Raw genomic sequence first — 57,671 nt, forward strand, 5'->3', positions numbered from 1 at the left:
CAGTGCGCTGCAGCGCGCCCGGACGACGATGCAGCAGCGCTTGCCGGCTCGGCGTACCGACTGGAGTGCGCCGCGGCCGACCGCCGAGGAGCGGGAGCTGCTGGATCGGTTCATCGACGCGCACGAGCGGTGCGACGCGGCCGGGGCGATCGCGATCGCGGCCGAGGACATCCGGATCTCGATGCCGCCGGACCAGCTCTCCTTCGCCGGGCTCGACGGGCTGCGGCCGCTGCTGGAGCGGGCGTTCGGGCCGGACCGGGAGGGCGACTGGCGGCTGGTGCCGACCTCGGCCAACCGGCTGCCGGCCGCGGCCAGCTACCTGCGCCGCCCGGGCGACACGGTGTTCCGCGCCTTCAAGCTCGACGTACTGCGGATCGACGACGGTGCGATCGCGGAAATCACGACTTTCGGCTACTCGCGGTTCCCGGCGTTCGGGCTTCCCGCGCAGCTCTGACTAGTCTGGAGACATGCTGGGACTGCCGACGGGGATCAGGGCCTGCTTGTTCGATCTGGACGGTGTGCTGACGAACACGGCCGCCGTGCACGCCGCCGCGTGGAAGGAGATGTTCGACGAGTTCCTGCGCGCGTACTCGGCGCGGCACGGCATTCCGTTCCAGCCGTTCGACGCCCGGGACGAGTACGACGCCCACGTCGACGGCAAGCCCCGGGTCGACGGTGTCCGGGACTTCCTGGCGTCGCGCGGGATCACGCTGCCCGAGGGCACGCCCGCCGATCCACCGGACGCGATGACGGTCAACGGCCTCGGGAACCGCAAGAACGAGGCCGTCCAGCACCGCATCCGGACCGAAGGCGTGCAGGTGTTCGAGGGCTCCCGGCGCTATCTGCAGGCCGCCGAGCAGGCCGGACTCCGGCGGGCTGTGGTCTCGTCGAGCGCCAACACCCGCGAGGTCCTGGACGTCACCGGACTGGCGCGGTACGTCGAGGAAGTGGTCGACGGAGTGACCATCCGGACCGACGGGCTGCTCGGCAAACCGGCGCCGGACACCTTCCTCACGGCGGCGCGGCGGTTCGGCGTCGATCCGGTCGAAGCGGCCGTGTTCGAGGACGCGCTGGCCGGTGTGGCGGCTGGGCGGGCCGGCGCCTTCGGGCTGGTGGTCGGTGTCGATCGGGTCGGCCAGGCCGAGGACCTCAAGGCACACGGCGCGGACATCGTCGTACGCGACCTGGCGGAACTTCTGGAGGGCCGATGATCGACCGCGGGCACCACCCGATCGAGCCGTGGCGGTTGCGGGAGACCCGGCTCGCGCTCGACAAGCTGGCCCAGTCGGAGTCGCTGTTCGCGCTGTCGAACGGTCACATCGGGCTGCGCGGCAACCTCGACGAGGGCGAGCCGTACGCGATCCCGGGCACCTACCTGAACTCCTTCTACGAGCAGCGTCCGCTCCCGTACGCCGAGGCCGGCTACGGCTATCCAGAGTCCGGCCAGACGCTGGTCGACGTCACCAACGGCAAGTTGATCCGGCTGCTGGTGGACGACTCGCCGTTCGACATCCGGTACGGCTACCTGAGCCGGCACGAGCGCTCGCTCGACTTCCGCACCGGCATCCTGGAGCGCGACGTGGACTGGACGTCGCCGGGCGGCAAGCGGATCCACGTCCGCAGCCGCCGGATGGTGTCGCTGACCCAGCGAGCGGTCGCCGCGATCGAGTACGTCGTCGAGCCGATCGACCAGCCGGCCCGGTTCGTGATCCAGTCCGAGCTGGTCGCGAACGAGACGCAGCCGAAGCTGTCCGACGACCCACGCGTCGCGGCGGTGCTCGACAACCCGCTGAAGCCGGTCAGCCACGACGGCGGTGAGAACGGCGTCGTGCTGATCCACCGGACCACCCGCAGCCGGCAGCTGATGGCCGCCGCGATGGCACACGAGGTCGACACCTCGGTGCGCTACGCGATGGACCTCGACGTCCGCGAGAACTGGGCGCGTTCCACGGTGATCTGCCAGCTGCAGCCGGGGGAGACCCTGCGAGTGGTGAAGTACCTGAGCTACGGCTGGTCGAGTCTGCGGACGGAGACCGCGATCCGGGACCAGGTCGCGGCCGCGCTGTCGAGTGCGCGCTTCTCCGGCTGGGACGGGCTGACCGCGCAACAGGCCGAGTTCCTGGACGACTTCTGGGACGGCGCCGACGTCGAGGTGCAAGGTCATCCCGAGCTGCAGCAGGCGGTCCGGTTCGCGCTGTTCCACGTGTTGCAGGCCGGTGCGCGGGCCGAGCGCCGGGCGATCCCGTCGAAGGGGCTGACCGGCGCCGGGTACGACGGTCACACGTTCTGGGACACCGAGGGGTTCGTCCTGCCCGTGCTGAACTACACGATGCCCGGCGCCGCTGCTGATGCGCTGCGGTGGAGGCACTCGACGCTCGACCAGGCCAAGGAACGTGCCGCCGTACTGGGCCTGCGTGGAGCCGCGTTCCCGTGGCGGACGATCCGTGGGCAGGAGTGCTCCGGTTACTGGCCGGCCGGTACGGCGGCCTTCCACATCAACGCGGACATCGCCGAGGCGGTGATGAGGTATCACACCGCGACCGGGGACGAGGAATTCCTCGAGGAGGTCGGACTGGAGTTGCTGGTGGAGACGGCCCGGCTGTGGATGTCGCTGGGCCACCACGACCGGCACGGGCACTGGCACCTCCCGGGCGTGACCGGGCCGGACGAGTACAGCGCTGTTGCCGACGACAACGTTTTCACCAACCTGATGGCCGCCCGGAACCTGCGGGCCGCGGCGGCGATCGCCGTACGGCATCCGGCCAAGGCCCGCGAGGTCGGCGTCGACCGCGAGGAGGAAGCGGCCTGGCGGGACGCGGCCGCCGCCGTGCACGTGCCGTACGACGAGGAGCTCGGCGTCCATCCGCAGTCCGAGGGCTTCACCGGGTACGCCGAGTGGGACTTCGAGGCGTACAAGGACAAGTACCCGCTCATGCTGCATGCGCCGTACTTCCAGCTGTATCGCAAGCAGGTGATCAAGCAGGCCGACCTGATGCTCGCGACGTACTGGTGCGGTGACGCGTTCACGCCGGAGGAGAAGGCGCGCAACTTCGACTACTACGAGCGGCTGACGGTGCGCGACTCGTCGCTGTCCGCCTGCGTGCAGGCGGTCATGGCGGCCGAGGTGGGTCACCTCGATCTCGCCTACGACTACGCCTACGAGGCGGCACTCATCGACATGCGGAACCTGCACCACAACACCGGCGACGGCCTGCACATGGCCTCACTGGCCGGGGCATGGACAGCGTTGGTCGCCGGCTTCGGCGGGTTGCGTGAACGCGAAGGCTGCCTCTGCTTCGATCCGGCCCTGCCTCAAGGCATGTCCCAGCTGACCTTCTCGATCCGCTGGCATCGCGCCCGCCTGAAGGTCCACATCACCGAACACGAGGTCACCTACACAGTGCACGACGGCGCCGACTGCAGCGTCTCCTTCAGACACGCGGGCGAGCCGGTCACGGTCACTCCGGACACTCCGGTGACCCGCGCGCTGAACAAACGCACTCCACTCCTGCCCCGCCCCAGCCAACCGCCGGGCCGCGAGCCCCGCTCAGCCCTGTCCCAGAACGGTCTCGGCGCCTAGGCCTCGCGCAGGGCACGCAACAGGAGGACGACGCCGCGGATCGCGTCGGCGTTGGCCGCGACCGCGACCGCGACCAGGCCCCACAGCGGAAACCCGGTGATCGCGGCCACCGCGAAGATCAGCAACCGGAACTCCCGCCGGAACATCAGCCGTACGTCGGTATCGCGGCCGACCGCATGCACGTACGAGATGAGCAGGCACCCGACCGCGGCGGCGAACCCCCACGCCCACGCGGTCACCGTCGCACCGGTCGCCAGAACCAGCGCCAGTACGACGGACAGGTCGGCGTACCGGTCGAGAAGCGTGTCCAGCGTGGCACCGCGGCGCGAGGCTCGCACACTGACGCGGGCCAGCTCGCCGTCCACTCCGTCGAGTGCGGAGCCGAGGACGACGCTCAGCCCGCCGATGATCATCAGCAACGTGTTGCCTGTCGCCACCAGGCCTGCGGCCATGAGCGTGACGGCGAAGGCCAGGGCGGTCGCCACGTCGGGGGACAGGCGGGTGCGCAGCAGCAGGCGCGTCAGCGGTCCGGAGATCCGTCGGTTGAGCACTCGCGCGACGACTCCATCGGTGGGCTTGGGGCCGTACCGGCTCCACATGGACCGTTCCAGCGCACGAACTGTCTCCGGCGTGTCCACGTCCGCCCACAGGCCCTGCATCTCCCGGGACTGCATCTCGCAACCATGCGCGAGCAGTTGCTGCCGTAGCTCCAGCCACGACTCCCGTGGCCGATAGGTCACCATCAACACGTCCTGTACGTCGACCACGGCCAGTCCCGCGTCCACCGCGTCGTACTCGTCGAGGTCGGGTCCCAGCCCGGCGACGGACCCGTCCTCGTGCAGCCGGACTCGATTCGGTCGGGTGCCGTTCACGGCGATGGTGGACTGGCCGGATCGGTCGACGGCCGCGACGTTCCCCGCCGGTGTCTGGATCAATCTCCGTACGTCGTCTGCCTCGAACACGTGGTCGCCCATCACGACCAGGCAGCGCCGCTCGTCGATCACACTCAGACCGGTCAGCACGGAAGACGCCGTACCGCTCTGCCAATCCGGGTTGACCACCACCTCCACCGGCAGGTCGCGGACCTTGATCGCGGCGATGACGTCGTCAGCGCGATAGCCCAGCACGACCACGATCCGCTCGAGGCCGGCCTGGTGCAGGACCCGGATCGAACGCTCCAGCAGGCTGGTACCGCCGACGCGGTGCAGCGCCTTCGGCTCAGTCGACCGCATCCGCTGACCGCGACCGGCCGCGAGCACCAACGCCACCCGCACCGCATTGTCCTTGACCACAACCAGCCTCCCCTCGCCCTCCCCAGCATGCCTCAACCGCTACCCTGCGCGTCGCCAATACCGCCGGCGTCCTCCTGCTGTTGTTCTCCGCCTGAGACCCAGGTCGGGCGAAAGTAGCGGTGTAATGGAGGTGGGCGGCGGGAGGCTGGTCGAATGGCGACGGGCGAGCGGCAAGGGATGCGGCCGGCGGCGGTCATCGCGTCGGCTGTCGTGGTCACGCTGGTGTCCGCACTGCTCGCCGCTCTCGCCGTCCTGTACTTCGGCGGCGACCCCGCGTCGACAGGGCAGGGCGCCGTACCTCTGCCCGGTGCATCCGTGCGCCCGTCGCAGACCGCAACCACCAGCCCGTCGTCACCACCGGCGGAGCCCTCGCCGACCAGGCAGGTGCCGCCGAGTGCCGAACGGTTCGCCTACCAGCCGTTGTGGCCGTTCGCCTCGGTGGCCGAGGCCGACACGTGGCAGCAGGCTTACCGGGACGACGGGGAACAGCCGTGGCACCTGGACGCGGATGAGACCGCGTTGTCCTTCACCACCGGCTTCCTCGGCTTCACCGAGATCGACCGCGTCGTCTCCAGATCGATCAGGGGTGACGAGGCCTGGATCTCGGTCGGCTACGACTCCGACGAAGGCCGGGGGAGTGTCGCGGCGGTGATCCACCTGGCCCGGATCGGCCAGGGTGACGACGCGCCCTGGGAGGTCGTCGGCACCCGGGACACCACGCTCATCCTGGAGCGGCCGCGGTACGCCGCGCTGGTCAGCTCACCGATCACCGTCGGCGGCCGGATCACCGGGGTCGACGAGTCGATCCGGATCGATATCCGCCAAGCCGGCAAAGAGCGCTCGCTGGGTTCGTCCTGCTGTGAGCCCGGCGGCGGCGAGAAGCAACCCTGGTCGACCCGGGTGACCTTCCGTGGTGCGGACGCCGGCGCGGTCACGATCGTGGCCTCGACCGGTGGTCATGTACAGACCGTCGAACGCTTCGCGATCACCGCGGTCCGGGTCGAATAGGACGTCCGATCTTAGAATGTGACGCCGGTCACATCCGATGTTGACGCAAACATCGGCCATTGACGCCCGCTGGTGTTTACGTAAACATCACCGACAGACCGAAATCGCGGCGTCCGGGGCCGCCGCTCGTGAGGATCGGAGTACGTGTGAGATCAACTGCTGGGCGGATTGCCGCCGCGGCGCTGGCCGCGACGGCGGTTGTCGCCGCCGTGACGGTGCAGGCCGGGGCGTCGACGACGGCCGGGACCGGGGCCGGAGCCGAGACCGGGACCGCGACCACGACGCAGGCCGGGTACACCGGGCCCACGGGGACGAGTGAGTTCCGCGGTGTGAACTGGGCGGATCCACGGGACAACTACGCCGACGACGAGGTCGTCCCGTCCGGCCTGAGTACGGCGGACTCGTACGCGACGACGTACCAGAAGGCGACCGGGATCGTCGGCGAGTTCCGCAAGGAGCTGAAGGCCAACACGATCCGCCTGCCGATCAACCCGTCGAGTGTCGGGACGGCCTGGTGGACGTCCTACCGGGGTGCGATCGACGCGTCGGTGGCGAACGGCTTCAAGGTCATCCTCAGCTACTGGGAGGCCGACAACGCCAAGGACGGCCGCGTGGACGACCCGGCCAAGTACGCCGCCATGTGGGACACCGTGGTCAAGGCGTACGGCAAGAACCCGCGGGTGTACTTCGAGCCGATGAACGAACCGTTCGGCTACTCGCTGAACGAGTGGGTCACGCTCACCACGTCCTGGATCGCCCAGCACAGCAGCGTCCCGCGCGGCCGGATCGTCATCTCCGGTACCGGCTACAACGACAACGTCACCGGTGTCGGCGCGGAGCCGGCGCTGGCCGGGACCCTGCTGTCGCTGCACTTCTACGGCTTCTGGGCCTCCGACGAGAACGAGGCGGCCTGGCTGGCGAACCTGCGGCCCCGGATCGGCGACTACGGCTGGCGCACGATCATCGACGAGGCCGGCTCCCCGATGACGATCGGCCTCAACTACGGCAACCACGAGGGCAACGTCTACACGTCGTACCTCGCCGCGCTCACCCAGGTCGCGCGCGAGCAGAACATGGGCATCGTCTACTGGCCCGGTCTGCGCAACGGCGACTCGTACTCGATGACCACCCAGGTCGGTCCGAATGACCTGCAGGTCAACAGCGAGAGCGGTCTGGCACAGCTGTGGTGGGGCTGGGGCCTGCTGAAGGACGAGCCGAGCAACGACCTGCCGCCGGCGCCTCCGGGTGAGCCGATCCGCGGCGTGGCCAGCAACCGCTGTGTCGACGTACCCGGGTTCTCGACCGCACCTGGTACGGCGCTCGACCTCTGGGACTGCAACAACGGTGGCAACCAGTCGTGGAACTACACGGCCGACAAGCAGCTCACCGTCTACGCGGACAAGTGCATGACCGCGGGTGCCGCGGGCAGCGCGGTCACCATCGAGAACTGCACCGGCGCGGCGAACCAGGCCTGGAACCTGAACGCCGATCTGACCATCACCAGTGTCGCCAGCCCCGACCTCTGCCTGGACGCCGCCGGCGGCGGAACGGGCAACGGCACGGCGATCGACGTCTGGTACTGCAACGGCGCCGACAACCAAAAGTGGACACGTTCCTGACCCTCGCCCGCAGGCGCCTCCCGGCCATCCCGGGAGGCGCCTCCGGCGACGCCCGCTTCGGCCTCTGGCTGATCGCCTGCGGTGACAGTCACGAGCGCAGGAGGAGGCGTACGTCGGCCGCCTCGGGCGAGCCGAACTCCTCGAACCTGCGCAGGGCTTCGTGTAGGTGATCCTGGTCGGCTCGCGCCTCACCCAGTACGTGGTGGGCGCGGGCCGTGCCGAGGAAGAACCCGGTCTCCTGCTGGATCGCCAAGGCTCGTTCGCCGTACTCGATCGCGGCCTCCAGTCGGCCGAGGGCCAGCTGGACCCGCGCGAGGACGACCAGTGCCTCACCTTCGTGCAGCCGGTCCGCCCCGACGGCGACCTCGAACGCCTCGCGTGCCTTCGCTTCCGCGGAGTCCAAGGACGACTCGGCCAGGTCGGCGAGCGCCCACCCACGGATCGCATGCGTGCGGTACTCGCGCATCACCTCCGAGCTCGCCAGCTCACCGGCCTGCTCGAACTCGGCCCGCGCCTGCGTCTGGTCGCCGAGCGCGAGGTAACAGAAGCCCAGCTCGTTGCGGATGTGACTCTGCAGCCGGGGCAAGGCCAGCTCATCGGCACGGCGACTGGCCGCAAGCAGCAGCTCGAAAGCCTCGTCCAGGCGGCCGGCGTCTCGATACCAACTTCCCCGCAGGTAGTAGAGGACGCACATCCTGGCGTGGTCCTGCAGTCTCTCGATCAACTGCTCGCCCTGGTCGAACAGCTCGTCGAGCCCGTCGAGCCGGCCGAGCGTTATCCGCCCGTGGCAGACGTTCATCAGCCCGGCCACGGCCAGCGACGGCTTCAGCTCACCGGAGAGCTCGACCATCCGCTCGTAGGCGCGCACCGCGCCGCGGAGGTCGCCTTCCATGAAGGCAAGGTTGCCGAGAGGCAGGAGAGTGAGGGCCTGGCCAGTCGAGTCTGCGACACGCTCTTGCCGGTCCAGGGCTCGCGTCAAGTAGTCGCGCGCGGCTGGTGCATCGTTGTTCCGCATGTGGACGAGTCCGGCCGCGTACAGGCCGAAGCCCGAGACGGCGTCGGCGCCGGACTTCTCGCCGGCTGCGAGCATCTCGGCGATCCGATCCCGCGACATCGGCTTGTTCGCCGAACTCTCCAGGATGGCGAGCTCGCCGAGTGACAGTGCGATGGCCTGCGGGTCGTCCGCGGCCCGTGCCGCGTCGACCACGATCTCCAGCATCGACAGGACGTCGCTGAGGTATCCGCGGCGTTCCATGTCGGAGACCACCCCGAGCGCGAGATGCCAGCACCAGTGCGCCGGGCCGTGCACCGCACAGGCCCGGATGGCGGCGACGATGTTCTGGAACTCCGACTTCAGCCAGGCGACCGCTTCGCTCTCGGAGGCGATCACGACGGCCGGTACCTCGGGCAGTGGGGGACACGGCGGCTCGAGGCGCCACGCGATGAGGAGTTCCGCGGCGGCCCCTCGGCCCCGGTAGTACCAGGTGAAGAGCCGATTCAGCGCCTGGGCCCGATGCGGCTCCGGATCCTCGATCATCGCCCGCTGCCGGGCATAGTCCCTGAGCAGGTCGTGGAATCGGTAGCGACCGGCCGCATGCTCCTGCAACAGATGAGCACCGGTCAGCGCGCGGACGGCGGCCCGCGCCTCAGTCACCGTCGTGGCACCCAGCGCGGCCAATGCATTGACGGTGAAGTCCAAGCCCGGGATCAGGCCGGCCAATCGGAACAAGCGTCGTACGCCTGGCTCCAGGTGGTGGTAGGAGAGGTCGAACGCGGCTGCGACCGCTGACTGCTCGTCGTCCTCCAGTGCGAGGACAGTCAGCCCGCGGTCCTGGAGTTCGGTGACATAGTCGGCGACCGAGCGGTGCGGTTCGTCGGCGAGTTGTGCGGCGGCGATCCGCAACGCGAGTGGCAGGCCCGCACAGAGTTCGATGAGGGCGACGACCTGATCCGGTTCCGCGGCCGCTCTCTGCTCGCCGAGCAGACGGATCAGGAGAGCCTGGGCGGAGCCGGCATCGAGGGTGCCGAGGCTGATCCGCTGTGCGCCTTCGCGAGCGACGAGACCGGACAGCCGGGTTCGGCTGGTGATCAGGGTCAGGCAGCCGGGTGTTGCCGGCAGCAACGGCCGTACCTGCTCGGTCGAACCCGCGTTGTCGAGCAGCACCAGGACCTTCCGGCCGGCGATCCGTGACCGGTACTCGGCGGTGGCCTCCGCGATCGATTCCGGCACGTGGTCCGAGCCCAGGCCGCGGAGCAGATGTCCCAACGCCTCCAGCGGTTCCAGAGCCGGAGCGGATGAGTGCCCACGCAGGTCGAGGTACAGCTGGCCATTGGCGTAGTTGTCGGCGACTTGGTGGGAATAGTGGACGGCCAGCCCGGTCTTGCCGACACCTGCCATGCCGGTCAGCACTACCAGGCCGCCGTCAGCTGCGGCGAGATCCAGTTCGCCCTGTTCCGGTTCACGGCCGGCGAACGCGCCCGGTGCCGGAGGCAACTGTGCGGGTGTCGTCGCCAGACTGGGCCCGGTGACCGGTTGTTGCTGGAGTTCGTCCAGGCTCGGGTCCTCCGCGCGGATCGACTCGAACAGCTCGCGAAGCTCCCGGCCGGGTTCGGTCTTGAGCTCACGAGCCAGCCGCTGGCGTGCGGCCCGGTAGGCGGCCTCCGCTCTGGACTGCCGACCGGATCGGTACAGTGCGAGCATGAACTGGCCGATGATCCGTTCCCGGAGCGGGTAAGCGGCGACCAGTTGGGTCAGCTCGGGTACGATCTCGCGGGCCCGGCCCAGCTTGAGCTCGGCGTCGTACAACTCCTCGTAGGCGACCATCCTCGCCTCGGCCAGTCGCGTCGCCTCCGGCGCGACGAGGTGCGCCTCGTCGACATCGGCGTACGGCGTACCTCGCCACAACGCGAGCGCTTCGCGGAACCCGGCCACGGCGCTCTGCAGGTCGCCGGTCTCGGCCCCGTTCCGGGCCGCGGAATGCAGGTCGGCGAAAACGAACGCGTCGAGCTCGTCGGGGCCGACGTCCAGTTGGTAGCCGCCGGAGACACCGCGCAGCCGCTCTGGATGATCGAGCACCTGCCGGAGCCGGTACACGTGTACCTGGAGGCTGTTGGCCGGACGCTGGGGCGCGTCATCTGGCCAGAGCGCGTCGGCCAAGGTGCTGATGGTCAACGGTCGATTGGCCCTGACCAGCAACACGGCCAGCAGGCGACGGCGCAATTCCGAGAGCGGGCCCAAGACCTGACCGTCACTGACCGCCTGAACAGTCCCCAGCACCTCGAAGCGCACAGCCACCTCCCAGTCGAGCCCCCATCATCGACTATGGATGGGGGCTCGGCCGGGCCGTGGCTCGGTCGGTGGCTGCGGGCAGTCCGGTCACTAGGCCTGCGTGCCGGCCGCCTTTCGGAAGGACGCCGTGCAGAACGCCCGGAAGTTGGCCCTGCTGGTGATCGTGCCGCTGGTCCGGCCGATCCGCCGGAGCACCGACGTGGAGTGCGACTCGGTCTCCGGGCCCCAGTCGCCGTCGACCGCGGTGGACAGGCCCCAGACCTGGCGGCAGGCGCCCTGCACAATGTAGGACTGCGACGACGACCCTGTGTTGAAGGTGGCGTCGGCAGGGTCGCCGTAGTACGCGTTGTCGACGTGGATGTGGTTCCAGTGCTGCTGGTTGTCCATGTACGTGATGACGTGCCGGAAGCGTCCCATCAGGCTGGCCGCGGTTCCCCAATAGCGCCGCTTGTACCAGTCCGCGTTCGCGTAGTTGCGCCAGACGTCGTACCGCATGCTGATCGTCTGCTCCGATCCGCTGCTGTTGCGGTAGACGATTCGCCCGATGTCGAAGGCGCGGCCCAGCCCGTGCATACCTTCCTTGTTGGTGTAGGCACCGTAGGAGTAGACCCGGGAAGCCCAGCCCCACGAGGCCGGCGTGTTGTCGTTGATGTTCTCCTTCCAGCCGGACAGCTGGCTGTAGAACGCCGACTCGAAGGTGAAGCTGGTCCGGTTGCCGGTGGGTTCGTAGTACAGGTGGCAGCCGGTCGAGCTGAGGTAGTTCCTCGTGATCATCGCCGTCGGCGTGATGGTGCCTGGCTCGGGGAGCCCGGCGGGTTCGGTGGCCGGGCCTTGACCGGACTGCTCCGGTCCGGGCTCGGCGGCCGAGGCACGGCCGGGCAGGATCAGCCCGGCCCCGGCGAGACCGCCGCGCCTGCGGCCAGCAATGTCCGTCGGGACAGGCCATTGCTGTCAGCTGTCATCACAACTCCTTGTTCGGTGGGCGGGACCCGTCATCGGGTACCGAGCTGTGGAGCGCTATTTGAGAACCAGCGTGGCCAGGTCGCCGGCGTCCTTCGAGCTGATGTGGGTTTTCAGGAAGGCCAGCTGGTTGTTGTGCCAAGCAACGACACCTTGGTCGGGGTGTGCGGTGAGATCACGGTTGCCAGGGCCGCTCGAGGAGTCCCCGGAGCGGGGCAGTGTCGCGGTCGCCGTCATCGCGCCGGTCTTCGGATCGATCCGCAGCAATGCGCCGGGATCCTTCTCCCTGGGCAGCAGGTAGGCGATCGGGGCGCCGTCGCCGTCGACGCCGATCGGTGCGGTGACGTCGTGCTCCTCGCCCCACGCCGTCAGCCACAGTTGCTTGCCGGACTGGACGTCGTACGCCGCAACGCCCTGCCGGGTGTCGGACCGGGTGCCCAGCCGATGCCGGAGGAACAGCACACCGTTCGAGACCACTTGCCGCGAGCAGTCGTGCAGACCGTCTCCGCCGGCGACCACGCAGGGGTCCAGGGCGTGCGGCGTCCGCGGATTCGTGGTGAGGTCGAGGACGACCCTGTGGGTGCCGGTCCTGGCATCGATCTGCCAGATCTGGCTCTGGTTCTGGCCGAACACCCGGACCAGCACCGGATCGACCGACAACACACCGGTCATCAGGTACTTCCGGCTGCCTTGCGTGGGCAGGTTCCATTTCCACAGGACCTTGCCCGCGGCGTCGAACGCGGTGAGATGACGGCCCTCGTCACCGCCGTGGCGTGAGCAGTTCCGGTACGCGAACCCGGTCTTGCCGATGACGTCGTAGTGAGTACTGAAGCACTTGCTCTTCGGGTTCGGCGTCTCGATTCTCGAACCGTCGGAGAGCTTGAGGACGTGACCGCCCTTGTCGGTCGGAACGTACAGCCGGTCGCCCAGAACGACCGGCCGGTGGTCGTAGGCCGGAAAGTGCTGGGTACCCGATCGACCGGGTGACGGCGCACCCATCGGATCGAGCTGCTTCGACCACAACACCTTGCCGTTGACGATGTCGACGACGCTGACTCGCCGGCAGCCCTCCCTCCTGGTTCCCTGCAGTACGGCGATGTAGCCCTTGCCAGACTGTACGGCCGATGCCCTGCAGTAGTGGTTGTCCGGCATGGCCAGTGTGTAGGCCGTCTTGCCACTCGTGAGGTCGTAGCCGACGATCTGGCCCGGCATCGCGCGGACCAGATACTTGTCGGTCCACCAGGGCCCGGCCAGGATGTCGCTGCCTTCCTTCGGCTTGTAGGCCGAGTCGAACCGCTCCTGGACCACGTAGCCGAGCTTCCGGTCAGCAGACACGTCCGAACCGAACGGGCCGAGCTGGAAGTAGTACATGCCGCCCCCGGCAGCGCCGATGAGTACGACGACCAGCATCAGCGCAACCAGGACGAGGCCCACCTTCGACTTCGGCTTGCGGTGACCCGGACCGGACTGGTACGGCCCACCCGGAACCATCCCTCCAGGTCCGGTTTGGCCCTGCGGCGGCCACGGCATCGGCTGGCCGGGCATCGGCTGTCCGGGCATCGGGTGGCCCGGCATCGGCTGACCAGGCATCGGCTGTCCGGGCATAGGTTGACCATGCACAGGCTGGTGGGGCCAGGGGCCAGGTGGTGGTGCGGGGTTGCCCGGTGGCGGTCCGTACGGCGCGGGGGGACCGCCGTACGGACCAGTCGGGGGGCCGGGTGGGGGAGGGGGATGAACGGAGGACACGACGGGACGCTAGCCGCCCCCGAGGACCACTCACAGCCCTCTCGAACGACCGGAAAGCGCCCAGAAAGCGCTTGGAAAGCGCGTTCGCGGATGCTGGTCACATGTCCAGCAACCGCCGTACCTCAGCCGCCTCGGGCGACCCGTAGACCTCGAACATACTCAACGCCTCGCGCAGATGCTGGCGGTCCGAGCCGGCCTCACCCAGCAACCGATGCGCCCGAGCGAGCCCAAGAAAGTGTCCGGTCCGCCGATGGATAGCCATGGCCTCCTCCGCCCGCCCCACCGCATCCTCCGCCCGCCCCAACGCCAACTCCACTCGCCCGAGCGTGACGGTCGCCCCGGCCAGCTGGACGACCGGACTCCACGGCCTGCTCCGGGCGAGGTCGACTGCCTTGGCGGCGTGAACTTCCGCGTCCGCCGCCCTACCCGCCGCCAACTCGGTCTCGGCCAGCGCTCGGGTGCCCGGAGTGCAATGCGAAGCGTGGCCGATCGACTCGCCGAACCCGACCGATCGCCTGAACTGTTCGCGGGCGAGATCGACCTCACCGTCCGTCAGATGACACAGACCGAGCTGATAGTGCGCGTCGCTGCGGGCCCACGGCTGGCCAAGCTCACGACTGGACCGAACCGCCGCCGATGCCTGTTCGAAGGCCTCGTCATGGCGTCCGGTGTCGCGGTACCAGACCGACCGGGCCAGCCGCAGTACATGTGCGTTGACGCCGTCGCCCGATCGTGTGACGGCTTCGTCCGCGCGTTCGATCAGCTCGTCGATGCCGTCCAGCCGGCCGAGCATGGCTCGCACCCGGATCAGATACGGCAGTCCGAGTGCGGCCAGCCGGCCTGTCTCGTCATCGTCCAGCTCGAGGATCTGCTCGTAGCATCGAGCGGCTTGGCGCAGGTCGCCGCGGGTCGTGGCGATCATCCCGAGGTTGCCCAGGGTCCGCGTCTGCGCGGCGCCGTCACGGTCCTCCCTGTGGATGGCGAGCGAACGGCCGAGGTACTGCTCGGCGAGATCGAGATCGCCCCTGTACATGTGGAAGACGGCGGCGACATTCAGGCAGTAGGCGAGGAGGGCGTGATCATCCACCTGCTCGGCCTGCCGGAGCGCTTCGGTCAGACCGTCGGTGTCCACCGGCAGGTCGATCCTCAGCCGCGCCGCGTTGAGCTCGGTCAGCATGTTGGCGAGTGCGTGCTGGTCACCGCTCGCTCTGGCGGCGGCCGTCCCGCTGGCCGCCATCGCATGAATGTCGGCCATGTACCCCTGCTCCGCCATCGGAAGCATGAGGCCGATCGCGAGCTGCCAGGTCCAGTGCGCCTGGTCCTGGCGGCTACCGGCCGCCTTGATCGCAGCGGCGATGTTGGGGAACTCGATCCGCATCCATGCCATCGCCTCGCGACCATTGTCGAAGGTGACCTCGGGGATCGCCGCGGGCAACCGAGGAGCAGGTGGATGCCGACGAGTCGAGGCACGCATCGCGACCGCGGCCATCTTGCCCTGGTAGTACCAGGAGTAGAGGCGCTCGAGTACGTCGTCACGGGTTTCGGGGGAGTCCTCGGATTCGGCTCGGCGGCGGGTGTCGTCGCGGAGGAGGTCGTGGAAGCGGTAGCGGCCGGGGGAGTGCTCCTCGAGCAGATGCGCCGCGGTCAGTTTGCGGACGGCGTCGCGCGCGGCGGCTGGCGTCGTACCGCTCAAGGCGGCGACGGCGTCGACGGTGAAGTCGGGGCCGGGGACGAGGGCAAGGCGGCGGAAGAGTTGCCGGGTCGCGGGATCGAGGCGTTCGTAGGAGAGGTCGAAGGCGGCGGTGACGGCCGAGTGCTCGTCATCGTGCAGGGTCAGCGCGGCCGCGCCGTGCTCGGTCAGCTCGGTCAGGTAGTCGGCCAGGGTGCGATGGGGTTCGTCGGCGAGTTGGGCGGCGGCGATGCGGAGGGCCAGCGGGAGGCCGGCACACGCTTCGATGAGGGCGGTGGCGTGGTCCGGCTCGGCGGCCAGGCGGTCCGCGCCGACCAGGCGGGCCAGAAGCGCGTGGGCCGCGTCGGGCGGGAGCTCGCCGACGCCGATGCGATGGGCCCCCTCGCGCGCGATCAGGCCGGACAGCTTGTTCCGGCTGGTGATCACGGTCAGGCAGCCCGATGTTGCCGGGAGCAACGGGCGGACCTGCTCGGCGGACGCGGCGTTGTCGAGCAGGACCAGGAGCTTGCGTCCGTTCAGCACGGAGCGGTACTCGGCGGTCGCGTCCGCGACTGATTCCCAGGCCCGGTTCGAGTCGGCGCCGAGTCCGCGGAGCAGCTGTCCGAGCGCCGTCAGCGGATCGAGTGCCGGCCCGGATGCGTGCCCGCACAGGTCGATGTAGAGCTGGCCGTCACCGAACCGATCGGCCACCTGATGCGCGTACTGCAACGCCAGACCGGTCTTCCCGATCCCGGCCATTCCGGTGAGCAGGACCAGAGCATCGGCCAGGTCAAGCTCTTCGAGCTCGGCTTCCCGGCCGAAGAACGCGCCTGGTGAGGGCGGCAACTGGGCCGGCCGCACGATCGGGGCCGGTGCCGCGGCAGCCTCCGGCACGGCAGCTCGAGTCTCATGATCGAGCGCCGGGTCCTCCATCCGGATCGCCTCGCCCAGCTCCCGCAGCTCCCGGCCGGGCTCGGCCCGCAGCTCCTTCGCCAGCCGCTGGCGCGCGGCCCGGTAGGCGACCTCGGCGCGAGTACGCCGTCCGGATCGATACAGCGCGAGCATCTGCTGACCGATGAACCGCTCCCGCAACGGATACTCCGCGACCAGCTCCGCCAGCTCCGGCACGATCTCCCGGGCCCGGCCGCGGGCCAGCTCGGCCTCGAACAGCTCCTCATACGCGACCAACCGGGCCTCGGCCAGCCGCTTGGCCTCCGGCGCGACCACCTCGGCCTCGTCGATATCGGCGTACGGCGCGTCCCGCCAGAACCCGAGGGCCTCGCGGAAACGGCTGACGGCCTGGTCGAGATCACCGGACTGCGCCGTCCGGCGGGCCTCGTCGTGCAGACGGCTGAAGATGTCGGCATCGAGTTCGTCCGGGCCGACGTTCAGCAGGTAGCCGCCGGGCACGCTGAGCAGGCGGTCCGGGCTATCGAGGATCTGGCGCAGCCGGTACACGTGGACCTGCATGCTGTTCCCCGGCCGCTGCGGGGCCGCCGTTCCCCACAGCGCGTCGGCCAGCACCTCCGTCGGTACCGGCCGGCCCGCCCGCACCAGCAGCACGGCGAGCAGGCGTCGGCGCAGCTCCGAGATCGGCCCGAGCACCTGTCCGTTCTGGACCACTCGTACCGGCCCGAGTACCTCGAAGCGCATCCCGACCTCCCCAGCTGCCCCCATCATCGGGCATGAGAGGTCCAACCCGTGTGCGGTGTGTCCGCTCAATGGACTGGCCCCAGGTCGTACCGGTGAGCATCAGTACGGCGCCGATCGCCGCGAGCACAGTGAGTCGCTCACCGGCAAGGACGATGCCGATGGCAACGGCCCAGACGGGTTCGGTGCCGAGCAGGAGGCTGGCCCGGCTGGCGGAGGTCCGCTGCACGGCCCAGGTCTGGGCGAGGAACGCGAAGACGCTGCAGAAGAGCGCGAGGTAGATCAGCTGCAGCCACGTGGCCGCGCCGGCGTTGGTCGGCAGGTGTCCAGCGGCTGGTACCGCGAAGAGCGCCGTACCGACGAGGGTTTGCACAGTGGTCACCTGCAACGGGCGCAGGTCGGTCGCGAGGCGGCCGACGAGGGCGACGTGGGCGGCCCGGACGACGGCGGCGGCGAGCATGAGCAGGTCGCCCACGCCGGGTGCGTTCAGGCCGTTGCCGGACATCAGCAGGCCGACAGCGACGATGCACAGGCCGGCCGCCAGGAAGAAGCGCGGCGGCATCCGCCGACGGTCCATCAGCGGTGTCAGGACGAGTGTGAGGCTGATGATGAGCCCCGCATTGGCCGCGCTCGTGTGCGTGACGCCGTACGTCTCGAGCACCAGCACGGCCGCCTGGCTCAGGCCGAGCAGGCCGCCGACCTTGAGCTCGCGCCGGCTGACGCCCCGGACGAAGAGCAGTAACGCGACCGCGGAGATGCCGTACCGCAGGAACAGCACGGTCAGGACGGGGGTGGAACCGGTGGCGGTCTTGGCCGCGAGATAGCTCGAGCCCCACACCAGGGCGACCAGCAGCAGGACGATGTCGGTACGGCGGGATGCGAGCACGGCTCAACGGTGAACGCTCGGCATGTTGAAGCCAAGTACCAAATTCTTAAGCAACCTTGTAGAGGTCCTACAGTGTGGGGATGGACGAGCGACAGCTGCGGGTGCTTCGGGAAGTCGGTGAGCTGGGGAGTGTGACCGCGGCGGCGGAGGCGTTACTCGTGACACCGTCGGCGATCTCACAACAGCTTCGCTTGTTGCAACGATCGATCCCGGTGCCGCTGACCGAACGCGACGGCCGGCGTGTGGTCCTCACCGCGGCCGGGCGCGCGCTCGCCGGTGCTGCCGCGGACGTGGAGAGTGCGCTGGCCCGGGCGCGGCACACCGTCGACGAGTTCATCGAGCAGCCCGGCGGTGTCGTGTCCGTCGCCGCGTTCCACAGTGCGGCGGCGACGTTCTGTCCGCTGCTGCTCCGTGCCGAGACCGCACCTCGACTGACCCTGCACGACGAGGACGTCCCGCAGGACGAGTTCCCCTTGCTGACCCGCGAGTACGACATCGTCCTCGCACACCGTCTTGACCATGCCGCCGCCTGGCCGCGCACGGTCGCCGTGACCTCGCTCCTGCACGAGCCTCTCGACGTGGCCCTGCCCATCGATCACCCGCTGGCGGCAAAGCGTGCGTTGACTCCGCGCGACGTCGCGCAGGAACCCTGGATCACAGTGCATGACGGCTTCCCCTTGATGGCGACCGTCGAGGCGATCGGTGCCGCTGCCAACCATCGCCTTGACCTGGTTCACCGCATCAACGAGTTCACGGTCGTGGCCGAAGTGGTCGCGGCGGGTGGAGGTATCGCGCTCATGCCGCGCTGGACCGCCCGCCCCCACCCCGCCGTCGTCCTTCGTCCCCTGCGCGGTGTGCACGCCCGCCGGCACATCGACGCCCTGCACCGGCCCGAACGCGCCGCGCGCCAAGCAGTCCGCACCATCCTCGCGGCCCTCCAGCAGGCCGCCGGCCAGATCCGACGGGTCCGGTAACTGCCCGTCAGAGGGATGCGACAGAATCTCGTGCACTGTCACCCGCCCGCGACGGTTTCCGATCAACACACGGATCTCGAGGGAGTCATGACAGCACTTCTCCGCAATACTTTGGCGGTCGTTGTCGCCACCACCCTGGCGGCGGCCTCCGGTGCCCCTTCAGCCGTTGCGCGACCTGCCGAGCCGCAGGTCGTCACGGCCCACGACCACCTGCGTGACCTGGCTCCGGCCGCGGCGGGACCGTTGGATTACGCGCGGGCCTCGGCTGTGCTGGTGTCGCACGACGATTCCACCTTGGCGATCCTCCAGGTGCGCGGGATCGATCGGTCGGTCGCCGGGCGGTCGTTCGGTGCACACCTGCACGTCGGTCCCTGCGTCGCTGGTGACGGCGCGGCAGCCGGTCCGCACTACAACACTGACACCATCGCGGGAAAGGTCCCGCCGCGCGTCAGCCCCAGCACTGAGATCTGGCTCGACTTCACGGTGAGCCCGACCGGAGCGGGCAACGCGCTGACCGTCGTACCCTTCACACCGCAGCCCGGCAACCGCTCAATCGTCATCCACGAGAAGCCCACCGACCACCACGGCGCCGCCGGCTCCCGACTCGCGTGCCTACCGCTGTCGTGGTGACGACGGAGTCGGCTCAGGCGAATCCTCCGTTGCTCAGCAGTAGCTGGCCGTTCATCCACTGACCCTGCTCCGAGCAGAGGAAGTCGACCAGGTTGGCGGTGTCCTTCGGCGTACCCAGTCGGCCGAGCGGTGTCTGCTCGATCCCGCTCGCGCGGATCTCGTCGGTCATCCAGCCGGTGTCGATCGGGCCGGGGTTGATCACATTGGCGCTGATCCCGAGGTGGGCGAGTTCGCGGGCGGCGGCCAGCGTGATCCTGTCCAGCGCTCCCTTGCTCGCGCCGTACGGGAGGTTGTGGACGGTGTGGTCGCTGGTGAGCGCGATGATCCGGCCGGTCCCGGGTACGCCGGTGAAGCGGCGGCCGAACTCGCGGATCAGCAGCCAGGTCGCCCGCGCGTTCACGGCGAAGTGCCGGTCGAAGCTCTCGACGGTCGTGTCGAGGATGCTCGAGGCGACCGATTCGCAGTGACACATGACCAGCGCGGTGACGTTGCCCAGTCGCTCCTCGGCCTGGTCGAAGATCCGCTCGGGTGCTCCGGTGTCGATCAGGTCGGCCTCGATCGGGACGGCCCGGGCGCCGAGGCCCTCGAGCTCCACGGTGATCTCCTGGGACGCACTCGATTCCACGCCCCAGTGCATCCGCTCGTCGTACGCCGTCCAGTAGGTGAAGGCGAGGTCCCAGCCGGAGGCCGCGAGTTTGCGGGCGATGCCGGCGCCGATCCCGACGGTGCGGCCGACGCCGGTGACGAGCGCCACAGGTCGTTGCTGTGCCAAGGTCATGGCGGCGATCCTGGCGTCCGGCAGCCAGGTGGGCAACCGGATTTTGTGTCCGCCGCGCGGTCCATCTACGACGCGCTGCTCTGCTTGCCTATGGCACCTACTTTCGCCGGTACCACCGGCGGGACCTGCTGCTCGCGTACGTCGCGCTCAACGTCGGCGTGCTCGCGGTCACCGCGATGCTGGCCGGCAGCGGCGCCGGAATGGGACTCGGGCTCGGGCTGTTCGCCATCCTGTCGATCATCCGGCTCCGCTCGGACTCGATCACCCAGGAAGAGGTGGCGTACTACTTCATCTCGCTCGCGATGGGCCTGGTCAACGGCCTGCACCCCGGGCCGTTCTGGCTCGCGCCGGCGCTGAGCTTCCTGCTCGTCGCGTTGATGTACGTCGTCGACCACCCGCGGCTCACGCTCCGGTCGCGCCGGCAGAAGGTCGTCCTCGACCAGGCGTACCCGGACGTCCGCGACATCGGCCCGGCGCTGGAGCGGCTGCTCCGGGCCGACATCCGGTACTTCGTCGTCCTCGACCTGGACCTGGTCACCGACACCACCGTCGTCGACGTCCGTTACCGGGTTCGCACCGCCGGTCCGCACGCCGTGAACGCCGTACGGCGGTTCGAGCGGTTCGCATCATGAGCCGCCGGGTGCTGGCGGCGATGTCCGGGGTGCTCACCCCACTGCCGCCGATCACGCTCGACGAGGTGCTCGCGGAGGCGACGCTGCAGACCCGGGTGGATCGCAAGTACCTGGTGCCGACCGGGACGTCCGTCGAGTTGGTGACCCGGTTGCGCGACCGGTTCGCCGTACTGGAGATCGACGGGCAGCGGTGTTTCCGGTATGAGTCGGTGTACTTCGACACGCCGTCACACGGCCTGTACCGGCAGCACCTGCAGCGGCGGCGGTACCGGTACAAGGTGCGCACGCGGTCGTATCTGGACAGCGGGGAGTGCAGCTTCGAGGTGAAGCTGAAGGGCAACCGGTCCGAGACGGTCAAGTCGCGGATGCCGTATCCACTCGCCGATCGGGCCCGGTTGACCGAGCCGGCCTGGCGGTTCCTTGCCGAGCAGCTGCGAACGGCGTACGGCGTCGGTGTCGACCATCGACTGCGGCCCGCGCTGACCACGACGTACCGGCGGAGCACGTTGGTCAACCGGGTCGAGCACGCCCGGCTGACCTGCGACATCGACCTGCGGTTCTTCGACGGTGACGCCGCGCTGCTCAATCCTCAGTTGCGCGCCAACCCGTGGCACCGAACGCTGCGCCAGCTCACTCCGAGTGGATGATGTGTGCGTCCGGTCCCGGGAAGAAGAGGGACTCGGTGTCGGTGTCGGTCCAGTGCACCAGGTACGGCGGAGCGCCGTTCGGGTCGTGGACCTCGACGATCTCGCCTTGCCGCCGGTGCGCCATCACGTGAGTGCCCTCGACGATCACTGTGTCACCCGCCGCCGCCTTCATCGGATTGCCTCCCTCAGCTGTGTGCCTGACGAGCTCACTACCAGCTTGGCCCCACACCCCCCGCCAGCACCAGACGTCAGTGGATGTCGGCGGCGAGTCGGGCGGCGAGGACGGCGAAGATGCCGGCACAGATGCGCTCGAGGCGGCGGCGGACCGTGCTGCCGGCGCGGAACAGCGTGGCGGCAAGGCTGCCCGCCAGCAGGCCGGCCGACGCGTCGACCGGGAAACCGACCGCGATGAAGACCGCGCCGAGGACCAGGAACTGGATCGTGACCGGCCAATTGTCCGCGCCGGTGCTGACGAACTGCGGCACGAACGCCAGGTAGAACAAGATGACCTTGGGGTTGGCGAGGTTGGTCAGCGTCGCCATCACGTAGGTCTTCCGGAGCGTCCGCTTGGGCAGCTCGAGGACCTCGTCGTCGGCTTCACCGACCGGCTGCCGGCTGGCCCGCCAGGTCAGATAGGCGAGGTACAGCAGGAACGCCGCCCCGGCGATGCGTACGCCGTTCAGCACCTGGGGCGCGGCCTGGATCAGCGCACCGAGCCCGAGTGCGGCGGCCACGGTGTGCACGGCCAGCCCCGTCGACATCCCGGCCGCCGCGACTACCCCGGCCCGTCGTCCGCCGACGGCCGCGTTCGCGATTATGAACAACATGTCTGGCCCGGGCACGATACTCACGAAGAACACCGCGACCACGAACCCCAGCACGATCGAGAGCTCCATCCGCACATCCTCACCCGCGCGGTACGTCGCCTTCCACGAGTTTCCACCCACTGAACACCGGGGTACCGGCTCCCCATGGCTGACTACGAGGCGTCGAGAACAGTGGATGTGGCGTCGAACGTCCTGTTCGACTTCTTGAGCGACGTCGAGCGGCTGCCGGAGTACCTTCCACAGGTCGATCGGGCGCACCTGCTGCACGACGTCCCGCCGCCGAGCGAGCCGTACCAGCTGCCCGAGCCGGGGGAGACCGGGGTCGAGAACGTCGAGGTCGACGTCCGTCCGGACGGCGACCAGCAGGTGCACGGCAAGGCGTGGATCAAGGTCGTCCAGCACGGCCGGAAGCTGCAGTGGGGTGCGCCGGGCAGCCACGACTACCACGGTGAGCTGGACGTGGATTTCATCGCGGATGGGACGTCGAGAGTGACGGTCCGGCTGCACACCGAGCACGCCGGCGGACCGGACGTCGAGCGGCAGCTTCAGGAGACCCTCGCGACGATCAAGGCATCCGCCGAGGGCCGGCATCCGCCGGAAAGTGGCGAGCCCGAGGCCTGAGATCCGGGGGTGCTGTTCAGCCCTGTTCGGGTAGGCTTTGTCGAAGCGCTTCGACGGACGAGAGGCAACCGCGGTGAAGTTCAGCGACGGGTTTTGGCAGCTGCGGGCAGGGATGGCGCGGCTGCGGCCGGCCGAGGTCGAGAGTGTCGAGGCGGGGGAGCGCGAGCTCACCGTGTTCGCGCCGGCCAAACGGATCGAGCGGCGCGGGGACACACTCAACCAGCCGGTCTTCACGGTCACCTTCTCCTCACCCGCGCGCGGGGTGATCGGCGTCCGGATCGCCCACCATCTCGGTGGGCTGCCCGGGCGGCCGGCGTACCGGCTGAACACCGACGGCGAGCATCCGGTGAAGGTGGAGGCCGGTCCCACCGAGGCGCGGCTGACCTCGGGTGAGCTGAGCGTGATCGTCCGCCTGGACGGCCCGTGGAACGTCCGGTTCGAGCAGGACGGGCGGCCGCTGACGAACTCGGGTGCGCGCAGCATCGGGCTGATCACCGACCAGGACGGCCGCACCTATCTGCACGAGCAGCTCGCGCTCGGTGTCGGCGAGACGATCTACGGACTCGGCGAGCGGTTCGGTCCGCTGGTGAAGAACGGTCAGGTCGTCGACTCCTGGAACGCCGACGGCGGCACGTCCAGCGAGCAGGCGTACAAGAACGTCCCGTTCTACCTGAGCAGCAAGGGGTACGGCGTTCTGGTCGACACCCCGGCGCGGGTGTCGTTCGAGCTCGGTTCCGAAGTCACGTCACGCAACCAGTTCAGCGTCGAAGGCCAGGAGCTCTCGTACTACGTCTTCGCGGGACCGACCCCGAAGGACGTGCTTCGGCGCTACACCGGACTCACCGGCCGGCCCGCGCGCGTCCCCGCGTGGTCGATGGGTCTGTGGTTGTCGACGTCGTTCACCACCGACTACAGCGAGGAGACGACGCGCGAGTTCGTCGACGGGATGGCCGAGCGCGACCTGCCGCTGAGCGTCTTCCACTTCGACTGTTTCTGGATGCGGCAGTTCCACTGGTGCGACTTCCTCTGGGACCCGGTCGCGTTCCCGGATCCGGCCGGGATGGTGCGCCGGCTGAAGGAGCGCGGCCTGCGCGTCAGCCTGTGGATCAACCCGTACATCGCGCAGCGCTCGATCCTCTTCGAGGAGGGCCGCCGGCTCGGCTACCTGCTCAAGCGTCCGGACGGCTCGGTCTGGCAGTGGGACATGTGGCAGGCCGGGATGGCGATCGTCGACTTCACCAACCCGGACGCGACCGCTTGGTACCGGGCCAAGCTGCAGGCCTTGATCGACCTGGGCGTCGACTGTTTCAAAACCGACTTCGGTGAACGGATCCCGACCGATGTCGCCTGGTACGACGGCTCGGACCCGCAGCGCATGCACAACTACTACCCGCACCTCTACAACGAGGCCGTCTTCGGGCTGCTGGAGGAGAACCGCGGCGAAGGCGAGGCGGTGCTGTTCGCCCGCTCGGCGACGGCCGGTGGGCAGCAGTTCCCGGTGCACTGGGGCGGCGACTGCGAGTCGACGTTCGAGGCGATGGCGGAGTCGTTGCGGGGCGGGCTGTCGCTGGCCGCGTCCGGGTTCGGCTACTGGAGTCACGACATCGGTGGTTTCGAGGGCACACCCGATCCGGCGATCTTCAAGCGGTGGGTGCCGTTCGGCTTGCTCTCGTCGCACTCGCGGCTGCACGGATCGTCGTCGTACCGGGTGCCGTGGGCGTTCGACGACGAGGCGGTCGACGTACTGCGGAAGTTCACCAAGCTGAAGCTGTCACTGATGCCGTACCTGATGACGGCCGCGGCCGAGGCGCATCAGGACGGCGTACCGATGATGCGGCCGATGATTCTGGAGTTCCCCGACGACCCGGCCGTCGCCTACCTGGACCGCCAGTACATGCTCGGGCCGTCCCTCCTCGTCGCACCGGTGATGAGCTTCACCGGTGAGGTGTCCTTCTATCTCCCCGAGGGCACGTGGACGGACCTGCTCACCGGCGATCGGCTCACGGGCCCGCGCTGGGTCCAGCAAACCCATGGCTTCGACACAGTGCCGCTGCTGGTCCGCGAGGGCGCCGTCATCCCCATCGGCGCGGTCGACGACCGGCCCGAGTACGACTGGTCCACGGACGTCGAACTCCGCTGGTTCGCCCCGACCGAAGGGCAGACGACCCTCGCGAGGCTCCCGGATGCCGTGATCGAGCTCAACCTGCGGGACGGGCGGGTTGACACCCGTGTGGTCGAAGGGGTCTGCGAGCGCCACACGGTGAAGCTCTGTTGAGGCTACGAGGTCGCGCCGGTGTACCGCCGTACCCCTAGCCGCCACAGGAGCAGGGTTCCCGTCGCGAAGCCGGAGCCCAGCAGGACCGACTCCGAGCTACGCGAACGCAGCCTGACCCGGTTGCGAGCCGACGCGGCCCTGGTCGCGTACCTGGACTGGCGCAGTCACACGGTCAGCGCTTCCAGTACGACGTCACCCGCGGAGAAGACCACATAGAGCGTGTGGACGCCGGTCTGCGCGACTTCCCCGGAGACGTAGGCCAGCTGCGAGGACGGCTGGACCTGCAGAGTGTCGAGCAACTCGCCGTGCAACGGGTCGTCCAGTCGTAGCTCGATGGTCGCCGGTGTGGTGCCTCGATTGGCGACGGAGGCCTGGTACGACGTACGCCTCAGCTCGATGTCGTCGTACGAGAGCCAGGCGCCGGGTTCGAGTGAGATGACGGCGTCGCCGCGGTCGGGTGCCGCGGTGGTCAGCGTGATCGCGGAGTACTCGTCGAAGCTGGTGGCGGCGAGGTGGTCGAGCGAGCGCGGTGGGATGCGTTCGGCTTGGACGTCGAGGGTCGCGGCGAGCCGGGTGTCGGTGCTGGAGCGGCCGACCATGATGCTGTGCCGGGCGGTCTCGACGCAGTGGCGATCCCTGGTCACATCCCAGAAGCCGAGGTCGGACGCGGCGATGGTCAGCTCGACGTCGGTGCTCTCACCAGGGAGCAGCGACAGTCGCCGGAAGCCACGCAACTGCCGCAACGGTTGCTTGACGCGTGAGCGTTGCTGGTGCGTGTAGAGTTGCGCGACTTCGCTGCCCGCCCGAGTACCGGTGTTCGTCACCGTGAACGTGACGCGCACTTCGCCGTCCGCCGGGATCGAGGCCGAGCTGAGGCGCAGATCGCCGTACGCGAAAGTGGTGTAGCTGAGCCCGTGGCCGAACGGGTACAGCGGCATGCCGCGGTAGTACAGGTACGTCGCATCCGTCGCGATGATGTCGTAGTCGAGCAGGTCCGGCAGATCGGCGGCGGAGTGGTACCAGGTCTGCGTCAAGCGACCAGCGGGATCCGCGTCGCCGAACAGTACGTCGGCCAGCGCGCGACCGTATTCCTGCCCGCCATGCGCGGACCACAGCAGAGCCGGGAGGTTCTGCTGCGCCCACCCGACAGCGAACGGGTAGCTGCTGGTCACCACGAGCACCGTCCGCGAGTTCGCCGCGTGCACGGAACGGAGGAGGCGGTCGTGGGCCTTCGGCAGGTCGAGGTCACGGCGGTCCTCGGTCTCCCGGCCGTTGACCATCGGGTGGTTGCCGAGGACAACGATCGAGACATCGGCCCGCGCGGCCACCTTCGCAGCTTCGGCGGCACCGTCGACCAGCACTTCGAGCTCGAAGTCCGTGCCGGACTCGCTGAGGCTGACCGCGCCGTCCACGTGCAGGAAGCGACCGCTGTTCAGGTGCAGCACCCGGATCGTGCCGGCCGTCTCGATCAGGCGGAAGGTCTGCTTCACCTCCCACCCGTTCGGGCCGGGCTGATCCGCCACCAACGAGCCGTCATCGGTGACGGTCAGGTGCTGCCCGTTCCGCACCGCCCGCAGCGCACACGCGTCACCACCCCAGTCGAACAGGTCGAACCACTTGTGCTCGTCCTCGTCGGCCCGCAGTACGCCGTCCGCCCCGATGGTGAGGTACGACGTCGAGCCGGCGACGCGGAGCGCGACCCGGTCGACGCCCTCGCAGTACTCGACCCGGTCCTCGCCCAGTCGTTCGACCAGGCCGTCGAACGCGGTGATCTGGTACGGCAGGGTCCCGGCGTACCAGTCGGCCGAGAGCGTGTTGGCGAGCGGCCCGATGACGGCGAGGCGTTTGATGGCGGAGGCGTTGAGGGGGAGTACCTGGCACTCGTGCTTGAGCAGCACGATCGACTGCCGGGCCGCCTCGTGCGCGAGCTGGCGGTGGGCAGGGCAGTTGACCAGGTCAGGTTCGAGCGAACGGTAGGGGTCGAGCTCGGCCGGGTCGAACTCGCCGAGCCGGAAGCGGATCGCGAGTGCGTGCCGGACCGCGGTGTCGACGTCGGCGACCGTGATCAGGCCGCGGTCCATCGCCTCGGTGAGCTTCTCGATCGACGGTCCGGAATCCTTGTCGTCCTGGGTGAAGCTGTCCACACCGGCCTTGAGGGCGGCGGCGTACGCGGTCGGGCCGTCGGGGTGGTACTGCTGCAGCCCGTACAGGTTCGCCGGCGCGTACGCGTCACTGACCACAAGCAGGTCGTCGTCGGTCCACGCGCGCAGCACGTCGTTGATCAGCGGGCTCAGGTGCGCGGGCCGTCCGTTCACCAGGTTGTACGACGGCATGACCGCAACGGCCGCACCGGCGTCGATCGGGGCGCGGAACGCGGGCAGTTCGTAGTCGTGCAGCACGCGGGGCGGCAGGTTGCTCGAGGTCGTGCAGCGATCGGTCTCGTTGTTGTAGGCAAGGAAATGCTTGAGCGTCGGGGCCGTCTTCAGCCGCGTGGCGTGATCGCCGGCCAGGCCGCGGCCGTACGCGGTGGCGATGACCCCGGTCAGCCAGGGATCCTCGGCGTACCCCTCCTCGTTGCGGCCCCAGCGGGGGTCGCGGAGGGGGTTCACGACCGGCGCCCAGACGTTCAGACCGACCGCGGCGGGGTCCTTCTGGTGGAAGACGCGGACCTCGTCGCCAACCGCGGAGCCGATGGCGCGGACCAGGTCCGGGTTCCAGGTGGTGGCCAGACCGATGGCCTGCGGGAACACGGTGGCAGGTCCGTGCCAGGCGATGCCGTGCAGAGCCTCGGTGCCGGTCCGGAAGAGGTCCAGGCCGAGGCGGTGGACCGGCGCCTGATGCTGGTGCAGCAGAGCCAGCTTCTCGCCGGTGGTCAGCCGGGCGAGCAGGTCGTCGAGCCGTTCCCGCAGCGGCCGCGCCGGGTCGCGGAACGGTGGGTTCTGGGCGGGAGTGCTCATCGGCGTCGACTCCACTGCGGCTGTGCGTCGAAGCGCTTCGACCGCTCACCGCGGGCGGTCGATCGAAGCGCTTCGACGGTCTGGGCGAAAAAAGCCGTCTCGGCCAGTGATGGCCGTACTACGACGGAGTGATCAAGAGGGTTGCATCCCCAGCCGGACTGGTCAAGACCTGGCAGACGCTTTCCGTTGTTTACAAAGGACTGGGCAGGTGGCCAGTCGTCAACGGCGCGAGCGCTTGAGCCGTGGCGCCGAGGGGAGTCGCGGTGTGCGGGAAGGTCGACGCGACGACGGTGCAACCGCCCGCTTCCGGGGCGATGGCGGACTCGTGCAGCGCCTTCGTGATGGCGGGGGAGAGGTGCGGAGCCAGCAGGGCGTAGGCGCCGCCGAGCACGACGTACTCCGGGTTGAGGATGTTGACGAGGGCGGCGACGCCGTGACCCAGATGGGTGCCGGCCTCGCTGAGGATCTTGGTGACCGCCGCCTCGCCGTCGTCGGCTCGGCGGATGAGGTAGTCGAGCTGGATCTGCGGATCGGGGTCGGTCAGCCCGTCGATCCGCGACAGGATCGCCGGCAGGCTGGCGAGCGCCTCCAGACAGCCGCGACGCCCGCAGCCGCAGAGCGGCCCGTCCGCGACCAGGCGGAGATGGCCGATCTCACCGACGTACCCGAGGTGTCCTTTGAGTGGGCGTCCGTCGACGATGATGCCGGCGCCGACTCCGGTGTCGCCGGCGAGTTGGATGAGATTCTCGGAGCCGGCCAGCGGCCCGTAGAGATGTTCGGCCAGTACGGCGAGCGACGCGTCGTTGTCGACCGTCACCGGGATGTCCGGCCGCCCGAGCGCGGCCGCGAGGTCTGCCTGCAGCGGCACATCGCGCCAGCCCAGACCAGCAGCGAGTACGACCGAACCGTCCCGGTTCACCAATCCGGGCACACCCACGGTGATGCCCAGCACTCGCCGGCTCGACGACTGCACGGTCGTGATCGCACGCCGGGCCAGTGCTGCCACCGCGGCGACAGTCTTCGCAGGCCCCGCGTCGACACCGGGCCCCGCGCGGTGCCAGCGCAGCACCTGCTCGCCGGCGGTGTCGTAGGCGAGTGCGGTCAGACCTCGCGCGCTGACCTCGATCCCGATCGCGGCGTACGCCGATCCGTCCAGGACGAGTAGGGTCGCGGGCCGGCCGACATGGTTCTGGGTCTGCTGGGTCTCGCGGACCAGCCGGCGGTCGAGCAGGTCGGACACGATACTCGTCACAGTCGCCTTGTTGAGCCCGGTCCCGGACGCGATCGCGGCCCGCGAGCACGGCGCCTGGCGGCGCAGGAAACCCAGCACGGCGGCCAGGTTGGTGGCGCGGATGTCCGTGTGGTCCGCGGTCTGTGTGGTCAAGGTCCGTTCCGTTCGGCTCGTCCAGTGGACTCAGTTCTACACCTTGTCGTGCTCTCGTGTCTGCGTTAATTTGTTTGGCTACCAGCCCAACTAATTCTAGGCCAAGAAATCCAGGAGAGCCATCGTGACCGGATCAGTGGGCGGCAACACAAGCCGCCGGACGTTCATCTCCCTGCTCGGCGCGGGTGCCGCGGCGGCCGCCGGCGGCGTCACGCTGGCCGGTTGCTCGGACGGCGGCTCCGGGTCATCGACCGGGGGCCGGGCCGAGACCGAGGACAAGCTGTCCGGGTTGCTGCCGAAGTACATCCCGTACGAGTCGGTCAAGCCGGACCTGCCGGGTGAGAACGGCGCCTCGCCGGGGTTCACCAAGTACCCGGCCGAGCTGAAGCGGGCCGTGCCGGACAAGGCGGTCACCAGCGGCAAGGAAGTCTCCGCCATGACCCCGCTGTGGAGCCCGCCGCCGCCCGGGCTCGGCAAGAACAGCTACTACGACGTGAACAACGAGCGGATCGGCGCGCCGGTCCGGTTCAACATCCTGAACGGCAACGACTACGGTGACAAGCTCGGCCCGATCCTTGCGGCGGGCAACGTGCCGGAGCTGCTCTGCATCCCGGGCTGGAACATCGCCTCGCTGACCCGGTTCGGCCAGGCCGTGGACAAGCTGTTCGAGGACCTGACGCCGTACCTGGCCGGTGACAAGGCGTCGGCCTACCCGATGCTCGCCAACCTGCCGACCAGGGCCTGGGCGTACGGCGTCTGGAACAACCAGCTCAAGGCGGTGCCGTTCCCCTCGGACGGCTTCCCCTGGATGATGATGTACCGCAAGGACATCTTCGACCAGTTCGGCGCGGAGCCGCCGAAGAACGCCGACGACCTGCTGGCGCTGGGCAAGCAACTGACCGACCCGAAGGCGGGCCGGTGGGCGTTCGGGTCGGTCGCCGACGAGATCCACCGGGCGTTCGGGGTGCCGGGCGGCTGGAGCAAGGACCCGAGCGGCAAGTTGGTGCGAGGGCTCGAGACGCCGCAGTTCGAGGAGGCGGTGGCGTTCATCCGGAAGCTGTTCCAGTCGGGTTACGTGCACCCCGAGGTGGTTGCCAACTCGGCGGATGAGAACGCGCTGTTCGAGGGCGGCAAGTTCCTGATCCGGCAGAACGGGCTGGGTGGCTGGGGCGAGTCGCTGCAGCGGCAGCAGACGGTCAACCCGAAGTTCAACCCCCAGCCGGTCATGCCGTTCGCACACGACGGCGGGACGCCGATCACCTGGGGCGGCGATCCCGCCGGCATCTTCACCTTCGTGAAGAAGGGGCTCGGCGAGGCTCGCGTGAAGGAGCTGCTCGGCGTTCTCAACTACACCTCCGCTCCGTTCGGCACCGAGGAGTACCAGCTCTACAACTACGGGCAGGAGGGCAAGCACTACACCAAACAGCCGTCCGGTGCGCCGAAGCTCACCGCGCTGGGACAGAAGGAGGTGTCGCAGACCTACATCTTCCTCGGCGGCCGGCCGGTGGCCATCACCCAGAGCGAGTACCCGGGGTATGTCGAGTCGATGAGTGCCTGGCAGAACGCCGCTGCGAAGGTCCGAGAGAAGAACCTCTTCGACGGGATCCGGGTCGAGCAGCCGGCCAAGATGGCAGCGCTGAACCAGCCGTTCGACGACAAGCTGCAGGACATCTACCGCGGCCGCCGCCCGGTCAGCGAGCTGAAAGCCGCGATCAAGGAATGGCAGACCAACGGCGGCAACGAGGGCCGGGACTTCTACGCGAAGGTGCTCAGTGACAACGGTCGCTAAGAATCCTGTGAGTACGGCGCCGGCTGAAGCGAAGCGTCCGCCGGCGCCGCGACGGAAGCGTCCGCGAGGTGGAGCGAGCCTGCGGCATCGGTGGGCGCGGGACTGGCCGCTGCTGTTGATGGTGCTGCCGGTGGTCGTGCTGCTCGGGGTGTTCCACTACTTCCCGACTCTGGGCAATGTGATCGCGTTCCAGGACTACTCGCCGTACGTCGGGATCCGCGGCAGTGAGTTCATCGGCTTCGCCAACTTCAGCCGGATGTTCTCCGAGCCGGCGTTCTGGCAGGCGGCGGCCAACACGCTGACGATCACCGCCGTCCAGTTGGTGTTCTTCTTCCCGATTCCGATCGCGCTGGCGTTGCTGCTGAACAGCGTGTTGTCGGCCAAGCTCCGCAACGTCATCCAGGGCATCGTGTACCTGCCGCACTTCTTCTCGTGGGTACTGGTCGTGTCGCTGTTCCAGCAGATGATCGGCGGTGGCGGGCTGCTGGCGCAGTCGCTGCGGAACAACGGCTACCAGGCCGTCGATCTGATGACCAGGCCGGACACGTTCATCCTGCTGGTCACCGCGCAGTCGATCTGGAAGGACGCCGGCTGGGGGATGATCGTGTTCCTCGCGGCGTTGTCGACGATCAACCCGGCGCTCTACGAGGCGGCCGCGGCCGATGGCGCGAACCGCTGGCGCCGGCTGTGGCACATCACGCTGCCGGGACTGCGGCCGGTGATCGTGCTGCTGCTCATCCTGCGGCTGGGTGACGCGTTGACGGTCGGTTTCGAGCAGTTCATCCTGCAGCGCAGCGCGGTCGGCGCGGATGCCGCCGAGGTGCTCGACACGTACGTCTACTACCAGGGCCTGCTCGTCGGCGACTTCGGGTACGGCGCCGCCGCCGGCCTGTTCAAGGGTGTCGTTGGGCTCGTCCTGGTCCTGGTGGCCAACCGATTCGCTCACATGGTGGGCGAGCAGGGGGTGTATTCGCGCTCATGACGACAAGAGCCGTCTGGGAGGAAGAGCCGACCGCTGTCGGCCGGGTGGGCAAGCCGGTGGTGCTGGCCCTGATCGCACTCGCGGTCGCGTTTCCGCTGTACGTCGTGGTCGTCACGAGTCTGTCCAGCACCGAAGCCGTGACCAAGGCCGGCGGGCTGGTCGTCGTACCGCGGGACCTGACGATCGCGGCGTACGTGCAACTGCTGTCGGGTGGGGTGGTCACGCGGGCCCTGGTGATCAGCGTGCTGATCACCTTGATCGGTACGGCGTTCAGCCTGTGGGTCACCGTGCTGGCGGCTTACGGGCTGTCCCGGCCGGGGTCATTGTTCCACCGGCCGTTGCTGTTCGTCGTCCTGCTGACGTTCCTGTTCGGGCCGGGCATCATCCCGAGCTACCTGCTGGTGAACTCGCTCGGGCTGATCGACAGCTACGCGTCGCTGATTCTGCCGACCGCGGTGTCGGCGTTCAACCTGATCGTGATGCGGGCGTTCTTCATGGCGATCCCGGCCGAGTTGATCGACAGTGCGCGGATCGACGGAGCGGGAGAGTTCGCGATCCTGCGCCGGATCGTGATGCCGCTGTCGAAGGCGGTCGTGGCCGTGGTCGGGCTGTTCTACGCGGTCGGCTACTGGAACGCGTTCTTCAATGCGCTGCTCTACCTGAACGACAACAACAAGTGGCCGTTGCAGATGGTGCTTCGGACGTACATCGTCGAACAGCAGGCACTGCCCACCGGCGCCGGCGGAGTGGCCACTGGCGTCGGCCTCGGATTGGCGCCGGCGCCTGGTCTGGCGATCAAGATGGCGATCGTGGTGATCGCGATCGTCCCGGTCCTGCTGGTCTACCCGTTCATCCAGCGCCACTTCACCAAGGGCGTCATCATCGGCGCAGTCAAGGGGTGACATGTCTCTTCCACGCAGGCACTTCCTTGCCCTGAGCACCGGTACGGCGCTGGTCGCCGCGACTGCTGGTCGGGCCGAGGCGACTGAGTCGACCAGGTACCGATGGCGGAACGTGGAGATCGTCGGTGGAGGGTTCGTCACCGGGATCATCCACCACCCGCGGAAACGTGGACTCGTCTACGCACGAACGGACATCGGGGGAGCGGCGCGCTTCGACAACCGGACGCAGCGGTGGGTGCAGTTGCTGCACTGGCTCGGCTGGGACGAGTGGAACTGGACGGGGGTCGAGAGCCTCGCGCTGGACCCCGCGGATCCTGATCGCCTGTACCTTGCCGTCGGCACCTACACCAGCGACTGGGCGCCGAGCAACGCCGCGATCCTGATCTCCACCGATCAGGGCCGGAGCTTCCGCCGGACCGACCTGCCGTTCAAACTCGGCGGCAACGAACCGGGCCGCTCGATGGGCGAGCGACTCGTGGTCGACCCCCGCGACGGCCGGGTGTTGTTCCTCGGCACCCGCGGCCACGGCCTGTGGCGCAGCGCCGACCGAGGCAGGAGCTGGGCACGGGTCGACAGCTTCCCGGCCACCGGCACGGCCGGAATCGGCATCGGCTTCGTCTTCTTCGACCCGCGGAACGGCACGGTCTACGCCGGCGTAGCGGACCCGGCGGCCGGCCTGTATCGCAGCACCGACTCGGGCCGGACCTGGGCGCCGGTGCCGGGGCAGCCGACCGGACTGTTGCCGCACCACGGCGAATTAGGGGCCGACGGCAACATCTATCTGACCTACGGCGACCGGCCCGGACCGTACGAGATGTACGACGGCGCCGTTCACAAACTGGACACCGCGACCGGTAGGTGGACCGACATCACGCCGCTCCGGCCGAACACCGGCGGTGAGGCCGGTTTCGGGTACGCCGGTCTCGCGACGGATCCACGTCGTCCGGGCACGGTGATGGTGTCGACCATGAGTCGCTGGGGTCCGGTCGACGACATCTTCCGGTCGGTCGACGGCGGCAGTACCTGGCACTCGATCGCTGAGCGGATCGAGCTGGACACGTCCGGAGCGCCGTACCTGAACTTCCACGGCACGCCCAAGCTGGGCTGGATGATCGGGGACATCTCGATCGATCCGTTCGACTCGGACAAGGTGCTGTACGTCACCGGTGCGACGATCTTCGGCACGGACGACGTCACCGAGGCCGAGGCTGGTCGCAGTACGCACTGGTCGGTGCGGGCGCAGGGGCTGGAGGAGACCGCCGTACTCGATCTGATCAGTCCGCCCTGGGGGCCGCCGTTGATCAGCGCACTCGGCGACATCGGCGTGTATCGACACGACCGGCTGGACGTCGTACCGCCGGACGGACAGGCGTCGAATCCAGTCAGTGGGACGTCACCGAGTCTCGACTACGCGGCGCTGTCACCCGGTTTCGTCGTCCGGCTGGCCAACGCCGGGGCCGGCGAGCATGGTGCGTACTCGACCGACGCCGGGGTGTCGTGGCAGCCCTTCCTGGGTGAGCCGGCCGGCCTGACGCAGACAGGACAGATCGCGGTCAGTGCCGACGCCCGAACGTTGCTATGGGCACCGGGTGACGTGCCGCCGCACTACTCGCGCGACCGGGGGACCACGTGGACGATTGTCGACAATCTGCCGGTCAACAGTGCGGTTGTCGGCGATCGGGTTGACGCGCGGTTGTTCTATGCCTTCGATCCGGCGACGGGTACGGCGTACGCGAGCACGAACGGCGGTGCCACCTTCTCGGTCACGGCGACCGGGCTGCCGACTGGGGCGGGGAAGCTGGAGACCGTGCTGGATCGGGCCGGGCACTGCTGGCTCGCGGCCGGTGCGGGCGGGTTGTATCGCTCGGTCGACCGGGGGCTGACGTTCTTGCCGGTGGCGACCATCGAGGAGGCGCATACGGTCGGCTTCGGCAAAGCGGCGCGTGGTCGGTCCGACATGGCGGTCTACACGTCGGGCAAGGTGAGCGGGGTTCGTGGGATCTTCCGGTCCGACGACAGCGGCCGCTCGTGGGTGCGGGTGAACGACGACCGGCATCAGTACGCGTGGACCGGTGCGGCGATCACCGGCGACCCGCGCGTCTACGGTCGCGTCTACATCTCGACGAACGGGTTCGGCATTCCGTACGGGGAGCCGGTATGACGCGACTTTGGTACGGCGGCGACTACAACCCGGAGCAGTGGGATCCAGCGGTGTGGAAGGAGGACGTCGACCTGATGCGTCAGGCCGGCGTCAACCTCGTCACCGTCGGCGTCTTCTCCTGGTCGAGTCTCGAGCCGTCGCCCGGAGTCTACGAGTTCGGTTGGCTGGACCGCGTGCTGGACCAGCTGCACGACGCCGGTGTGAGTGTGGACCTGGCCACGCCGACCGCTTCCCCGCCGCCGTGGTTCAGCCGGTTGCATCCGGAGGCGTTGCCGGTGATGGCCGACGGCGTACGGCTGACGCATGGGAGCCGGGACACGTACTGCGCTTGCGCGCCGGCCTACCGTTCGGCGGCGGCAGGCATCGCTCGGGTCCTGGCTGAGCGGTATCACGATCATCCGGCGCTGGCTCTTTGGCACGTGCACAACGAGTACGGGACGACGTGTCATTGCTCGTTGGCGGCCGAGCGGTTTCGCTCGTGGCTGCGGGAACGGTACGGCTCGCTCGATCGGCTGAACGATGCGTGGACGACGGCCTTCTGGAGCCAGGGATATTCCGACTGGCAGGACATTCAGCCGCCGCGTCGTACGCAGTACCTGGTGAATCCGACCCACTTCCTGGATTACCGGCGGTTCTGGTCGGACGAGTTGCTGGCCGCGTTTCTCGAGCAGAAGGCGGAGATCCGGGCACGGTCGCCGTTGCCGATCACCACGAACTTCGTCTTCGGTGGTTGGGTTCCCGTCAACCATGCCCAGTGGGCGTCCGCCGTCGATGTGGTTGCCATCGACCACTATCCGAGCCGGACGGATCGAGGCGCCGAGGAGCAGACCGCGTTCGGCGCCGATCTCGCCCGGTCGTGGGCCGGTGGGAAGCCGTGGCTGCTGATGGAGCAGGCTGCGGGAGCGCTGAACGACGGGCAGCGGCTGCATCCGAAGGAGCCGGGGCGGATGGCGCGGCACAGTCTGTCGCACATCGCGCGCGGGTCGGGTGGAGCGCTGTTCTTCCAGTGGCGGGCATCGCGGGGTGGGGCGGAGATGTACCACTCGGCTCTGGTGCCGCACGCCGGCGCGTCCTCGCGGGTGTTCCGCGAGGTCGCAGCCCTGGGCGCGGAGCTGCCTTCGCTGGCTGAAGTGGCGGACGCGGAGGTTGTCGCCGACGTTGCCGTCTTGTGGGATGTCGAGTGCTGGTGGGCGATGCAGGGGACGCACCTGCCGTCATCCTCACTCGACTATCTCTCCGCTGTGCAGGATGCGCATCGGCACTTCTGGCGTGCCGGTGTGACGGTCGACTTCGCGGCTCCTTCGGCGGACTTGTCGGCGTACCGGCTCGTGGTGGTGCCGTCGTTGTACTTGATCAGCGATGAGGCGGCCGCGTCGCTCGCGGCGTATGTAGAGGGCGGCGGGCAGTTGGTGGTCGGATACTTCAGTGGCATCGTGGACCCCTCTGTACGCGTGCGGCTCGGGGGGTATCCGGGCGCTTTCGCGTCGCTGCTCGGGGTGCGGGTGGAGGAGTTTCATCCGCTGCCCGCGGACGGTGTAGTGGAGCTGTCGTCCGGTGGTCGGGGGCGAGTGTGGAGCGAGGACGTGGAGGCCGTGTCGGCCGAGGTGGTCGATCGGTACGTCGGGGGAGTGCTCGACGGGAAGCCTGCGATCACCCGACGACAGGTCGGCGCCGGGACCGCTTGGTATATCTCGACCTCAGTGGATTTCGACACCGCCGCCGGCCTTTTCGGTCTGTCCTCGTCGGAGGTGGAAACGGTACGCCGCCGCTCGGGCGACATCACGTGGACGTTCCTGCTCAACCACGGCGACGCGGAGGTCGTCGTACCCGCTGAGGGGGTCGAGCTGATTTCAGGAGCCGCCGTGGACGGCTCGCTGTCGTTGCCGGCCGGCGGTTACGCCGTGGTGAGGTCGCCGTGAGGGGCTTCGCAGGTGCTGCCGCGGGCGATGAGCTTCGGCGGGAGCAGGGTCAGCTCGGGTACGTCGCCACCCTCCAACTTGGCGATCAGCGACTCGACTGCCTGTCCGCCGATCCGCTCCGCCGGAATCGTGACCGACGACAGCTGCGGGACCTGCCGCTCGGCCACGTCGTCCGCGCAGATCGCCATCAGGGACATGTCCTCGGGGACACGGCGTCCGAGTCGCCGCAGGACGTCGAGCAGCGGGCCGATGATCGGCTCGTTCTGCACCACCAGGCCGGTGATGCCGGGGTGGTCGCGCAGCAGCTGCTCGACCGTGCCGAGGATCGCGTCGAAGGTGTGCTCACAAGGGGTCTCGACGCCCAGGACACCCCGTCGTTCGGCCGCTTCGGAGAATCCGGTCAAGGTGCGTTGCGCGAAGCCGGTCTGGCGTTCGTACACGGCGGACGGCGTACCGAGCAAGGCGAGCGATCGGTGCCCGAGGTCGGCCAGGTGGTCGACACAATGGGCGCCGGCGGCAACGAAGTCGAGGTCGATACAGGTCAGGCCCTCGGCATCGGCCGGGTACCCGATCAGCACCGACGGCATCGGCAGCTCCCGCAGGACCGGAACCCGCTCGTCGTGCAGCTCGACGTCCATCACCACCAGCGCGTCCACGAGCGAGCTCTGCGCGACCCGCTCCAGACCGTCCGGTCCTTCGTCCGCGGTCAGCAGCAGTACGTCGTGGTCGAACCGGCGGGCCGTGGTCACGACCGCGGCGGCGAACTGCATCATCACCGGGACGTGCATGCCAGTGCGCAGCGGGATCACCAGTGCGAGCACGTTGGACCGCTGGCTGGCGAGCGCGCGGGCACTCGCGTTCGGCCGGTAGCCGAGCGCGCGGACACTGCGCTGGACCCGTTCGCGGGTGTCGGAGGAAATCGTCCGCTTCCCGCTGAGTACGTAGGAGACCGTGCTGGCCGCGACCCCGGCGTGCCGGGCGACGTCCGCGATCGTGACCATCGTGGTGCTCCTTTTCTTTGGTTCGTCCAGTCATACCTCAGTCGAAGCGCTTCGACTCGCAGCAACAGCGTCGAGTCGGGAATTCCCCTGTGTCAAGCCCCTGCATCATCTCAACGCCCACGGATGAGAGGAACAGCAATGACAAAGTGGTGGAAAGCAGTGGTCGCAGTGGTGACAGTAGTCGCGGCGGGCCTGGTGGCCGCCGTACCCGCCCAGGCCGCGGCCTGGGCGTCCTCGGACAAGTGGGGCACCTGGTCCAACGGTGGCTACACGGTCCGCAACAACGTCTGGGGCGGCGGCGCCGGCCCGCAGACCATCTGGGCCAACTCCTACAGCAACTGGGGTGTCTGGGCCAACCACCCGAACACCGGCGGCGTGAAGTCGTATCCCCACTCCGCCCGCTACATCGGCAGGCGAGTCAGCGCCATCGGGTCGCTGACCAGCAACTTCAACGTGTCCCGGCCCGGTAGCGGTGCCTATGCGACGACGTACGACATCTGGGCCGACAACAACGCCTACGAGATCATGATCTGGATGAACAAGCAGGGTGCCGTCGGCCCGATCGGCTCCCGGCAGGCCACCGCCAGCGTCGGCGGCCACACCTGGGACATCTACCGCGGCAGCAACGGCGCGAACGCGGTCTTCTCCTTCATCCGCACCTCCAACATCAACGCCGGCTCGGTCGACATCAAAGCCGTCCTGAACTGGATCCGTGGCCGCGGCTGGATGGGCGACGCCACCGTCAGTGAAGTCCAGTTCGGCTTCGAGATCACCTCCTCGTCCGGCGGCCTCAACTTCGCCTCCAACTCCTTCTCCGTCAGCTCCTCCTGACCCAACCCGGTCCCGACCTGATTCCCCACGCTCGGAGCAGCTGCCGGGCGTGGGGATCAGTTGTAGGTGCGGCGGAGGATGCGGGTTGCCCCACAGACTCTGCGGGTATGACGCTCAGCCGCACCGGACCGTGGTCGACAGTGAATGCCGGGGTCAGCTCGCGTCGCGGGCGAGCGAGCGTGATGCCGAAAAGGACCAGCACCATCCCGAGCCCCTGCGGGATGGTGAGCGTGTCGCCGGACAGCGTCAGTCCGAGGACGGCGCCGGTCAACGGGTTGAGTAGGCCGATGAGGCCGACCGTGGCGGTGGTGAGGTGGCGGAGACCGACGAACCACGCGGTGAAGGCCAACGCGGTGGCGATCAGGCTGACGTACGCGAACGCGCCGGCGGCCGACCGGTCGAGGCTCGGCGGCGTGCCCTCGATCACGATGGCGAAGGGGATCAGCACCAGCCCACCGGCGATGAGTTGCCAGGAGGTGGTGGCCAGCGGACCGTCGGTGCCTCCCCACTTCTTCGCCAGGACGTACCCGCACGACGACATCGTCATCGCGGCCAGGGAGGCGGCGACGCCGCGGAGATCCACCCCCGACGCCCCGGCGCCGAGCATCAGGTAGACACCGGCGATCCCGGCCGCGGCGCCGACGAGCACCGGAAGGGTCGGGCGTTCGGCAAGCAGCGCCCACGCGAATCCCGCCATGGTCAACGGTGACGCGGACATGATCGTCGACGCGAGGCTGACCGGCAGCAACTGCGACGCGAGGTAGATGAGAGCGAAGAAGGCGCCCATGTTGCAGACACCGAGCAGCAGAGAACGCCACCACCATGCGCCGCGCGGAAGGCGCCGGGCGATGCACAGCAACAGCAACCCGGCGGGCAGGGCACGGACGACCGCGCCGTACAAGGGATAACCGGCCGGCAGGTACTCGTGGGTGACGAAGTAGTTCGTCCCCCACGCGATCGGAGCGATCGCGGTGACGAGAACCCAGCGGAAGGTGTTTTCCATGGAAACTACTATATCTTCCTGGGAAGATATACTGTGCATCGTGACCGAGGACCATGTGGCGCGGATCCAGGCGGAGTGGCGGATCGAGCGGCCGGACGTCGACACCGGTCCGCAGGGGGTGATCGGCCGGCTGCACCGGATCGCGAACCACCTGACCGGCGAGCTGACCCTGGTCTATGCGAAGTACGGGCTGACCGAGGGGGAGTTCGACGTACTCGCGGCCTTGCGTCGCGCGGGTACGCCGTACGAGCGAGCGCCCGGCGAGATCGCGCTGCACACGATGGTGACGACGGGCGCCGTCACCAAACGGGTGGACCGGCTGGAACAAGCCGGTCTGGTGCAACGCCGGCGCAGCGATGAGGACGGCCGTGGCCGCGTCGTCCGGCTGACCCCGGCCGGACGACGCCTCTTCGACCGCGCGTTCACCGCTCACATGGCCAACGAGCGCCGACTGCTCGAAGCGCTCGATCAGCAGGAGGCTGAGCAGTTGGAGAAGCTGCTCACCACCTGGCTCGCCGCCTTGGAGCCCACGACCGACTGAAGTGCTTACTAGCCCACATCACCTACGCGACGTCGGGCCGTGTCATCAGCGGCGACCGCAGATGCAACGCCAGACTGGGGCCGGTCAAAGGCACGATGTTCCACGTCGCCACCGCTGTCCCCGCGTCGGCGTCGACCACCAGCCGAACCCGGTGCGGGGTGGTGATGACGTAAAGCTCGGCGACGAACGTGTTGCCCTGCCAGGCGCCGGCCGCGACGACAGGGCGGCCGAGCGGCGAACTTTCCCGCCATTCGCCGTGGCCGACCTCGACGTCGAGGGACGACCCGAGTCGCAGGAGCCATCCACTGTCCACGGGATCGACGATCACCGTGGTTCCGTCGGGCAGAGCCGAATCCTCGGCGGAGGCGTCAAGTCTCGCCTTGACGGAACGCTGCGGGGCGGCCGAACCCGGCACCGGCGCGAGTGACAGCCGCCGCAGCCGATCGGCGAGGATCTCGTCGTCCCGGGTGCTGTCCGCGGGGTCCATGCCGGGCAGCAGGCACTCCCAGATTGCGTCGAGTATTGCCTGCGGCTGCGTATTGGCGCCGGTCACGCCGACCACGAGATCGCGCGACGGGACGACCACGCAGAGCTGACCGAAGGAGCCGTCACCGTGGTAACCGTGACGCGACATCCAGAACTGGTAACCGTATCCGCAAAGGTAGTCGACGTCCCCCGACCCGTCCTTGAATGGCAGGGTATCGATGTGCCGTCGGGTCGCGAGCCGCACCCATTCGCGCGGGACGAGTTGCTGGTCTCCCCAAACGCCTCCACGCAGCAGCAGTTCACCGAAGGCGGCGACGGCCTCGGTCGTCAGGTGCAGTCCGTGGAATCCGAACGCGGCACCGCTCGCCACCCGGTCCCATTCGGCGTCGTCGACGCCCATCGGCTTGAATAGGCGCTCGTCGAGCAGCTCCGGCAGGCCGCGGCCCGTGACCCGTTCCACCATCCGAGCCAGGACGAAAGTGGTCGCGTTGTCGTAGGTGTGCCGGGTTCCCTCAGGCTCGGAGAACGGTACGCGCAGGAAGCCCTTCACCAGGTCGTCCGGTTCCAGTTGCCAGGCTTCGGTGAGGCTGTCCGTGCGGTGTCCGGCCGTCATGGACAGCAGGTGGTGAACGGTGAGGCGGCGTCCCTGCTCCGAGATGTCGGCCGGAACGTGGTCGGGCAACACGTCCACCACCCGATCGTCCAGCGAGAGCAGCCCGTCGCCGATCGCGAGCCCCACGGCGACCGAGGTGAACGACTTGGTCAGCGAGTAGAGCAGGTGCGGGCGTTCGGCGGAGTACGGCGCCCACCAGCCTTCGGCGACGACGTGACCGTGGCGTACGACCATGATGGAGTGACACTCGACGGATCGTGCTTCGAGCCGGTCCAGCAGCGCGGCGATCGAAGGGGACGACATCCCCGCGGCGGCCGGGGTCGAGCGCGGCAGTAGGGGCGCTGCGAAGGCATCCGGGAACCCTAACAAATCCGCGCAATCGAGTGGAGAGATTTAGCTGAGAGCTGGTCCGGTGCGGGTATACCTGGGACGCGGTGCTTGGTATGACGCGGTCCTCCGGCCGGAAGAAAGGGCGTAAATGCATTCGACTGGACCGGTTCGATTCATTAAATGAGAAGGTGCTGGACCGGTTCAGTGACGACAAGACCGAAAGTCGGCGGGCTGGAAGGTGTTCTCAGCGAGCGCTCCTACGCCTTGGCGCTGCGGACCGTCCCGGATCCGACGAAGAGCTCGCGGCCTACCGGAAATGGTCCCGGGAAAAGCGCGTCGACGGGGTCGTCGTGGTCGACATCAAGGCCGCCGACCCGCGGATTCCGCTGCTGAAGGAGCTCGGCCTGCCGACCGTCCTGGTCGGCGACCCGTCCCTGGCCGACGGGATGGCCTGTGTCTGGACCGACAGTACGACGGCGATGTCGGAAGCGGTCGACCACGTCGCGGAGCTCGGGCACCGGCACATCGCCCGGGTCGCCGGCCCGCCAGAGCTCCGCACCACCTCGCAGGTGAATATCGGCGCCACCTTGAGAACCCACCAACCATTTGGGGGGCGCATCCTTGGCTGGTGGCTTCTCAAGGTCGGACGGCGGGATGGTGATGCGCTGCTGGCGGCGCTGGGGAGGGGTGGGTAACCTGCCCTGGTCGTCGGTCGAGCGGATAGGAGATGATGCCCCCCGTGACCGGACCACAGAGCCAGGACTCCCAGTCCCGGCGGACGCCGTCGGAGGCCGACCCGTCCGTCGCGGGCCTGACGGTGGGGCTCGGTGGGCCGACCGGACGGTTCGCCCGGCTGGGCTCGTCCTGGTGGACGCCGCTGCGGATCGCGCTGGCGGTGTGCACGGTCACGTTCGCGCTCGGCGTACTGCAGAAGGCTCCGTGTATGGACGCCGGCTGGGACCGGCAGAGCTGGCGTCCGTTCAAGGCGCTGTGCTACTCCGACATCGGCTTCCTGTACCAGGAGCGCGGGTTCGCCGAGGGCAACCGGCCGTTCCTGGACACCGGCAACTACCCGGTGCTCGAGTACCCGGTGCTGACCGGCGGGTTCATGGAGGCCGCGGCGCAGGTCACCTGGCTGATCACCGGTGATCCGAAGAAGGACCTGACCGTCGAGGAGAAGCGCGACACCGCGGGTGTCTTCTTCGTGGTCAACGTGGTGATGCTGTTCCTGTGCGCGCTCGTCATCGTCGGCCTGACCGTCGCCACCGCGCGCGGGGTGGAGAAACGCCCGGGCGCGGCCCGTGGCCAGCCGCTGGACGCTCTGTACGTCGCCGCCGCGCCGGTGCTGGCGTTGACCTCGACGATCAACTGGGACCTGTTCGCGGTGGCGCTCACCGCCGGTGCCATGTTCGCGTGGTCGCGGGGCCGGCCGATCTGGTTCGGCATCCTGCTCGGGCTGGGGACCGCGGCGAAGTTCTACCCGTTCCTGCTGCTCGGGCCGCTGCTGATCGTGTGCCTGCGGGGCCGGAAGCTGTGGCCGTGGTTCCAGGCGACGGTGGCCGCGATCGTCGCCTGGGGTCTGGTCAACGCGCCGATCTATCTGCTGGCCAAGAACGAGTGGATGTCGTTCTGGACGTTCAACGACCAGCGGGAGAGCGACTACGGCTCGATCTGGTACGTGCTGAAACTGGCCAAGCACGAGGTCGCGGACGTGAACCAGTTGAACATCGTGATCTTCGCCGGGCTGTGCCTGTCGATCGCGATCCTCGGCCTGATGGCGCCGCGGCCGCCCAGATTCGCCCAGCTCGCCTTCCTGGTGGTGGCGGCGTTCCTGCTGATCAACAAGGTCTACTCACCGCAGTACGTGCTGTGGCTGCTGCCGCTGGTGGCGCTGGCCCGGCCGCGGCTGCGGGACTGGCTGATCTGGCAGGCGTGCGAATGCTTCTACTGGATGCTCGTCTGGATGCATCTGGCCCAGTTCCTCGCACCCGGAAGCCCGGACCAGCCGGACCGGATCTACTGGCTGTCGGTGATCCTGCGGATGGCCGGCACGCTCTGGCTGATGCTGGTGGTGTCGCGCGACATCCTGCTGCCGGAGGAGGACCCGGTCCGCCAAGGTGACGTGGTCGACGACCCGAGCGACGGCGTCGCGTCCGACGCTCGCGCCCCGGCTCCGGCCTAGGCGGTGTCTGACGGTTCCCCGCCTACTGCGCGGCACTCGGCACGGCATCTCGCCGCACTGGAGCAAAGGTCACGATGGAACCACATCGAGGCCTTCGCTCCAGCACGCCGAGCTACCGCACCGAGCACCTGCTCGCTACGGCGCTGAACCGTCAGACACCGCCTAGAGCACCAGCTTCGACACGTCGAGGTTGCCGCCGCTGACGACGAAGGCGGTCGTGCCCTCCAGCTGGATGCTGCCTTCGAGCAGCGCCGCGAAGGGTGCGGCCGCGGCCGGCTCCAAGGCCAGCTTGGTACGGGACATCACCAGGCGGGTCGCTTCCAGGAGCGACTCTTCACTCACGCGTACGACGTCGTCGACGTACTGCTGGATGATGGGGAAGTTGCGCGTGCCGCAGACCGGTGCGGCCAGGCCGTCCGCGATGGATCGGGCGGTCGGCAGCTTCTGGGGTTCGCCGGCCGCGAGGCTACGGCTGACGACGTCCGCCTGCTCGGGCTCGATCCCGATCACGCGGATCGCGGGCTTGACCAGCTTCACCGCGAGCGCGACGCCGGAGATGAGCCCGCCGCCACCGACCGGGACCAGGACCGTGCCGATGTCGGGGCGGTCCGCGAGCAGTTCGAGGCCGAGGCTGGCGTGACCGGTGATCACGTCCTCGTCGTCGAACGGGTGGACGCCGGTCAGCTTCCGCTCGTCCCGGATCCGCTCGTACTGCGCCATCAGATCGCCCTCGACGAGCTCGACGGTGGCGCCGTACCCACGGGCCGCGGCGATCTTCGCCGGTACGGCGGTCGTCGCCATCACCACGGTGGCCGGTACGCCGGCGTCCCGGGCGGCCCAGGCGAGCGCGCCGGCCGCGTTCCCGGCCGAGACGGTGATGACACCGCGCTCTCGCTCCTCGGCGCTGAGCCGGAGCAGCTTGGTCAGCAGCCCGCGCACCTTGAAACTGCCGGTCTTCTGGAACAGCTCCGCCTTCAACAGGATCGTCCCGCCGAACCATTCGTCCAACGCCCTCGACGTCAGAATCGGAGTCCGGTGAATCCGCCCCTCGAGCTGATCGGCGGCCCGCTGAATATCCACGAACGTCGGCATGACTCCGACTTTAGGTGCCGTCCGCCGTACCAGTCTCACCGGCACGGCCGCGAGACTAGACGCGGTCGGCCACAGCGGCGGCGAGCTTGTGAGCGGCTGCCGGGAACTCCGGCAGGAACAGGTAGGGCTCGATCAGCTCCAGTTCCATCAGCAGGAAGCGGCCGTTGACGACCACGCCGTCGACGCGAGCGTAGAGGGAACCGGCACCGGCGGCTTCCAGGGCTGCCTTGGCGCTCTCGAGTACGTCGGGCGACGGCTCGGCGAGGACCGACACGCCGCCGTACTCCATCTGCACCCGGAAGTCGCCGGCTGCCGGGCGCTTCACCACGGCGTGGGTGAACTCGCCGTCGATGAACATCAGCGACCACTCACCGTCGGTCACGATCTCCTGTACGAACGGCTGGACCAGATAAACCACCTCCGGGAGGTCGTCCATCGCCCGGCTCAGCTCCTCGGAGCCGGCGACGCCGCGGACCGTGTGCCGGGCGGAAGCGCTCACGGTCGGCTTGATGACGATCTCCTGACCGTCGAGCCCGGCGACCACCTCGCGCAGGCATGCGCCCGCGGCGATCTGCGACGGCACGATCGCCACCCCGCGCTCGCGCAACTCGACCAGGTACCGCTTGTCGCCGTTCCACCGGACCAGATCACTGTTGTTGAACACCGGTACGCCGCCCTTGTCGACCAGGCCGAGCCACTCGGTGAACTCGTCGTACCGGACGTGATAGTCCCAGACCGAGCGCAGCAGGACAGCGTCGTACGCCGACCAGTCGACCGACGGGTCGGTCCACACTTCGGCGACCGGGTCGAGGCCGGCCGCACGGAGCGCGTCGACGAGCGGGAGGTCATGCTCGTGCAGCTCGGGATGATCGGCCGAGGTCGCGAGGGCAATGCGTTTCGTCACGCCGCTCAGTGTTGGCTCGCCCCGACCCGCTCGTCAAACTGCTTTACCGCAGCGAATCGGTGACGGATTGTGATCGCCGTGACGACCACGACAGCCGCGATGAGGTAGATCAGCCCCTGGCGCGTGTCGTTCCCGAAGCTGGCATAGGCCAGGTACGACGCGAGTGGTACGGCGAGCCACTCGGGCCGCTTGGCCAGTACGGCGAGCGCGATCAGAGGCAGGCCGTACCACGGGTAGGTGGGGGTCGCGATCAGCAGCGCGGCGCCGTACAGCCAGCAGCAGGTGACGGCGATCGGCTGCCGCCGAAGCGCGAGTACGGCGAAGGCGACCGCGAGCACCCCGGCGACGAGCTGGCGTTGCCCGGGAGGCAGCAGGAGCGCGAGAATCGCCGATCGTGAACTGCCGTCGGCGAAGCCCTCCTGGGTCAGGTAGCCGGGCAGGAAGCCGAGGACGAGAGTGCCGGCGGCAACCACGTGCGGGAGGTACGACGCGATGAAGGTGCCAGCGGCAACGATCGACTGACGTCTGCCGAAAGCCGGCAGCAGAAGCAGTGGCAGGAGTTTCACGCTCGCGGCCGCACCGAGCAGGATTCCGGCCAGCGTCGGGCGCCGGGTGGCGGTGATGACCGCGGCAACGATCAGCAGGGCGGCGAGGACGTCGACATGCGCGGCGTTGCCGGCTTCGAGGGCGACGATCGGTGACCAACCCCACAACGCGGCCCAGCGGGGATCGCGGCCCTGCACGGCGAGTAGCCAGGTGAGTGCGACAGCGAGCAGCGCGGCGGCGATCTGCAGGCCGAGGGTGCCCGCCGACCAGGGCGTGACGAAGGCGACCACGGTGAAGTAGGCCTGCGCCACCGGCGGATAGATGGTCGGCACCTGGGGCCGGTTGATGCGCGTCCTCGGGTCGTCGGCGGTCGCCGCCGGATCCTTTGAGAGGTGCGGAGGACCGGTAATGCCTGATCGCTGCTCGGGTGACAAGCCTGGGAACAGCACTGGATCGCGCAACCGCGCCAGCGCGTCGTCCAACGGCACATGCGAGTACGGCGAACTGCCGGACAACTGCACTCGCCCGTCCCAGACGTACCTGTACGCGTCCGTGCTGGTGATCGGGGACTGCGTCAGCCCGGGCAGCTGACACATCGCCGCGACAACCACCACCCCCAGCACACTCAGCCCCTTGGCGAACCGCCACACCACGACCATCACCAGCAAACTGCCCACGACGAGCACCAGGTTCGGCCACCACTGCCAAGCCGACGCTCCAATCACCCCCGAGCAAACCCCAACAGCCACCCCACCGGCAGTCAGGTGAGCCGCGATCCTCGGTGGCGGCTTGTTTGACCACTGACGTGTTGCAACCCGCCAGTGGTCAAACAACCCGTCAGCGGGGTCGGTCCGGCGCATCAGGAAGCCCTGAGGGTGAGGAAGGCTCGGTGGGTGGTCCGCCAGTCTTCGGTGGGGTGGAGCCCGGCGGTCCGGGCGTGGCGAAGCAGGGCGCGGGTGCCGACTCGTGCCCAGGGCAACGGGGTGGACCGGCGGCCGGTCGAGCTGCGGAGGACGATCGGCGCGGTGTCGTCGAGGTCGTCGTCCGGATCGACCTCGACCAGGACCAGGCCGCCGGGACGGACCAGCTCGGCGCACCGACGGAGCAGGCCGGCCGGGTCGCCGCCGATGCCGATGTTCCCGTCCATCAGCAGGACGCTGCCCCAGCGCCCTTCACCGGGCAGCGGATCGTGCACCGGCCTGCGGAGGGCAGGCGCCCCACGCGAGGTGGTCAGGGACACCGCGCGGGGCGAGATGTCCACACCGAGCGCTGGCACACCACGTTCCGCCAGGGCGGTGACGATCCGGCCCGGCCCGCACCCGATGTCCAGCACTGGCCCTTCACATCGGCTCAAAGCCAGCCGGTCCACGTCGTCGGCGGGTGACTGCCAGCGTGCCAGCTCGGACAACGACGGTACGGTCCGCCCGTCGGTGCCGATAGCAACGACATGCGCCGTACCGCCGAGGGCCTGGTCGAACAGCAGTCCCGGATGCGCCGCATGCCGCAGCCGCCGGTACAGGCGTGACATCCGCAACGACGGGTAGGCGGCGGCGATCACTGCGGCGTCCCGGGGTGTGTCCATGTCGCGCAACGTCGGCAACAGCAACACGCGCAGACCGAGTGCGCGGAGCCGGCGCAGTTGATCCCGGCCGGTGTGCTCGGTCGACATCGGTACGCCGATCAGCGCGCGGCGATCCGGTGCAGGCAAACCCAGACACCAGTACCCGCCGTCCTCGGTCAGTCCGAGGACGGCGTCGTACCCGGACCAGTCGAAGCTCAGCTGGTCGGTGGTGAGCTGTGGCGTGTCCATCCCGACCAGGAGCATCGGCGTACCGTCGAAGGCGTCCTCGAAGGCGGCGGCCAGCCGTTGGTCCAGGCCGGCACCGCGTTGGGCGACCACATCGAAGCCGTCCGGGAGCCAGGGGCCGGGATCACCGTCGAGGGCGAGCACGCGACGGGAGGCCCGGGCCGCGCGGACGGTGTTCAGGGTGTCGGCGAGCGAGGCACGGGCCAGCGCGGCGGCTTCGTCCGGGGTGAACTCGGTCTGGAGCCGGGTCTTCACCCGGCCCGGCACCGGCTCCTTGGCGATGACGATCAGCGTCCCGCGGGTCATCCGGACAGCACCCTCGACATGTCCAGGACCGCCCGGGCCGCGCCGAGCGGCGTACCGGTGACCTTGGACCGGCCGGAGCGCGGCAGGTAGTCGACGTCGACCTCGGCGATCCGCCAGCCCGCGTCCGCCGCTCGTACGACGGTCTCCAGCGGGTAACCCGATCGGCGATCCAGCAGGGCCAGCGCCAGCAGCTCGATCCGCCGCGCCGCGCGCATCGGGCCGAGATCGTGCAGGCGGACGCCGGTACGACGCCTGATCAGGCGGGACAACTCCGCGTTGGCCAGCCGCAGATGCCACGGCCATGCGTCCTTGGACACCGGACGCCGCCGACCGACCATCAGGTCGACCCGGCCGCTGTGCACGGGTGCCGTCACGCGCACGAGCTGCTGCGGATCCAGTGACGCATCCGCGTCCATGAAGGCGACCACGTCGGCCTCCGCCGCCTGCAGGCCGGCGTGGCAGGCAGCGCCGTACCCGCGAACCTCGCAGGACACGACGGTCGCGCCGTACCTCGCGGCGACCTCGGGCGACCCATCGGTCGAACCGTTGTCGACGACAACGGCACGCACCCCGGCGGGCAGCCGGCCGAGCACCCACGGCAGCGCCGCCGCCTCGTTCAGGCAGGGCAGGATCAGATCGACGGACACACTTCGACCGTAGGGACAATCGGCCGCCGCAGGGTGCCGGGCACGACTACGGATCGCTTACGTCGGGACGCGGCGCGGTGCGGACCGACCGTTGGGCCGGGCTGAAGATCTACGCTCTAACCGTGGCTACTCGTGTGCTCGTGGTGGACGACGACCCGACCGTGTCGAACGTGGTTTCGGCGTACCTGACCAAGGCCGGGTACGACGCCCGCGTGGTGGCCGACGGTGTCGCGGCGGTCGAGGTGTGGCAGCAGTGGAAGCCGTCGGTCGTCGTACTGGACGTGATGCTGCCGGGCCTGTCCGGGTTGGAGGTGCTGCGCCGGATGCGCGCGGCCGACGACGGTGCCGCGGTGATCATGCTGTCCGCCCGTGGCGAGGAGGAGGACCGGCTGGTCGGGCTGGAGGTCGGCGCGGACGACTATGTGGTGAAGCCGTTCAGCCCACGTGAGCTGACGCTGCGGGTACAGGCGATGCTGCGGCGGGAGGAGCGGCTGGCGGGCCTCGACCTGACGCCGACCAAGCTCAGCGCCGGGCCGGTCACGATCGACACCGCCGCCCGGATCGCGTATCTGGACGGCACCGAGCTGTCGTTGACGCATCGCGAGTTCGACCTGCTGACCTATCTGGTGTCGCATCCGGGCAAGGCGTACACGAAGGCCGAGCTGCTCCGCCGGGTCTGGGGCTGGGACTTCGGCGACTCGTCGACGGTGACAGTCCACGTACGGCGGCTGCGGGAGAAGATCGAGGCCGATCCGTCCGACCCCAAGCTGGTTCTGACCGTGCCCCGGACCGGGTACCGCTTCGCCGGAGCAGTCGAATGAACCGGGACATGATCACGATCCTGGCGCTGACCACGCTGTGGACCCTGGTGGTCGCAGCCGTCGGGGCGGCGATCCTGTGGCAGTTCCGGCGCCGCTCGTTGCGGACGACGATGATCGTGGCGGCGCTCGCCCCGATGGCGGCCGCACTGGCCGCGGTCGTGCAGAGCGTGCGGGCGATGTTCATCTCCGAACACGACTCGTGGGTGGTGCTGTGGACGCTGGCCTTCGCGGCCCTGCTCGGGCTGGCGATGTCGGTCCTGCTCGGCCACTGGATCAGCACCGGCTCGCGTGACGTCGGACGACGGCTCCGCCACCTCGGTACGTCGTACGAGCCGCCGGCCGCCGCGTCGCGGAGCTCGGTGCCGGCCGAGCTGGCTGCCCTGACGGACGAGCTGGAGACGACGCGTCGCAAACTCGCGGCGTCGCACGACCGGGAACGTGCGCTCGAGGCGAGTCGCCGGGAGCTGGTCGCGTTCATGTCCCACGACCTGCGGACGCCGCTGGCCGGCCTGCGCGCCGTGTCGGAAGGACTCGAGGACGGTGTGATCGACGACGTACCGACGGCGCTGCGGCAGATGCGCGCGACGGTCGACCGGATGACCGGATTGGTGGACGACCTCTTCGAGCTGTCCCGGTTGTCCGCGGCACCACCGCCACGACGACGCTCGGCCGTGTCGCTGCGGGAGCTCGCGGAGGACGTGGCGGGGGAGAGCGGTGAGCGCGCGAGGGTCTCGGGTGTCCGGCTCCTGGTGTCGACCCCGCCGGATGACGATCGGCTCGCCGTCCAGGGAGATCCGGACGAGCTGACCCGCGCGGTGACGAACCTGGTGGACAACGCGATCCGGCACACGAAGCCGGAGGAAACCGTCACGCTGACCGTCGACCGCGAACCGGACGGACGGGTCCGGCTCGCGGTCACCGACGGCTGCGGCGGCATCCCGGCCGACGACCTGGACCGGGTCTTCGACATCGGCTGGCGCGGCGACGAGCAACGGACCCCGGCCGATGGCGGCGGCGGGCTGGGGCTCGCCATCGCCCGCGGCGTCGTCGAGTCCCATGCCGGGACCATTGCCGTCAGCAACGTTGCCGGCGGCTGCGCGTTCGAGATCGAGCTTCCGGCCAACCCCTGAGGAGATCGTCCAGACCGGTGCTGAGGTCGTAGCCGGGCTTCCAGCCGAGGTCGTTGCGGAGACGCTCAGAGGACGCGGTGATGTGGCGGACATCGCCCAGGCGGTACTGGGCGGTGGTGACGGGGAGCGGGCCGTTGTAGGCGCGGGAGAGCTCGGCGGCCAGCTCGCCGATGGTGTGGACGGTGCCGCTGCCGACGTTGTAGGTCGTCACGGGTGGTTGGTCGGGGAGCGCGGCGGCCGTGGCCGTGACAGCTGTGGCGACGTCGCGCACGTGGATGAAGTCGCGCCGCTGGTCGCCGTCCTCGTAGACCGTCGGGGGTTCGCCGCGTTCCAGGGCCGAGCGGAAGATCGCGGCGACACCGGCGTACGGCGTGTTGCGGGGCATCCCGGGGCCGTAGACGTTGTGGAAGCGGAGCGACGTGACTTTTCCGTTGGTCTCGCGGGCCCAGGACCCGGCGAGGTGTTCACCACTGAGCTTGCTGGCCGCGTAGGCGTTGCGCGGATCGAGTACGGCGTCCTCCTCGACCAGACCGGGTTTCAGCTGCTCACCGCAGACCGGGCACGGCGGTTCGAAGCGGCCGGCGTCCAGATCCTCCGGCCGGCGTGGACCGGGTGCGACCCGGCCGTGCTGATCGCAGTCGTAGCGGCCCTCGCCGTACACCACCATCGAACTGGCGTAGACGAGCCGGCGGATCTTCGTTTGGGCGAGTTGCCGGAGCAGGACCGCCGTACCGAGGCTGTTGCTGGAGACGTAGTCGTCCAGGTCGTCGAGGTCGACGCCGAGCCCGACCTTCGCGGCCAGATGGATGACGGTGTCGATGCCGTCGAGGGCGGCGGCCACGGTGGTCGCGTCGCGGACATCGCCGATGATCAGGCCGGGTTCGGGTTCTGGTGTGTCAGTGTGCACGTCGGGGCGGAAGGAGTCGAGCACGGTCACTTTGTGGCCCTCGGCAACGAGTTGGTCGTGCACCTGGCGGCCGATGAAGCCGGCGCCACCGGTCAGCAGCACTCTCATTCCGCGGCCGTTCCGTCGAGTTGCGCGGCGGTTCCGTCGAGTTGCGCGGCGGTTCCGTCGAGTGCGTGGCGGCAGGGGCAGTCCGTGTCCGGCTTCGGTAGCTGGCCGATCACCTCGGTGATGAGCTGCCGGAGGCGTTCCATGGACTCTGCGAAGGCTTGGAAGACTTCGGCCTGGGAGACGCCGTCGCCCTGCTGGACGCCGGCGTCGTGATCGGTGACGACGGCGATCGAGGTGTAGCAGAGGGCAAGTTCGCGGGCGATCGACGCCTCGGGCGCCCCGGTCATGCCGACCACCGACCAGCCCTGCGCGGCGTGCCACCGCGACTCCGCGCGGGTGGAGAACCGTGGACCGTTGATCACCACCATCGTGCCGTCCGGTACGACGTTGCCGGTAGCAATCACCGTGGCCCGTCCGGCCGGGCAGTAGGGATCGGCGGCGGACGTGTGCACGACGGGCGCCTCGTCGTACACGGTGTGCGCCCGGCCCCAGGTGCGGTCGACGTACTGGTCCGGTACGACGAACGTGCCCGGGACGAGCTCGGGTTTCAGCGATCCGACGGCGCACGGGCCGAGCACCTGCCGAACGCCGAGGTGGCGCAGGGCCCATAGGTTGGCGCGGTAGTTCACCCGGTGCGGCGGGAACCGGTGATCCGCGCCGTGCCGCGGGATGAACGCGACCTCGCGCCCGTTGAGATCGCCGACGACGGGCAGCTCACTCGGCGGGCCGAACGGTGTGTCGATCGCGATGGTGTGCGCCTCGGACAGGAACTCGTAGAAGCCGGACCCGCCGATCACTCCGATGTCAGCCATGGTCCCGACGCTAGTCGTTGATCACTGGATTCGGCCGAGCCGTCAGCGTTCCGTAAGGGGGTGGTCGAATGGGGCCGTGGACGTTTCCTGGGTGCTGGTCGCGGTCGCCGCCGTACTGCTGCTGCTCGGGGCGTACGCGAGCTGGACGGCGGGGCGGCTCGATCGGCTGCATCACCGGGTCGAAAGTGCGCGGGCGGTCCTGGAGGCGGAACTGGCCCGGCGAGCGGCGCTGGTCGCGGAGCTGGCCGGGACCGGCATTCTCGATCCTGCCTCGTCACTGTTGTTGCTGGACGCGGCCCATCGTGCCCGGACCGCGTCGCCGGAGGAGCGTGAGCAGCGGGAGTCCGCGCTGACCCGGGCGATCAATGCCACCGGCACCGAGGTGGAACCGTGGGCCGGGGAGCTGAGCCTGGCGATGCGGCGGGTCCAGTTGGCGCGCCGGTTCCACAACGACATCGTGGTGTCGACGCGGGATCTGCGCCGACGCCGGCTGGTCACCTGGCTGCGGCTGTCCGGCCACGCGCCGATGCCTTCCACCATCGAACTGGAGGACGGAAGTTGACTTTCGCGGAGCAGGTGGGCCGTTACCGTCCCGAGCTCTTGGTGCACTGCTACCGGCTCCTCGGTTCGTACGACGATGCCGAGGAGATGGTCCAGGAGACGTTCCTGCGCGCGTGGCGGGCGCGGGAGAGTTTCGAAGGCCGCTCTTCCTTGCGTGCCTGGCTCTACCGGATCGCGACCAACGCCTGCATCGACGACGTACGCCGTCCACAACGCGTCCTGCCGTACCAGCTCGAACCCGCGTCCTTCCCTGCTACCGCGCTACCCGCGCGAGAGGACGTGCCGTGGCTGCAGCCGTTCCCCGACGTTCGGCTCGATGATTCGCAGGAGCCGGACGCGGTCGTCGTACGCCGGGAGACGATCGAGCTGGCGTTCTTGGTGGCGATCCAGCACCTCCCGCCGCGCCAGCGCGCCGTCCTGATCTTCCGCGACGTCCTCGGGTGGTCGGCCCGCGAAACCGCCGAGGCCGTCTCGTTGACCGTCGCCGCGGTGAACTCCGCCCTCCAGCGCGCCCGCCCAGTCCTCCGCGACCACCTGCCGTCCCACCGGTCCGAGTGGTCGGCTTCGTCGTCGTCGGCCGTCGAGCAAGAGCTCCTGCGCAAGTACATGGCCGCCTGGGACGCAGCCGATCCCGCCGCCCTGGCCGCGTTGATGCACGAAGACGTCCGCCTCACGATGCCGCCGTACCCCTTCTGGTTCGAGGGCCGCACCACCGCCCACCGCGTCCTAGCCGCCAACCTGGACCCCTCCGGCAACACCTACCGAGGCACCTGGCGCTTCCTCCCCACCACCCTCAACCACCAACCCACCCTCGCCGCCTACCTCCGCACCCCCACCCAACCCACCTTCCACCCCTTCGGCGTCGACATCTTCCGCATAGAACAATCCCTCATAGCCGAAATAACCGCCTACCAATTAACAGACTTCACCCGCCTCAACCTCCCACCTCACCTGTAGGAATGCGACCGTGTACTACGCATCCGACCCGCGCCCGGGAGGCATCCACGCTGAGGATGTAGCTCAGGGGGTCGCTCCAGGTGGGCAGATGAGTCGACCGTTCGGGTGGCGACGGGATGCTGGGACGGGAGAATTGACCTGGCAGCCGATGGACGTGTGCGTTCAGTGTCAGCCGAAGCATCCCCCGTCCCTGTTTCCGGCAGGTACAAGGGCCGATGCAGGCGGAGCCTGGGGTCATGAAGGAGGAGAGTTGACCGTCGCAGACGTGGTCATCGGGACGGTGGATTGGTCGAGGTATCAGTCGCTCGACGGGCCGGCTACTCGGTTCGGCCGGCAATCGGCCGAGTTCGTTGCTGAGAGCCCAGTGGCCGGGAGGCGGGAACTGTGGGAGAAGATGGAGAACCACGTCTTCGTGCAGGACGACATCTTCAGCGCGGCTGAACCCACCATCTCCGTACTGTTCGCGTCTCTGATCGATGAGCGTCCGCAACCTGTGCGTATCGCCATTCTGGACCTGCTGTTCCACTTGGTTCAGGCCGCCAGCTATCGAGCTGACGACCTAGGTAAGCGATGTCTCGAGAAGGCTGCCGCCGGAGGTTGGCTTCTGGTACAGGAGGCTATCGCCGGCCCCACGGTCGTGACGGACGCGTGTCTCGAGGTCCTTGACATCGCATCCCCCGACTGCGCGAACTTCGCTCGGTTGAACCTCAGCCACTGACGGCCTGCTGTCGGATTGTCGGGAAGGCGAACAAGAGTGATGAGCCTGCCGTGATCAAGCGATTGACAAACTCTATGGAAGATAGTGTATATACGGTTTTTGAAGAACCGACCTTCCGGCTACGCTTGCTGCTGGAAGAGGGTGAACCATTAGATCAGGTGTGCAATGTAGATGGATGGATGACATACCAGGACGGGTTCGTGGGCGGCAACCTTCTTTTCGCTGGCTGAGGTGGGGCGACTCATGGAGCGGTGGAGAGGTACCGGTGAGAACGCAAGTGGTGCCTACTTTGCCGTTACCGACGGAGTCATCGTCCGGGAACCTGGGGTGGAATTTATACTTGCTGCCGCTCGGGATCTGGTCGCTGAAGACACGTATGAACTATTTTTGACCAGATCCGAAGAATAGGTAGACCGGTTGTGTCCTGCATGTGCAAATGGATTCCCTGCGTTTCCCGAACCAAGGGGTGCTACTTCGCGTCGGCGTAGGTTTTTACGGTGGCTGTGGTGAAGGCGAAGTGGGTGGGGGTGGGGCCGAAGGTCAGGGTGCCGGCCAGGTTGCTGGCGGATTGGATGGCTTCGGCTACCTGTTCGGCTTCTTCGGTGGGGCAGTGGACTATGACCTCGTCGTGTTGGAAGAAGACCAGCTCGGCTTTCAGGTTGGCGATGGATTGGCGGAGGGCGGCCAGCATCAGCAGGGCCCAGTCGGCGGCGGAGCCTTGGACTACGAAGTTGCGGGTGAAGCGGCCGCGGGCTCTTGCGTGGCGGGCGTCGGTTTGGGGTTCGTCGGCTGGCGGGCCTTCGAGCATCGCGGCGTCCAGTGGGGTGCCGGCCGGTGGGCAGGTCCGGCCCAGCCACGTGCGGACGAGGCGGCCTTCCTCGCCGGCTCGGGCGGCGGCGTCGACGTACGCGACGGCCTTGGGGAAGCGCTGACGGAGCATGGCGAGGTTCTTGAGGCCGTCGCCGGAGGTCTGGCCGTAGATGGCACCGAGTACGGCGAGCTTCGCCTGCGCGCGGTCACCGGAGAAGGCCTGGTCCGAGACCGCTTTGTAGAGGTCGCCGGGATCGCTCGCGACCTCCATCAGTGCAGGGTCGCGGGAGATCGCGGCGAGGATGCGCGGCTCGAGTTGTGAAGCGTCCGCGACGACCAGGCGCCAGCCGGGGTCGGCGACGACTGCCCGGCGGATGACCTTGGGGATCTGCAGGCCGCCACCGCCGTTGGTGACCCAGCGGCCCGAGACCGTCCCGCCGGGGAGGAAACCGGGCCGGAACCGCCCGTCGTGGACCCAGTCCTGCAGCCAGGTCCAGCCGTTCGCGGTGTAGATGCGGTAGAGCTTCTTGTACTCGATCAGTGGCGCGACTGCCGGATGGTCGATCGTCTCCAGCTCCCACCGCCGCGTCGACTTCAACTGGTACCCGGCCGACTTGAACGCCTTCAGTACGTCGGCCGGCAGATCCGGACGCACCCGGCGACCGAACGCCGCCGACACCTCGTCCGCCAACTCGGTCAACCGACGCGGCTCCCCGGTGCCGCCGAACCGTTCGCCGAGCAGCTCGGTCAGCAACTCACGATGCGCCGGCTCGCTCCACGGCAGCCCGGCCCGATCCATCTCGGCGGCGATCAGCATCCCCGACGATTCCGATGCCGTGAGCAACCGCATGCGGTCCGGATGCTCCGTCAACGCATGCCGTCGCAGTTGGTCGGCGTACACCTGGAGCAACGCGTCGAACGGAACCGGCTCCTCGTGGATCTCGAACAGCGACGATTGCTCGCCCGGTACGACGGGACGCAGCGGCGGATCCGGTGGCACCGGCCGCCCGGTCAACCGCGCCCACGCCGCCGCGGCCGATCGCGGCTCACCCAGCCGCCCCTCGTGACCTAGTAGCAGGCCTTCGCTGTTCTCGATGTCGTAGCAGCGTTCCACGCGTACGCCGCTCTCCAGCAACCGTGGGTAGATCTCCGACGTCGACCGCCACACCCACCGCGTCACGTGCGGACGCGAGCCCACCGCGGCCGCGAGATTCGGCTCGTGCAGCACCTCGCCGGCAGGCTGACCGTCCGGCTGTAGGGCAACGAGCACCGCCCGTCCACCATCCGCCGGCGCAATCGCCCACCGCTCATCCACATCCCAAATCCTCACACCCCCCACCGACATTTCGGGTTACGGCAGACCACATCCCCCGACTGTGGC

47 protein-coding genes and 1 pseudogene (1 of these 48 only partly in view) are annotated in these 57,671 nt (G+C 68.7%); 26 read left to right on the forward strand and 22 right to left on the reverse strand.

The window, feature by feature from the left end:
• The 3 genes in view from AB0F43_RS30630 to AB0F43_RS30640 are tightly spaced (at most 13 nt apart) and all read left to right on the forward strand, a layout consistent with a single transcriptional unit that may run on beyond the window.
• On the forward strand, nt 1-454 hold the 3' end of the coding sequence (locus tag AB0F43_RS30630) for an RNA polymerase subunit sigma-70 (protein WP_360484550.1). 509 nt of this gene lie to the left of the window's left edge; only the last 454 of its 963 coding nucleotides appear in the window; its start codon lies off the left edge, out of view; its stop codon occupies nt 452-454.
• Between the two features lie 13 nt (nt 455-467).
• Nucleotides 468-1,211 carry a beta-phosphoglucomutase family hydrolase gene (locus AB0F43_RS30635; RefSeq protein WP_360484553.1) on the forward strand — a complete coding sequence of 248 codons (744 nt, stop codon included), beginning with the start codon at nt 468-470 and terminating at the stop codon, nt 1,209-1,211.
• Entirely contained in the window at nt 1,208-3,580 is a 2,373-nt protein-coding gene (locus AB0F43_RS30640) for a glycosyl hydrolase family 65 protein (protein ID WP_360484556.1), read from the forward strand. Before AB0F43_RS30635 ends, AB0F43_RS30640 begins: the two co-directional genes overlap by 4 nt.
• On the opposite strand, the gene AB0F43_RS30645 is transcribed toward AB0F43_RS30640, so the two are convergent.
• Complete coding sequence (locus tag AB0F43_RS30645; RefSeq protein WP_360484558.1) at nt 3,577-4,872, reverse strand: NTP transferase domain-containing protein; 1,296 nt, start codon at nt 4,870-4,872, stop codon at nt 3,577-3,579. The genes AB0F43_RS30640 and AB0F43_RS30645 overlap by 4 nt on opposite strands.
• Nucleotides 4,873-5,025: 153 nt before the next feature.
• Between AB0F43_RS30645 and AB0F43_RS30650 the strand changes: the two genes are divergently transcribed.
• Together AB0F43_RS30650 and AB0F43_RS30655 are read left to right on the forward strand one after the other, a co-directional pair.
• Nucleotides 5,026-5,880, forward strand: a complete 855-nt coding sequence (locus AB0F43_RS30650) for a hypothetical protein (protein ID WP_360484561.1) — start codon at nt 5,026-5,028, stop codon at nt 5,878-5,880.
• A 146-nt stretch (nt 5,881-6,026) separates the two neighbouring features.
• Entirely contained in the window at nt 6,027-7,499 is a 1,473-nt protein-coding gene (locus AB0F43_RS30655; RefSeq protein ID WP_360484564.1) for a ricin-type beta-trefoil lectin domain protein, read from the forward strand.
• A gap of 88 nt (nt 7,500-7,587) precedes the next feature.
• Here the strand turns inward: AB0F43_RS30655 and AB0F43_RS30660 are convergent, their stop codons facing one another.
• The 5 genes and pseudogenes from AB0F43_RS30660 to AB0F43_RS30680 form a co-directional block, all read right to left on the reverse strand.
• Nucleotides 7,588-10,788: a BTAD domain-containing putative transcriptional regulator gene (locus AB0F43_RS30660; RefSeq protein WP_360484567.1), complete on the reverse strand. Its 3,201-nt coding sequence runs from the start codon at nt 10,786-10,788 to the stop codon at nt 7,588-7,590.
• 90 nt (nt 10,789-10,878) lie between these two features.
• Nucleotides 10,879-11,562, reverse strand: a complete 684-nt coding sequence (locus tag AB0F43_RS30665; RefSeq protein WP_360484570.1) for a hypothetical protein — start codon at nt 11,560-11,562, stop codon at nt 10,879-10,881.
• Between the two features lie 243 nt (nt 11,563-11,805).
• On the reverse strand, nt 11,806-13,353 hold the full coding sequence (locus tag AB0F43_RS30670; RefSeq protein WP_360484573.1) for a PQQ-binding-like beta-propeller repeat protein: 1,548 nt from the start codon (nt 13,351-13,353) through the stop codon (nt 11,806-11,808).
• A 238-nt stretch (nt 13,354-13,591) separates the two neighbouring features.
• Nucleotides 13,592-16,816: a BTAD domain-containing putative transcriptional regulator gene (locus tag AB0F43_RS30675; protein WP_360484576.1), complete on the reverse strand. Its 3,225-nt coding sequence runs from the start codon at nt 16,814-16,816 to the stop codon at nt 13,592-13,594.
• 97 nt (nt 16,817-16,913) lie between these two features.
• Nucleotides 16,914-17,699: pseudogene (locus AB0F43_RS30680) on the reverse strand (DMT family transporter); the annotation flags it as partial.
• Between the two features lie 80 nt (nt 17,700-17,779).
• Here AB0F43_RS30680 and AB0F43_RS30685 point away from each other — a divergent pair.
• Both AB0F43_RS30685 and AB0F43_RS30690 read left to right on the forward strand, forming a co-directional pair.
• Complete coding sequence (locus AB0F43_RS30685) at nt 17,780-18,673, forward strand: LysR family transcriptional regulator (RefSeq protein ID WP_360484579.1); 894 nt, start codon at nt 17,780-17,782, stop codon at nt 18,671-18,673.
• Between the two features lie 87 nt (nt 18,674-18,760).
• On the forward strand, nt 18,761-19,303 hold the full coding sequence (locus AB0F43_RS30690; protein ID WP_360484582.1) for a hypothetical protein: 543 nt from the start codon (nt 18,761-18,763) through the stop codon (nt 19,301-19,303).
• Nucleotides 19,304-19,316: 13 nt separating this feature from the next.
• Here the strand turns inward: AB0F43_RS30690 and AB0F43_RS30695 are convergent, their stop codons facing one another.
• Nucleotides 19,317-20,081, reverse strand: coding sequence for an SDR family oxidoreductase (locus AB0F43_RS30695; protein WP_360484585.1), 765 nt, complete (start codon nt 20,079-20,081; stop codon nt 19,317-19,319).
• Between AB0F43_RS30695 and AB0F43_RS30700 the strand changes: the two genes are divergently transcribed.
• Together AB0F43_RS30700 and AB0F43_RS30705 are read left to right on the forward strand one after the other, a co-directional pair.
• Complete coding sequence (locus tag AB0F43_RS30700) at nt 20,069-20,713, forward strand: DUF4956 domain-containing protein (protein WP_360484588.1); 645 nt, start codon at nt 20,069-20,071, stop codon at nt 20,711-20,713. The genes AB0F43_RS30695 and AB0F43_RS30700 overlap by 13 nt on opposite strands.
• A complete protein-coding gene (locus AB0F43_RS30705) occupies nt 20,710-21,360 on the forward strand; it encodes a polyphosphate polymerase domain-containing protein (protein ID WP_360484590.1) in 651 nt (216 codons plus the stop codon). The genes AB0F43_RS30700 and AB0F43_RS30705 overlap by 4 nt, the downstream gene beginning before the upstream one ends.
• Here AB0F43_RS30705 and AB0F43_RS30710 read toward each other — a convergent pair.
• Nucleotides 21,344-21,532 (reverse strand): DUF1918 domain-containing protein, encoded by a 189-nt coding sequence (locus tag AB0F43_RS30710; RefSeq protein ID WP_360484593.1) that lies wholly within the window; start codon nt 21,530-21,532, stop codon nt 21,344-21,346. The two genes, AB0F43_RS30705 and AB0F43_RS30710, sit on opposite strands and share 17 nt — an antisense overlap.
• 76 nt (nt 21,533-21,608) lie before the next feature.
• Entirely contained in the window at nt 21,609-22,256 is a 648-nt protein-coding gene (locus AB0F43_RS30715; RefSeq protein ID WP_360484596.1) for a LysE family translocator, read from the reverse strand.
• A gap of 75 nt (nt 22,257-22,331) precedes the next feature.
• Between AB0F43_RS30715 and AB0F43_RS30720 the strand changes: the two genes are divergently transcribed.
• Both AB0F43_RS30720 and yicI read left to right on the forward strand, forming a co-directional pair.
• Nucleotides 22,332-22,808 carry an SRPBCC family protein gene (locus AB0F43_RS30720; protein WP_360484599.1) on the forward strand — a complete coding sequence of 159 codons (477 nt, stop codon included), beginning with the start codon at nt 22,332-22,334 and terminating at the stop codon, nt 22,806-22,808.
• A gap of 73 nt (nt 22,809-22,881) precedes the next feature.
• Nucleotides 22,882-25,083: an alpha-xylosidase gene (gene yicI, locus AB0F43_RS30725; RefSeq protein ID WP_360484602.1), complete on the forward strand. Its 2,202-nt coding sequence runs from the start codon at nt 22,882-22,884 to the stop codon at nt 25,081-25,083.
• Nucleotides 25,084-25,247: 164 nt separating this feature from the next.
• Here yicI and AB0F43_RS30730 read toward each other — a convergent pair whose 3' ends face one another.
• Together AB0F43_RS30730 and AB0F43_RS30735 are read right to left on the reverse strand one after the other, a co-directional pair.
• On the reverse strand, nt 25,248-28,040 hold the full coding sequence (locus AB0F43_RS30730) for a glycoside hydrolase family 3 C-terminal domain-containing protein (protein WP_360484605.1): 2,793 nt from the start codon (nt 28,038-28,040) through the stop codon (nt 25,248-25,250).
• Nucleotides 28,041-28,230: 190 nt separating this feature from the next.
• Nucleotides 28,231-29,424 (reverse strand): ROK family transcriptional regulator, encoded by a 1,194-nt coding sequence (locus tag AB0F43_RS30735; RefSeq protein ID WP_360484608.1) that lies wholly within the window; start codon nt 29,422-29,424, stop codon nt 28,231-28,233.
• Between the two features lie 124 nt (nt 29,425-29,548).
• On the opposite strand from AB0F43_RS30735, the gene AB0F43_RS30740 reads away from it, so the two are divergent.
• From AB0F43_RS30740 to AB0F43_RS30760, 5 genes are read left to right on the forward strand one after another with little or no spacing between them, the layout of a single operon-like run.
• A complete protein-coding gene (locus tag AB0F43_RS30740) occupies nt 29,549-31,213 on the forward strand; it encodes an ABC transporter substrate-binding protein (RefSeq protein ID WP_360484611.1) in 1,665 nt (554 codons plus the stop codon).
• Nucleotides 31,197-32,195 (forward strand): ABC transporter permease subunit, encoded by a 999-nt coding sequence (locus AB0F43_RS30745; RefSeq protein WP_360484614.1) that lies wholly within the window; start codon nt 31,197-31,199, stop codon nt 32,193-32,195. Before AB0F43_RS30740 ends, AB0F43_RS30745 begins: the two co-directional genes overlap by 17 nt.
• Nucleotides 32,192-33,097 carry a carbohydrate ABC transporter permease gene (locus tag AB0F43_RS30750; protein ID WP_360484617.1) on the forward strand — a complete coding sequence of 302 codons (906 nt, stop codon included), beginning with the start codon at nt 32,192-32,194 and terminating at the stop codon, nt 33,095-33,097. Before AB0F43_RS30745 ends, AB0F43_RS30750 begins: the two co-directional genes overlap by 4 nt.
• A gap of 1 nt (nt 33,098) precedes the next feature.
• Nucleotides 33,099-35,258 (forward strand): carbohydrate-binding protein, encoded by a 2,160-nt coding sequence (locus tag AB0F43_RS30755; protein ID WP_360484620.1) that lies wholly within the window; start codon nt 33,099-33,101, stop codon nt 35,256-35,258.
• On the forward strand, nt 35,255-37,177 hold the full coding sequence (locus AB0F43_RS30760) for a beta-galactosidase (protein ID WP_360484623.1): 1,923 nt from the start codon (nt 35,255-35,257) through the stop codon (nt 37,175-37,177). Before AB0F43_RS30755 ends, AB0F43_RS30760 begins: the two co-directional genes overlap by 4 nt.
• Here AB0F43_RS30760 and AB0F43_RS30765 read toward each other — a convergent pair.
• Complete coding sequence (locus AB0F43_RS30765; RefSeq protein WP_360484626.1) at nt 37,153-38,178, reverse strand: LacI family DNA-binding transcriptional regulator; 1,026 nt, start codon at nt 38,176-38,178, stop codon at nt 37,153-37,155. The two genes, AB0F43_RS30760 and AB0F43_RS30765, sit on opposite strands and share 25 nt — an antisense overlap.
• Before the next feature lie 138 nt (nt 38,179-38,316).
• Between AB0F43_RS30765 and AB0F43_RS30770 the strand changes: the two genes are divergently transcribed.
• Nucleotides 38,317-39,009 carry a hypothetical protein gene (locus AB0F43_RS30770; RefSeq protein WP_360484629.1) on the forward strand — a complete coding sequence of 231 codons (693 nt, stop codon included), beginning with the start codon at nt 38,317-38,319 and terminating at the stop codon, nt 39,007-39,009.
• Here AB0F43_RS30770 and AB0F43_RS30775 read toward each other — a convergent pair.
• Nucleotides 38,996-40,012: an EamA family transporter gene (locus AB0F43_RS30775; protein ID WP_360484632.1), complete on the reverse strand. Its 1,017-nt coding sequence runs from the start codon at nt 40,010-40,012 to the stop codon at nt 38,996-38,998. The two genes, AB0F43_RS30770 and AB0F43_RS30775, sit on opposite strands and share 14 nt — an antisense overlap.
• Before the next feature lie 40 nt (nt 40,013-40,052).
• Here AB0F43_RS30775 and AB0F43_RS30780 point away from each other — a divergent pair, with 40 nt between their 5' ends.
• Entirely contained in the window at nt 40,053-40,553 is a 501-nt protein-coding gene (locus AB0F43_RS30780; RefSeq protein WP_360484635.1) for a MarR family transcriptional regulator, read from the forward strand.
• Between the two features lie 22 nt (nt 40,554-40,575).
• Here AB0F43_RS30780 and AB0F43_RS30785 read toward each other — a convergent pair whose 3' ends face one another.
• Nucleotides 40,576-41,955: a serine hydrolase domain-containing protein gene (locus AB0F43_RS30785; protein ID WP_360484638.1), complete on the reverse strand. Its 1,380-nt coding sequence runs from the start codon at nt 41,953-41,955 to the stop codon at nt 40,576-40,578.
• Between the two features lie 140 nt (nt 41,956-42,095).
• On the opposite strand from AB0F43_RS30785, the gene AB0F43_RS30790 reads away from it, so the two are divergent.
• Nucleotides 42,096-42,677 (forward strand): hypothetical protein, encoded by a 582-nt coding sequence (locus AB0F43_RS30790; RefSeq protein WP_360484641.1) that lies wholly within the window; start codon nt 42,096-42,098, stop codon nt 42,675-42,677.
• Nucleotides 42,678-42,712: 35 nt separating this feature from the next.
• Complete coding sequence (locus AB0F43_RS30795) at nt 42,713-44,164, forward strand: glycosyltransferase 87 family protein (RefSeq protein WP_360484733.1); 1,452 nt, start codon at nt 42,713-42,715, stop codon at nt 44,162-44,164.
• A gap of 162 nt (nt 44,165-44,326) precedes the next feature.
• On the opposite strand, the gene AB0F43_RS30800 is transcribed toward AB0F43_RS30795, so the two are convergent.
• The 5 genes from AB0F43_RS30800 to AB0F43_RS30820 form a co-directional block, all read right to left on the reverse strand.
• Complete coding sequence (locus AB0F43_RS30800) at nt 44,327-45,256, reverse strand: threonine/serine dehydratase (protein WP_360484644.1); 930 nt, start codon at nt 45,254-45,256, stop codon at nt 44,327-44,329.
• Between the two features lie 55 nt (nt 45,257-45,311).
• Complete coding sequence (locus AB0F43_RS30805) at nt 45,312-46,160, reverse strand: hypothetical protein (RefSeq protein ID WP_360484647.1); 849 nt, start codon at nt 46,158-46,160, stop codon at nt 45,312-45,314.
• Between the two features lie 5 nt (nt 46,161-46,165).
• Nucleotides 46,166-47,383 carry a glycosyltransferase 87 family protein gene (locus tag AB0F43_RS30810; protein ID WP_360484650.1) on the reverse strand — a complete coding sequence of 406 codons (1,218 nt, stop codon included), beginning with the start codon at nt 47,381-47,383 and terminating at the stop codon, nt 46,166-46,168.
• A gap of 182 nt (nt 47,384-47,565) precedes the next feature.
• The gene (locus tag AB0F43_RS30815) at nt 47,566-48,819 is read right to left on the reverse strand and encodes a DUF2064 domain-containing protein (RefSeq protein ID WP_360484653.1); all 1,254 of its coding nucleotides are present in this window, start codon (nt 48,817-48,819) and stop codon (nt 47,566-47,568) included.
• Entirely contained in the window at nt 48,816-49,466 is a 651-nt protein-coding gene (locus AB0F43_RS30820) for a glycosyltransferase family 2 protein (protein ID WP_360484656.1), read from the reverse strand. Before AB0F43_RS30820 ends, AB0F43_RS30815 begins: the two co-directional genes overlap by 4 nt.
• 122 nt (nt 49,467-49,588) lie before the next feature.
• On the opposite strand from AB0F43_RS30820, the gene AB0F43_RS30825 reads away from it, so the two are divergent.
• The gene (locus AB0F43_RS30825) at nt 49,589-50,287 is read left to right on the forward strand and encodes a response regulator transcription factor (protein WP_360484659.1); all 699 of its coding nucleotides are present in this window, start codon (nt 49,589-49,591) and stop codon (nt 50,285-50,287) included.
• Nucleotides 50,288-50,295: 8 nt separating this feature from the next.
• The gene (locus AB0F43_RS30830) at nt 50,296-51,417 is read left to right on the forward strand and encodes a HAMP domain-containing sensor histidine kinase (RefSeq protein WP_360484662.1); all 1,122 of its coding nucleotides are present in this window, start codon (nt 50,296-50,298) and stop codon (nt 51,415-51,417) included.
• Here the strand turns inward: AB0F43_RS30830 and AB0F43_RS30835 are convergent.
• Both AB0F43_RS30835 and AB0F43_RS30840 read right to left on the reverse strand, forming a co-directional pair.
• Nucleotides 51,362-52,432 carry an NAD-dependent epimerase/dehydratase family protein gene (locus AB0F43_RS30835; RefSeq protein WP_360484665.1) on the reverse strand — a complete coding sequence of 357 codons (1,071 nt, stop codon included), beginning with the start codon at nt 52,430-52,432 and terminating at the stop codon, nt 51,362-51,364. The genes AB0F43_RS30830 and AB0F43_RS30835 overlap by 56 nt on opposite strands.
• Nucleotides 52,429-53,244, reverse strand: coding sequence for an S-methyl-5'-thioadenosine phosphorylase (locus AB0F43_RS30840; protein ID WP_360484668.1), 816 nt, complete (start codon nt 53,242-53,244; stop codon nt 52,429-52,431). Before AB0F43_RS30840 ends, AB0F43_RS30835 begins: the two co-directional genes overlap by 4 nt.
• Before the next feature lie 76 nt (nt 53,245-53,320).
• Between AB0F43_RS30840 and AB0F43_RS30845 the strand changes: the two genes are divergently transcribed.
• The 4 genes from AB0F43_RS30845 (at nt 53,321) to AB0F43_RS30860 (ending at nt 55,710) form a co-directional block, all read left to right on the forward strand.
• Nucleotides 53,321-53,806, forward strand: a complete 486-nt coding sequence (locus AB0F43_RS30845; protein ID WP_360484671.1) for a hypothetical protein — start codon at nt 53,321-53,323, stop codon at nt 53,804-53,806.
• Nucleotides 53,803-54,762 carry an RNA polymerase subunit sigma-70 gene (locus AB0F43_RS30850; protein ID WP_360484674.1) on the forward strand — a complete coding sequence of 320 codons (960 nt, stop codon included), beginning with the start codon at nt 53,803-53,805 and terminating at the stop codon, nt 54,760-54,762. The genes AB0F43_RS30845 and AB0F43_RS30850 overlap by 4 nt, the downstream gene beginning before the upstream one ends.
• Nucleotides 54,763-55,012: 250 nt before the next feature.
• Nucleotides 55,013-55,480: a hypothetical protein gene (locus tag AB0F43_RS30855; protein ID WP_360484677.1), complete on the forward strand. Its 468-nt coding sequence runs from the start codon at nt 55,013-55,015 to the stop codon at nt 55,478-55,480.
• A gap of 50 nt (nt 55,481-55,530) precedes the next feature.
• Entirely contained in the window at nt 55,531-55,710 is a 180-nt protein-coding gene (locus tag AB0F43_RS30860) for a hypothetical protein (RefSeq protein ID WP_360484680.1), read from the forward strand.
• A 239-nt stretch (nt 55,711-55,949) separates the two neighbouring features.
• Here AB0F43_RS30860 and AB0F43_RS30865 read toward each other — a convergent pair whose 3' ends face one another.
• Nucleotides 55,950-57,605 carry a bifunctional 3'-5' exonuclease/DNA polymerase gene (locus tag AB0F43_RS30865; RefSeq protein WP_360484683.1) on the reverse strand — a complete coding sequence of 552 codons (1,656 nt, stop codon included), beginning with the start codon at nt 57,603-57,605 and terminating at the stop codon, nt 55,950-55,952.
• Nucleotides 57,606-57,671: the final 66 nt, after the last annotated feature.

The organism is Kribbella sp. NPDC023972 (assembly GCF_040639075.1).
GTDB lineage: Bacteria > Actinomycetota > Actinomycetes > Propionibacteriales > Kribbellaceae > Kribbella.

Excerpts from the sequence above, each read along its gene's own strand:
- AB0F43_RS30635 (WP_360484553.1), top strand. The coding sequence starts at position 468 with ATGCTGGGACTGCCGACGGGGATCAGGGCCTGCTTGTTCGATCTGGAC.
- AB0F43_RS30640 (WP_360484556.1), top strand. The coding sequence starts at position 1,208 with ATGATCGACCGCGGGCACCACCCGATCGAGCCGTGGCGGTTGCGGGAG.
- AB0F43_RS30650 (WP_360484561.1), top strand. The coding sequence starts at position 5,026 with ATGGCGACGGGCGAGCGGCAAGGGATGCGGCCGGCGGCGGTCATCGCG.
- AB0F43_RS30665 (WP_360484570.1), bottom strand. The coding sequence starts at position 11,562 with ATGATCACGAGGAACTACCTCAGCTCGACCGGCTGCCACCTGTACTAC.
- AB0F43_RS30670 (WP_360484573.1), bottom strand. The coding sequence starts at position 13,353 with ATGCCCGGACAGCCGATGCCTGGTCAGCCGATGCCGGGCCACCCGATG.
- AB0F43_RS30675 (WP_360484576.1), bottom strand. The coding sequence starts at position 16,816 with ATGCGCTTCGAGGTACTCGGGCCGGTACGAGTGGTCCAGAACGGACAG.
- AB0F43_RS30685 (WP_360484579.1), top strand. The coding sequence starts at position 17,780 with ATGGACGAGCGACAGCTGCGGGTGCTTCGGGAAGTCGGTGAGCTGGGG.
- AB0F43_RS30690 (WP_360484582.1), top strand. The coding sequence starts at position 18,761 with ATGACAGCACTTCTCCGCAATACTTTGGCGGTCGTTGTCGCCACCACC.
- AB0F43_RS30695 (WP_360484585.1), bottom strand. The coding sequence starts at position 20,081 with ATGACCTTGGCACAGCAACGACCTGTGGCGCTCGTCACCGGCGTCGGC.
- AB0F43_RS30705 (WP_360484590.1), top strand. The coding sequence starts at position 20,710 with ATGAGCCGCCGGGTGCTGGCGGCGATGTCCGGGGTGCTCACCCCACTG.
- AB0F43_RS30710 (WP_360484593.1), bottom strand. The coding sequence starts at position 21,532 with ATGAAGGCGGCGGCGGGTGACACAGTGATCGTCGAGGGCACTCACGTG.
- AB0F43_RS30715 (WP_360484596.1), bottom strand. The coding sequence starts at position 22,256 with ATGGAGCTCTCGATCGTGCTGGGGTTCGTGGTCGCGGTGTTCTTCGTG.
- AB0F43_RS30720 (WP_360484599.1), top strand. The coding sequence starts at position 22,332 with ATGGCTGACTACGAGGCGTCGAGAACAGTGGATGTGGCGTCGAACGTC.
- AB0F43_RS30730 (WP_360484605.1), bottom strand. The coding sequence starts at position 28,040 with ATGAGCACTCCCGCCCAGAACCCACCGTTCCGCGACCCGGCGCGGCCG.
- AB0F43_RS30750 (WP_360484617.1), top strand. The coding sequence starts at position 32,192 with ATGACGACAAGAGCCGTCTGGGAGGAAGAGCCGACCGCTGTCGGCCGG.
- AB0F43_RS30755 (WP_360484620.1), top strand. The coding sequence starts at position 33,099 with ATGTCTCTTCCACGCAGGCACTTCCTTGCCCTGAGCACCGGTACGGCG.
- AB0F43_RS30760 (WP_360484623.1), top strand. The coding sequence starts at position 35,255 with ATGACGCGACTTTGGTACGGCGGCGACTACAACCCGGAGCAGTGGGAT.
- AB0F43_RS30765 (WP_360484626.1), bottom strand. The coding sequence starts at position 38,178 with ATGGTCACGATCGCGGACGTCGCCCGGCACGCCGGGGTCGCGGCCAGC.
- AB0F43_RS30770 (WP_360484629.1), top strand. The coding sequence starts at position 38,317 with ATGACAAAGTGGTGGAAAGCAGTGGTCGCAGTGGTGACAGTAGTCGCG.
- AB0F43_RS30775 (WP_360484632.1), bottom strand. The coding sequence starts at position 40,012 with ATGGAAAACACCTTCCGCTGGGTTCTCGTCACCGCGATCGCTCCGATC.
- AB0F43_RS30785 (WP_360484638.1), bottom strand. The coding sequence starts at position 41,955 with ATGTCGTCCCCTTCGATCGCCGCGCTGCTGGACCGGCTCGAAGCACGA.
- AB0F43_RS30790 (WP_360484641.1), top strand. The coding sequence starts at position 42,096 with ATGACGCGGTCCTCCGGCCGGAAGAAAGGGCGTAAATGCATTCGACTG.
- AB0F43_RS30795 (WP_360484733.1), top strand. The coding sequence starts at position 42,713 with ATGCCCCCCGTGACCGGACCACAGAGCCAGGACTCCCAGTCCCGGCGG.
- AB0F43_RS30800 (WP_360484644.1), bottom strand. The coding sequence starts at position 45,256 with ATGCCGACGTTCGTGGATATTCAGCGGGCCGCCGATCAGCTCGAGGGG.
- AB0F43_RS30815 (WP_360484653.1), bottom strand. The coding sequence starts at position 48,819 with ATGACCCGCGGGACGCTGATCGTCATCGCCAAGGAGCCGGTGCCGGGC.
- AB0F43_RS30830 (WP_360484662.1), top strand. The coding sequence starts at position 50,296 with ATGATCACGATCCTGGCGCTGACCACGCTGTGGACCCTGGTGGTCGCA.
- AB0F43_RS30835 (WP_360484665.1), bottom strand. The coding sequence starts at position 52,432 with ATGAGAGTGCTGCTGACCGGTGGCGCCGGCTTCATCGGCCGCCAGGTG.
- AB0F43_RS30840 (WP_360484668.1), bottom strand. The coding sequence starts at position 53,244 with ATGGCTGACATCGGAGTGATCGGCGGGTCCGGCTTCTACGAGTTCCTG.